Here is a 55,889-nt window from a genome sequence, read left to right as displayed (position 1 = left end):
CCGACGCACCGGACCGGCCGGCGGGCGGTGCGCGGCAGATACCATTGCCCGGTCCGTGGATGGCGCGGGCGCGAAAGCTAGGAGACCCCGCGTGAACGTCGAAGCGCTGCGCTTCCCCGGCCGGGAGTTCGACCCGTCGACCGGTGTCGCCCGCTTCCACTATGCGCTCGGTGACCTCGTGCTCACCGAGACCGTCGACTTCGGGCCGCCGTCGGTGCTCCACCCGGCCCTCGACCGGGTCCTGGACCTCCTCTACGTCGCGGCGTCCACGTCGTACTACAAGATCGCCGCGCCGCGGAAGGTCGAGCTCGGGTTCCCGGTCGCCGAGAAGGCGTGGGCGTGGGTGACGGCGCTGTTCCGCGAGGGCCTCGGCGAGTTCGCGTACCAGAACAAGCTCGACTACGTGCTGGACCTGGAGATCGTCCCCGGCCCGTGGGCCGAGCCGCCGGCGGAGACCCACGAGCCGTCCGGCCCGCCCCTGGCGGCGGTCGGCGGCGGCAAGGACTCGATCGTCACGATGGAGGCGCTGCAGCGGGCGGGGCTCGACCCGGTGCTGTTCGCGGTCAACCCCAACCCGATCATCCGCAGCGTCATGGCCGTGTCACCGCAGCCCGTCCGCACCGTCCGCCGCACCCTCGACCCGAGGATGCGGGAGCTGAACGCCGCCGGCGCGTACAACGGCCACATCCCGGTCACGGCCATCAACTCGCTGATCGCCGTCGCCGCCTCACTCATGCACGGGCTCGGCCCGGTCGTCATGTCCAACGAGTCCTCGGCCTCGGTGCCCAACCTCAGCTGGCTCGGCCGCGACATCAACCACCAGTGGTCCAAGGGCCTGCCGGCCGAGGCACACCTGCGCGACGCCCTGCTCGCGCACGCCGGCCTGCAGGAGGCGTACTTCTCGCTGCTGCGCGGGCTGTCGGAGCTGCACATCGCGGCGCTCTTCGCGAAGTTCACCGCCTACGACGCGGTCGTGACCAGCTGCAACGCGGCGTTCAAACAGCGCGACGCGACCGACCGGTGGTGCGGGCACTGCCCCAAGTGCCGGTTCGTCTTCCTCGCCATGGCCCCGTTCACCGGCCGCGAGCGCCTGCTCGGCATCTTCGGCACCGACATCTTCGCCGATCCGACGCAGCTGCCGGGGTACCGAGAGCTGATGGGCCTCACCGCGCACAAGCCGTTCGAGTGCGTGGGCGAGATCGAGGAGTCCCTCGTGGCGCTGCGCCTCCTCGCGGAGCAGGACGAGTGGAAGGACACCCTGATCGTGTCCGCGCTGACCACCGAGGTGCGGGCGGGAGCGGGGCTGCCGTCCGACGCCGAGGTCGAGGCCACGTTCCGCGGCGACGGACCCAACCTGGTCCCGCCGGTCTACCTCGCCGCCCTGGAGGGTCTCGGTGCAGCTCGCTGACCTGCGCGACCGGCGCGTCGCCGTCTGGGGCACCGGCCGCGAGGGCGTCGCCGCCGTCCGCGCCATCGCCGCCGCCGGCCCCGCGTCGCTGGTCGCCGTCGATGACCGGCAGAACTTCCTCACCAAGGACTGGTCGCCGGAGCTCGCCGCGCTCGCACCGCTGCACGCCGGGCCCTCCGGCTTCGACGCGCTGCGCGCCGCCGACGTCGTCGTCCGCTCGCCCGGCGTCGCGCAGACCCACCCGTGGATGGTCCAGCTGCGCGCCGCCGGCACCCGGGTCACCGGCGGCACCGCCCTGTGGATGGCCGCCCACCGCGACGTGACCATCGGCGTCACCGGCAGCAAGGGCAAGAGCACCACGAGCAGCCTCGTCAGCCATCTGCTGGCCGCCGCCGGCGCGCCCAACGAGCTCGGCGGCAACATCGGCATCCCGGTGCTGGACCTGCCGCCCGCGCCCGCCTATGTGCTGGAGCTCTCGGCGTACCAGTGCGCCGACCTCGACGACTCGCCCCGCGTCGCGGCCGTCACGTCGCTGTTCCCGGAGCACCTCGACTGGACCGGCGGCGAGGACGAGTACTACCGGGTCAAGCTCAACCTCGTCGCCAACGGCCCGTCCGCGGTCGTGGTGCACGCCGGCTCCGCGTCCGTCCTGTCGGAGCTGGCCCGCCGCTTCACGGACCTGCCGCTGCACGTCGTCGGCGGCCCCGACTCGTTCCACCTGGCCGGCGGCGGGTTCAGGCTCGGCGGCACCCCGCTCTTCCCCCGCACCGCCCTGCGCCTGCTCGGCTCCCACAACGAGGCCAACCTGTGCGTCGCCCTCGGCGTCCTGCAGGCCTACGGCGTCGACGTGGCCGCCACGGCGCCGCTGCTGGAGGCGGCCCTCGCCGGTTTCGCCGGCCTGCCGCACCGACTGGAGCGCATCGAGGACCCGTCGGGCCTCACGTTCGTCGACGACTCGCTGTCCACGATCCCGCAGGCCGCGATCCACGCGATCGAGGCCTTCCGCGACCGCCCGCTCACGGTCCTGCTGGGTGGCGAGGACCGCGGCGTGGACTACTCGCCGCTGCGCGAGCACTTCGCCGCGGCGACGACCCCGACCACGGTGATCGGCATGCCCGACAGCGGCGCCCGCCTCGTCGGGCTCCTCGCGGACCTGCCCCTCGTCACGACCCACGTCGCCGGCAGCCTCGAGGAGGCGGTCACCCTGTCCCGCAAGGTGACCCCGGCCGGCGGGGTCGTGCTGATGTCGCCGGCGGCCCCCAGCTACGGCCGCTTCGACAACTACGCCCACCGCTCCAAGGTCTTCCGCCAGGCGATCACCGACACCGCCCCGTAGCGCTCAGCGGAAGGCGGACATGACCTCGGCCGTCGGGGCCAGGCACTCGGGGTCGGGGAGGCGCACCATCGCCTCGCGGACACCCGCGTCCGCCAGCTGCCGGAAGCGGCCGACGTGGTCGGCGACGGTGCCGGCGTCGGCCTCCCGGGCGTAGGCCTCGCGTGACCTGCGGCCGCGGCGGCGCTCGACGAGGTCGGCGAGGTGGCGGTCGTCGGCGGCGACGAGCGCCGTGCCCAGGTGGGTGAGGCGGGTGTCCGGGTTGTACCCGTGCAGCACGGACGCCTTGCGGCGCACGGCGGCGAGGTCACCCATGACGTCAGCGGCGTCGGCGTAGGTGGCGGCGAGCCGCAGCGTGCGCCGTTCGCCGTTGCCGCCGACCGATGATCGGCAGCCGCTCCTGTACGGGCCGCGGGTAGCACAGCGCCTCCGGCACCGTCAGGCCCGCCCCTCGAACCTGGGGCTGCCCTTGCCCCACAGCAGCGGCAGCACCCGCAGCGCGTCATCGAGCAGCGACGACCGCCTCGGGCACCGTGCGCGCCGGCGTCTCCGATCTCGGTCGCTCCAGGTGTACGGCGTCGAACCCCTCCGACGCGAGCGAGTCCCTCGTCGAAGCCCAGGCGCGGAGCCGGTCGCTGCTGACGATCCGGTCGGCGGCGAAGCGCGCCTCGGCCCACGTCGACTTCCCGGCACCGCCCGGCCCGACGAGCACGACCACGCAGGGCTCGGGCAGCGTCAGCGTCACGGCAGCCGCTTCGTGCCGAGGTTACGGACCGAGACGCGCAGCGGGGTCTTGCTCGACACGTTGAGGAAGCAGTGGGCGGTGCGGTCGCCGAGGGCCCACTGGTTGGCGGTCAGGCCGGTCCAGAACGTGTAGATGTCGGCCCGCTGGAACAGCTGCGTCTGCGAGAGCCCGAGGAACTGGGCGATCTTCAGGTAGCAGGCGTCGCCGGCGAGCTCCTTGAGCTTCTGCTGCGACGGGTACCCGCCGGCGGGGGCCGTCCAGGCGCCGACGAACTCGGTGTCGTGCGGGGCGTCGCAGGCCACCGGCTTGACCGCGTCGACGGTGCCGTAGAAGCCCTTGGCGTCGAGGTTGCCGCCGGAGAGCTGGACGCAGGTGAGCGCGAGCGGGCCCGTGCCGCCGCTCAGGCCGCCCTTGACGCTGCCGGTCCGCTCCTGCGGCGCGAAGAGGTCGTCGGACGCCTCGGCGATCCCGCACAGGTACCGGCGGCCGCCCGCCTGCCACGTCGCCGCCGCCGGCATGCGGAAGACGGGGAACAGCCGCCCGGTGCGCCAGTCGCCGCCGAGGTAGGCGGTGGCGGCCTTGTCGCACTCGGCGTACGCGGCGCGGCTCGGGTCGCTGTCCCAGGCGGGCGGCGCGGGCGCGTCGGGGACGGTGCCGCCGCCGACGACCTCGACGGCGTGCGGCTCGGCGCAGTCGACGGCCCGCAGCGGCGACGCCGACGGCTCGAACGCGGCCACGGCCCCCTGCAGGCACGACCCCTGGGCGGGCGGGGCGTAGGAGGCGGCGGGCAGGGCTGGCCAGCCGTTGGTGAGGTCGCCGTCGGTGCCGGCGGGGGTGCCGCAGCCGGCGAGCGCGCCGGCCACGCACAGGATCGCGACCGTGACCCGCCGACCCCGCCGCACGGTCAGCCGCCGACGATCTCGGAGGTCTTGTCGCCGCCGGGCTCCTCCCGCAGGAAGTAGACGGCGCCGGCGGCGCCCGCGAGGCACAGCACCAGCAGCGTCGCGACGATGATGATCAGCGGGACGACCAGCTTGTCCCGCGGCGGCTGCGGCGGCGCCCCGAACGACTGGGGTGCCCCGTACGGTTGCTGAGCGCCGAACGGTTGCGGGGCCCCGGGCGGTTGCGCCCCGAACGACTGCGGCGGCCCGAACGACTGCGGCGCGCTCGACGGCGGCGGGGCGCCGAACGACTGCGGCGCGCTCGATGGCTGCGGCGCGCTCGATGGCGGCGGAGCGCCGAACGGCGGCGGCGTGCCCGGCGGCTGGGCGGCGCCGAATGGTTGGGGTGCCCCGGACGGTGGTGGCGTGGCTTGAGGCGACGCGGCACCGGGTGGTGTCCCGAACGGCTGCGGCGCACCGAATGGTTGCGGCGCCCCGAACAGCTGCGGTGCACCGAACGGCTGCGGCGCCCCGAACGCGTGGACCGCGGCCGGCAGCGGGGGCCCACCGGGCTGGGGCGCCCCGGACGACGGTTGCGCCGCGCCGGACGGGGGAGTCGGCTGGGCGTCGTGCGGTCCGGCCGGGCCGGGCGGCGACGGCTCCGGCTGGTGCGGCGGTTGCGGACCGGTCATGCCCGCGACCCTACCCGAACGTGAACGGCGCTACCGGTACCAGCTGCGCAATGCGGACAGCAGATCGCGGCCGCCCAGTGCCGGCGGTGGCGTCGGCAGCTGGCGCAGCAGCAGGTCCCGGCCCGTGACGGCGCCGGGCTCGGGCTCGGCGAGGGGCACCGGTGGATACCAGAAGCGCTCCGGCTCCACCTCCGGCTCGGCCATGTCGGCGAGGACCCTGGCCGCCCCCGTCAGCACCGGCTCCGCCGGCCCGGTGACCGTGGCCGCGACCGTGGCGGTGCCCGTGCGCAGGGCGCGCAGGTTGGCCAGCAGCGTCTCCCGGCCGCGGCCGCGCCACAGCAGGATCTGGAACGGGTCGGCGTCGAAGCGCTCCGCGAGGAGGTAGAACGCGGCCGCGAGGTGCTTGCACGGCACGGCGGCGTCGGGGCAGGAGCAGCGCATCGCCAGGTCGTACACGCGGCTGGGGAAGAGCGGCGCGTCGGCGTCGGCGAACACGTCCTCGACGTGCGGCGGCAGCTCGCCGGCGAGGAGCTTCGCGGCGCCGAGGGCCTCCGCGGCCAGGGCGGTCTCGACCCGCCCCCACACGTCGTCGCCGAAGACCTGCAGCGCGATGCTCACCTGGTACGGCGTGGGCCGCGACCCCTGCACGACCGCCGCGACCTCGCCGGGCTCGACGGTCAGCGACAGGACCTGCCCGGCGCGGGCGTAGTTGCGGCCACGGGTGAGGCGGGTGCCGAGCGCGAACGACTCGAGGACGGCGAGGAAGCGCTTGCTCCACCAGCTCTCGCCGATGTCGCCGCGCGTGCTGCGCGCCCGGATCCCGCCCTCGACCTTGACGGTCCGTGATCCCCAGTAGTCGGGCCGGTGGTCGGGTGCCGTCACGCCTGCAGCGCATCCAGTCCTGGTGCGACGACCCGCGGCGCGAACTCGACGACGTCATACGCGGCCACGCTCTTCTGCACGAACGGGTCCAGCGCCAGCCGCGCCTCCAGCTCCGGCCGGGGCAGCCCGGCGGCGAGGATGACGCCGCCGTCGCGCGGGACCCGAGGGCCGGAGGCGAGGAAGATGCCGTCGGCGTACTGCTCCCCGACCCATTCGAGGTGGGCCGGCATCAGCTCGTCGATCTGCTCGACGTCGACCAGGTAGCTCAGCGTGATCACGAACACCGGTGCAGTCTAGTGGCTACTCGACCACCGCTCCCGCCTCCAGGGCCAGCAGCGAGCGCAGCTCGGCGGTGGACAGCTCGGTCAGCCACTGCTCGCCGGTGCCGACGATCTTCGCGGCGAGGCCGCGCTTCTCGGTGATCATCGCGGCGATCTTCTCCTCGACGGTGCCGGCGGTGACGAACTTGCGGACCTGCACGGCGCGGCGCTGCCCGATGCGGAACGCGCGGTCGGTCGCCTGGTCCTCGACGGCGGGGTTCCACCAGCGGTCGACGTGCACGACGTGGTTGGCGGCGGTGAGGGTCAGGCCCGTCCCGCCGGCCTTCAGCGACAGCACGAAGACCGGCGGCGACGACGGCGTCGCGGCCTGGAAGCGGGCGACGAGCGCGTCCCGGGCCGGCTTGTCGAGGCCGCCGTGCAGGTACGCGACCTCGCGGCCGAGCCGGGCGGACAGGTGCGCCCGGAGCATGCCGCCGAACTCCGCGTACTGGGTGAAGACGAGGGCGCGCTCGCCGGCGGCGAGGACCTCGTCGAGGATCTCCTCCAGGCGCTGCAGCTTGCCGCTGCGCCCGGCGAGGCGGCTGCCGTCGCGCATCGCGTGCGCCGGGTGGTTGCAGATCTGCTTGAGGCGGGTCATGGTCGCCAGGACCAGGCCGCGCCGGGCGACGCCCTCGCTGCGCTCGATCTTGCCGAGCATCTCGTCGACGACGGCCTGGTAGAGCGACGCCTGCTCGCGGGTGAGGTTGCACAGCACCTCCATCTCCAGCTTCTCCGGCAGGTCGGAGATGATGCCGCGGTCGGTCTTGAGCCGGCGCAGCACGAAGGGCTGGGTGATGCGGCGAAGCCGGGCGGCGGCGTCGGCGTCCCCGCGGCGCTCGACGGGCTCGGCGAAGCGTTCGCGGAACTTCGTGGCGCTGCCGAGCAACCCCGGGTTGGCGAAGTCCATGATCGACCACAGGTCGGCGAGCCGGTTCTCCACCGGGGTGCCGGTGACCGCGATGCGGTGCCGCGCCGGCAGCCCGCGGACCGCGACGGCCTGCTTGGTGGCGGCGTTCTTCACCGCCTGCGCCTCGTCGAGCACGAGCCGGTGCCACGACAGCGACTTCAGCGCGGCCGCGTCGCGGGCGGCGATCGAGTAGGTGGTGATGACGAGGTCCGACGCGGCGACGGCGGCGCGGAAGTCGGCGCCGCGGGCGCGCTCGGCGCCGTGGTGGACGTGCACGCGCAGGGCCGGCGCGAACTTCGCCGCCTCCCGCTGCCAGTTGCCGACCAGCGACATCGGGCAGATCAGCAGCGTCGGGCCGGGCGCGTCGCCGGCGAGCAGGGCGAGGAGCTGGACGGTCTTGCCCAGGCCCATGTCGTCGGCGAGGATGCCGCCGAGCCCGGCCGATTCGAGGAAGCTGAGCCAGCTGAGGCCGCGCAGCTGGTACGGGCGGAGGCTGCCCTCGAATTGCGCGGGCGGCGTCGCGGCCGGGACCCGCAGCTCGGTGTCGCCGGACAGCAGGTCGCCGAGCCACCCGTCGGCGGTCACCTCGACGACCGGCAGGCCGCCGGGGCCCTCGGTGTCGCCGCCGGCGAGGTGCAGCAGGTCGGCGACGGTCATCTCGGCGTCTTCAGCCTGCCGCCGCATGATCTCGAGGCCGGCGGCGAGGCGGCGCTGGTCGAGCTCGACCCATTCGCCGCGCAGCCGCACGAGGGGCGCCTTCGAGTCGGCGAGCCGGCGCATCTCCTCGCCGGTGAGCGGGTCGCCGCCGATGGCGAGCTCCCACCGGTAGTCGACGACGGAGCCGAGCCCGACGGCGCTCTTCGTCGCGACGGTGCCGGGCTGGGTCGTGGACGGGCTGCTGGCGGTGAGCCGGGCGCCGAGCCTGGCCTGGGGCTTGCGCCACCAGCCGGGCAGCAGCACCCCGAACCCGGCGGCCGACAGCAGCGGCGCGTGCTCGCTGAGCAGCTGGTGCGCACCGGCGGTGTCGAGGGTGAGCGCGGCGGGCCGGGCCGAGCGCAGCGAGTCCTCCAGCGCCGGGTACAGGCGGCTGGCCCGGCCGAGCTCGGCGAGCAGCGTCTCCTGCGGGGCGGGGACCTGCCACTGGGACAGCTCGATCGGGCCGGGCGCCTGCCAGACGGTGGCGGCGTCGACGACGAGGCTGGGCTCGTCGGCGGCCTGCAGCGCGAACTCGAGGCGCCACTGCGGCTCCTCGTCGTCGTCCAGGTCGAGGCGGGCGTACTCGATGGTGCCGGGGTCGGGCGGTGCGGCGAGCCGGAAGCAGGCCCGGACCGCGCCGCCGACCGCGTCGGCCTGCCATGCCCGCAGGTCGGCGCCCAGGGCGTCGAGCTCGGCCGGGGACCCTTCGACGGCACGGTCCGTGCCGGTGAGCGCGGTGAGCCAGGCGCCGGCGACGCCGGTGAGCCGGTGGGTGGCGGGCGGGAGCACGGCGCGGGCGGCGGCGTCGACGAGCGTGTCGAGCACCTCGGTGAGCAGCGCCGCCCGGGAGGGCGCGCCGCCGAGCACGGCCTGCGGCAGCGACAGCGCCAGGGAGCGGGTGTATGCGGCGTCCCGGCCGGTCAGCACCGGGACCCACCGGGCCTCGGCGCCGGTCAGCCCTGGCAGCATGCGGCCGCGGCGGACCAGGGAGCCGGCGAAGGTGGCCACCGTGGCCAGGGCGCGGATGGTCTCGCCGAAGACGAAGTCGTCGTCGCCGTCGTCGCCGGTGATCGCCACGAGGCTGGAGCGCAGGAGGGCGTAGGCGTCGTCCGCGTCGTACTCGATCGTGTCGACGGTCCACTCGCCGAGCCGGAGCGGGCCGTCGGCGGGCGGGAGCCGCACCGACGCGGCGGGCGACGGCTCGGGCAGGTCGCCGCGGGTGGGGAGGGTGAGCGTGCGGGTCGCCTGGAGGCCGGTGTCCTCGTCGAGGCGCAGGCCGCGGACGGCGAACGGGTGCGCGGGGACCCTCGGCCGGCGCCCCCGCCGCGATGCGGGCGGCGTGTCGGTGTCCTCGGCCCAGAGGCAGAGGCGGCCGTCGAGCCAGGCTGCGTGCACGACGATCACCCTGCGATCACCTCAGGGAGCCTAGCCCAGCCCGGCCGACACGGACGGCTGAACCTCTGTTCAGTGATGGATGTCGTTGTTACCATCCGGTAACCCGAGTCATATTCACATTGGCTCGCGACCCCGGAAGGGATCCGCCATGTCCCTGCCCCTGCTGAAACGCGCCGCCGCGGCACTGCTCATCACGGCCGGCGTGCTCGTCGCAACCCCCGTGCAGGCTCCCGCCGCCGTCCTCGTCCCCACGGACTACTGCCTCGACGAGTGCGACGACATCGTCCCGCCCGGCCAGAACGGCAACGCCACCCTCGCCGACATCCTGGCGCACCAGGCGCTCGGCTACCGGCCACCGCACTCCGCCGACCAGCTCGGCAGGTACGCGGACCTGGTCTCCGCGTACACCGGCCTCACGGGTGAGCAGATCGACCGCTTCTACAACGGCGCCTCCTTCGGCGTCCCCGCCGGCCAGGCCGAGCGCACCTACAGCCCGCGCGCCGACGTCACGATCGTGCGGGACAAGAGCGCCGGCGTGCCGCACGTGACCGGCACGACCCGCGCCGGCACCATGTTCGGCGCCGGCTACGCGGGCGCGGAGGACCGGCTGTTCGTCATGGACCTGCTGCGGCGGGTCGGCCGCGGGCAGCTGACCCCGTTCGCGGGCGGCTCCCCGGGCAACCGCGAGCTGGAGCAGAGCATCTGGCGCAACGCCCCCTACACCGAGGCCGACCTGCAGGCCCAGGTCGAGCAGCTGCGGACCAAGGGCCCGCGCGGCGCGCAGCTCTACACCGACGTGCAGGACTACGTCGCCGGCGTCAACGCCTACATCGCCGCCTGCATGTCCGGCCGCAACTGCCCCGGCGAGTACGTGCTGACCGGGCACCTCGACGCGGTCACCAACGCCGGCGGGCCGGAGCAGTTCAAGATGACCGACCTGATCGCGATCGCCGGCGTCGTCGGCGGCCTCTTCGGCGGGGGTGGCGGCGGCGAGGTGGAGTCGGCCCTGGTACGGGTGACCGCCCGCGCCCGCTACGGGCCCGTCGAGGGCGACCGCCTCTGGGCGGCGTTCCGCGGGCAGAACGACCCCGAGGCGGTCCTCACCCTCCACAACGGACAGTCGTTCCCCTACGGCGCCGCCGACCCGGACGCGCCCGGCGTCGCGCTGCCGGACGCGGGCACCGTCACCGCGCAGCCGGTCGTCTTCGACCCCACCGGCTCCGGGACCGCGGCCGCCACCGGCTCGTTCTCGGCCCAGCACAAGGGCATGTCCAACGCTGTCGTCGTCGACGCCGCACACTCCGCGACCGGCCACCCGATCGCGGTGTTCGGCCCGCAGACCGGCTACTTCTCGCCGCAGCTGCTCATGCTGCAGGAGCTGCAGGGCCCCGGGATCAGCGCGCACGGCGTCGCGTTCGCCGGCCTCAACCTGTACGTGCTGCTCGGCCGCGGCCAGGACTACGCCTGGAGCGCCACCTCCGCCGAGCAGGACATCACCGACACCTACTCGGTGCCGCTGTGCAACACCGACGGCTCCGCGCCGACCGTCCAGTCCTCCAGCTACCTGTTCCACGGCACGTGCACGCCGATGGAGGCGCTGACCCGCACCAACGCGTGGACGCCGACGCTCGCCGACCCGACCCCGGCGGGCTCCTACCGGCTGACCACGTTCCGCACGAAGTACGGGCTCGTCGCCTGGCGCGGCAAGGCCGGCGGCGTGCCGGTCGCCTTCACCCGGCTGCGCTCCACCTACCGGCACGAGGCGGACTCCGCGATCGGGTTCCAGGCGTTCAACGATCCGGCCGCGATGGGCTCGCCGGCGGCGTTCATCGCCTCCGCCGCGGACGTCGGCTACGCGTTCAACTGGTTCTACGTGAACGCGACCGACACCGCGTACTTCAACTCCGGCGCCAACCCGGTCCGCAAGGCGGGCGCGAACCCGAACCTGCCGACCCGCGCCGAGGCCGCCTACGAGTGGCAGAACTGGAACCCCGACACCAACACCGCCGACTACGCGGCCGTCGCGCAGCACCCCCAGTCGGCGGGCCAGGACTACTTCGTGAGCTGGAACAACAAGCAGGCGGCCGGCTACAGCGCCGCGGACGGCAACTTCAGCTTCGGCGCCGTGCACCGCGCCGACCTGCTCGACCGCCGGGTCAAGGCCGCCCTCGCCGGCGGCGGCAAGGTCGACCGGGCGGCGGTGGTGCGCCTCGTCGAGGACGCCGCCGTCACCGACCTGCGGGCCGAGGCGCTGCTGCCGGAGCTGCTGCGCATCCTCGGCCCCGGCGCGCCGTCCTACGCCGCGCTGGCCGCGTGGCAAGCGGCCGGCGCGAAGCGGGTCGAGACGGCGCCGGGGTCCCACGTGTACCAGCACGCCGACGCCATCCGCCTCTTCGACGCCTGGTGGCCGAAGCTGATCGCCGGCGTCTTCAAGCCCGGCCTGGGCGACGACGTGTACACGGCCCTCACCGGCGCTCTGCAGATCGACGAGTCGCCGTCCGGCTTCACCGGCTCGACCGGTGCCACGTCGCTGAACCAGTCGCAGAGCCACAAGGGCTCCTCGTTCCAGAACGGCTGGTGGGGGTACCTCGACAAGGACCTCCGCACGGTCCTCGGCGACCCCGTCCGGGGTGGTCTCGGCCGCACCTACTGCGGCACGCCGGCCGCCTGCCGCGCCACGCTGTCCTCGACCCTCGCGGCCGCGGCGGCCGAGCCGGCCACCACCACCTACCCCGGCGACGCCTCCTGCGGCGCCGGCGACCAGTGGTGCGCCGACAGCATCGTCCAGTCCCCGCTCGGCGGCATCACCCACGACAAGATCTCCTGGCAGAACCGCCCCACCTACCAGCAGGTCGTGTCGTTCCCGGCGAAACGCGGCGACGACATCACCAACCTCGCCCTCGGCCGCAAGGCGACCGGCAACGGCACGTTCATCGGCTACAGCGCCGGCGCCGCCGTCGACGGCGACCCGACCACCCGCTGGGCGAGCTGGTGGAGCGACGACCAGTCCCTGACCGTCGACCTCGGCTCGGCCCGCACCCTGCGGCGGGTGATCCTGCGGTGGGAGGCCGCGTACGGCACCCGCTACCGCATCGAGGTGTCGGCCAACGGCACCGCGTGGACCACCGCGGCCACGATCGACGCGGGCAACGGCGGCACCGACAGCGTGACCTTCGCCCCGGTCAGCGCCCGTTACGTCCGCATGGCCGGCGTCGCCCGCGCCACCGGCTACGGCTACTCGCTGTGGGAGCTGGAGGCGTACTCGCGGTAGCACCGTCGGGCTCAGCGCACCGCGCGGTGCGCGGTGGCCTCCGGGCTCAGCGCATCGCGCGGTGGCGGCCGACCTCGTGCCGGTAGGGGCCGGCCGCCGCCCAGGTGATCTGCTCGCCCGCCCGGCTCAGCACGCAGGTCTCCACGACCAGTTCGACCAGCACGTTCTGCCCGAAGCCGGGCGGCGGCCCCGACAGGCCCCGCTCGGCGAGGAACGCCGCCGCGACGCTGCGCCGCAGCGCCTCCTCGCGCGGGAACCGGGCCCGCCCGGTCAGGTAGAACGCGTCCTCGGTGTCCCCGAGCGGAAACGTGTGCAGCGCGAACCGGTCGTCCCGGAGCAGGTCCTCCAGCTTCGGCGAGACCATGAGCAGCGCGTAGAGCCCGTCCTCGACCAGCAGCGGGCTGACCGGGTGCACCCGCGGCCCGCCGTCGACCCGCACCGTCCCGAGGTACGCCAGCCCGACCCCGCTGCGGTACAGCAGCGCCCGCCCTGCCGCGGCAAGGTCGGGCGCGGACCGCCGGAAGCGCCCCCACGACAGCATGGCAGCCAGATTGGCGCACCGCCGCCGCCAGGGTCAACTACCGAACGTGTCATTCGGGGTCGCACGATCAGCGCGGCGGGCTGTTGTCCGGCGCGGTTCAGCGCAGGAGGCGGCGGGCGGCCTGGGCGATCAGGGGGACGGCGCGGGCCTCCAGCTCGGCGCCGCCGTCGCGGACCAGGGTGGCGCCGAGCTCGGTGACGCGGCAGCGGGCGACCGCCTGGCGGAACGCGGCGACCGGGTAGCCGCCGCGGGGCTCGGCGAGCAGCCCGGTGGTGCGCTCCCGGGTCTCGGCGACGCCGTCGACCGGCTGCGTCCACTCGAACCTGCCGAGGACCCACAGCGTGCCGACCTCGATCTCGTCGATCTCGACGCGCTCGCCGCCGAAGCGGAGCTTCACGGCGCGGTGGCGCTGCTCGATCACCGGCAGCGCCGGCACACCCTTCGCGGTCAGGTCGCGGACGGCCTGCCCCGACATGACCCAGCGCTGCTCGTCGCCGAGGCGCTGCACGGGGGCGACGTCACGGTTCGAGGCGGTGGCCGCGTGGCGGCGGGCGGCGCACGGCTCGCACAGCGCGGCGTAGCCGTCGCCGGAGGCCGGGTTGCGTCCCTGGTGCGACATGCAGAACGCGTTGCCGCAGTCCCGGCACCTTCCGATCGCCAGCACGCCACAGTCGTCGATCCCGCACACGGCAGCCATCCGAGCGACGATACCCGCAGCCGTCGATGCGTGCCGCCGTCAGCCGTGAGGGGGCGGTCGCGTCCCACCCCGTCCCGGCGGCGCCGGCCGGGTTGCGGGGACCCCGCCCGGGCTCGGACGGGGTCCTTGTGGGTGCCGTCTCCGGGCCCGGATCAGACGGGCAGAAGGGAGCGGTCGGACTCGGTGAGCGCGAGGATGTCGCTGGTCAGCGGGGCGTACACGCGGCGCAGCAGGGCCGGGTCGCCGACGCTCGCGATGACGGCGAAGACCGCACGGGCCAGGGGCTCGGCGAGGGCCGGTGACACGGCCGCACGGGCGGCGACGTCGGCGAGGAAGTCCACGTGGACCTCCTGGTCGTACAGGTGCTGATAGGACCACAGGGGTTCCGCGAGCGTCGGTGGCAGCTCCGCCGCGAGGTGGTGCACCCAGCCGTCGGGCAGGCGCGTGGCGAGGGCGTGCAGCACACCCCGGACCGCGCGCCGGGTCTCCTCGGCGGTGGCAAGGCCGGTCTTCTCGCGGACCTCCGTGATGAACACGTCTTCATACATGCGAGGAACGCTCCCCAGCCCGCAGGTGAAGCACCATCACCAGCAGGGAGCGAACGGGCCTACCACGTCCGCTCATCCGCCGGAGGTGGGACGGGGTCACCCGGCGCGCGCCCAGCATGGCCGCGTACATCCCCTCACCGTTGGGAGACCTACTGATGGCATTCCTGGTGACCCGACCCGGCCGGGCGTTCCCGTTCCCGGCGGCGGCGATGCCGCGCATCGGTGGCGTGCCGGTCGACATCGAGGAGACCACCGACACCTACCGGGTCGACTTGGACCTGCCCGACGTCGACGCCGCCGACGTGCGGATCGACCTGCGGGACAACGAGATCCGGGTGGCCGGCAGCTACCGTGCCCGGACCCGCACCGGCACGATGCACCATCACGCGCGGCAGGAGGGCGAGTTCGAGTTCCTCGTCGCGCTGCCGGGCGACATCGACGGCGACCGGGTCGAGGCGAACCTCGACAGCGGCGTGCTCACGATCGTGGCGCCCAAGGCGCGCGGCGAGCAGCGCCGCCGCATCACCGTCCAGTCGTCGGCGGCCCGGCCCGGCCTGGAGCAGCGGGACACCGGCACCGGCCCGCAGGACACGGGTGCCGGGCAGCAGCAGGCGCGGGCCGGGCGGCCGCCGCAGACCGACCCCGCCGACACGCCCGCGGCGCAGGCGAAGCAGATGCGTGAGGGCCAGTCCCGTCCACGGCCGGCGAGCCAGCAGGCCGGCAGCACCGGCACCGGCAGCACGGGCCAGGTCGGTCGCAGCGGCATGACCTGAGCGGCCGGGTCCAGGCGCGCGACACGGCGATGCCGCCCCCTCGCGGGGCCGCTCGCCGGTCGACGCGGTCGGCGCACGAGTTGGGGGGACCGATGACGACGGTTGACACCCGCGACTACTACGCAGACCTCGGCGTGCCGAGGAACGCCCGCCGGGAGGAGGTCCGGCGCGCGTACCGGACCCTCGCCCGCCTGCACCACCCTGACGTGAGCCGCGAACCCGGCGCGGAGGAGCGCTTCAAGCGGATCGCCGAGGCGTACCGGGTGCTGTCCGACCCGCGCCGCCGCCGCGACTACGACGCGACCCAGGCGAGCGCCGACGACTGGCTCGGCAGCCTGTTCCAGCGGGGCGGTCCCGGCCCGGCGGCCGCCCCCGGACGCCAGGCCCCCGGGCCGCAGCGCCGCCAGCCCCCGTACAACCAGCCGGGCCCCCGGGACCAGGCGGCTCCCGGCGACCCCACCGGGCCCGCGGACCGGTCCGGCTCCCGGGACGGGAACGGCTCCCGGGACGGGAACGGCTCCCGGGACGGGAACGGTTCCCAGGCGCGGGCCGGCGCGGACAACCAGGCCGAGCTCGCCGTCTCCGTCGAGGACGCGTACCACGGCGGCCGGCGCACGATCACGCTGCCCGGACCGACGGGACGGCCCCGGCAGTACACAGTGGACATCCCGGCGGGCGTCGCCGACCGGCAGCGCGTCCGGCTCGCCGGTCAGGGCTGGCCGGGCACCGGCGGCGGGCCGGACGGGGACCTCTACCTCGTCGTCCGCCTGTCGCCGCATCCCCGGTACCGGGTCCGTGGCCGCGACATCCTGGTCGAGCTGCCGGTGACGCCGTGGGAGGCGGCGCTCGGCGCACCCGTGCGGGTGCAGACCCCGGCCGGTCCGGTGCGCCTGGACGTGCCGCCCGGCTCGTCGTCGGGCCGGCGGCTGCGCCTGCCCGAGCTCGGCCTGCCCAACCCGCGCGGCGCCGCCGGCGACCTGTACGCCAAGGTCCGCATCGTCGTCCCGCCGGACCTGTCCGAGCGCGAGCGGCGCCTGTACGCGGAGCTCGCCGCGGCGTCCACGACCGACCCCCGGAGCCCGGCATGACGTTTCCACTGGTGCGGGCGGCGCGGCTTCCCGACGAACTGACCCTGCCCGACTTCGCCGCGGCGGCCGGGCTGCACCCCGAGCTCGTGGCGCGGCTGGTCACGCTCGGGCTGGTGGAGGTCACCACGTTCCCGGACGGCGCACCCGGCTTCGCCGTCCGGGAGCTGGCCACCGTCGCCCGCATCCGCCGGCTGCACGACGACCTGACGCTCAACTACGCCGCCGTCGGCGTGGTGCTGGACCTGCTCGACCGGATCGACGAACTCGAAGACCGACTCGCAAGGAGGGCATGATGCTCAGAAGAGAAGCGTGGCTGCTCGGTGTGCGAGGCGTCCTCGCCGTCGTGTTCGGCATCGTCGCGATCATCTGGCCCGGGGTGACGGTGATCGCGCTCGCGGTGCTGTTCGGCATCTTCACGATCGCGACCGGCATCGAGCAGCTCGTCCACGCCATGCGCCCCTCCGCGGGCGCCACGAACCCGGTCACCGGCTTCGCCGACGGCAACGGGCCGCGGCTGGCGCGGGCGGTCGCCGGGCTGTTCGGGCTCGTCGTCGGGGTCCTCGCCATCGTGTGGCCGGGCATCACCGGGGTGGTGCTGGCCGTCATCGTCGGCGCCTGGGCGATCGTGACCGGCGTCGCCGACCTGTGGCTCGCCGCCCGCCAGCACGGCGGCTGGACCCTGGCGCTGGTGGGCGCGATCTCGGTGGTGGCCGGGCTGTTCGTGGTGGTGCGGCCCGAGGCGGGCGCGGTCGCGATCGCGTGGGCGATCGGGGTGTACGCGATCGCCAGCGGCGTGCTGCTCCTCATCGCCGCGTACCAGCTGACGCATCAGGGGCGGGGCCGGCTGTCGGCCGCCTGAAAAACCGCTCAGTCGCCGCGGGGATGCGAGACGTGGGCGTGGACGATGCGCCAGCCCTCCGGGAGGCGGACCCAGGTCTGGGACTGCCGTCCGGGTCGGTCGTCGGTGCCGGGGTAGTCGAACATCGTGGTGACGGTGGCCAGGTCGGTGCCGAACGTGGTGATCCTGGTGCCGAACAGCCGGCGGCCCGGCGGGAGCGGCCGCTGCGCGGACCGCCAGTCCCGCAGCTCGCGGGCGCCGGTCTGGTGGTCTGCGACGCCGAAGCGGACCACGGCCGGGGAGTCCCAGAACGCCTCGGCGAGGGCGGTGGCGTCGTTGGCGACGAGCGCCTTCTCGTACGCCACGAACGCCGCCTCCACCTCGGCGACGATGTCGTCCCTGTTGATCCGCACGGGTGTCCCTTCTGACGCGACTGGCTTGCACGGTGCTGGTCGCGCGGTGGTCCCCAGGGAGGACGGGGGACCACCGCGCAGTCGGGGAGGGCTACGCCGCCGGAGCGGCAGCGGGGGAAGAGACCGGTGGTGCGGCGGTGGAAGAGGCCGGTGGTGCGGCGGGGGCAGGAGCAGGTAGGGCTTCGCCGTGCAGACGGTCCAGCTCGAGCTCGTCGGCGTCCTTCGGCCGGGGTTCGGGGCGGCTCAGGGCGAACAGGCCGCACACCACCGCGATGAAGAGGTAGCCGAGCGCGACCTGACCGTTGGCGTTCCAGGCGACCTTCTCGCCGTGGATCAGGCCGACGAAGGCCAGCGCCGCGCCCGAGAGGGCGAAGACGCCCGCGTGGATGAAGCGTTTGTCGATGATGAACGCGACGATCGAGCCGAACACGAGGCCGGCGAGGATCGCGCCCTGGCCGAGGGTGAGCAGGCCGCTGTAGACGACGCCGTTGCCGGCGAGCGCGGCGTCGCCGACCTTGGCGGCGGTGGTGCCCGCGGCCGCCAGGGAGTTGTCGATCTGGCTGGTGGCCCACTGGGCGATGTTGGGGATCAGTGCCGCGATGACCGCCGCGGCGTGCGCCTTGGGGGAGAACTGGAAGGCCTGCGCGCCGATCAGCAGGCCGATGTAGAGCAGGATCGGCACGATCGCCGGCAGCGGGAAGATGGCGCCGAGGAAGCCGAACAGGCCCAGGAAGCACAGGATCGCGATGACGACGCCGGTCGCCATCGAGTAACCGCTGCCGCCGCCGGCCTTCTTCCAGCCGGGGTGCCCGACGTACACGGCCGGGGGGAACGGTGAGCCGAGCGCCGCGCCGACCAGCGCCCCGGCGCCGTCGGCGAGCAGGACGCTGCGCAGGTTGTAGTTGTCGCCGGCGGCCGCGGCGCTCTCCACGTTGGACATCCCCTCGGTGAAGTTGTAGACGCCGAGGGGGATCGCGGTCGCGAGCAGCGGCGCCACGTCGGACAGGCCGGAGGTGAGCAGGTCCAGGTGCAGGCCGGGCAGGGCGAAGCCGATGTCGTCGACGGCGGCGCTGACCGCGTTGCCGTCCATCGCGCCGCCGGCCCAGCCGATCGCGGTGCCCACGAGCAGCGCGGCGAGCCCGATCGGGAAGTTGCCCGGCAGCCTCGTGTCGGTGAGCAGGCCGATGAGCAGCAGCGCGAACACCGGCAGCGCCACCCACGCGAGGTCCCACATCCGGGCGGCGGGCAGCATCGAGATGAACGTGATGGAGATGCCGGCGAGGGTGCCCAGCAGCGCCGCCCGCGGCGCGTACCTGCGGATGTACGGCCCGACGAACGCGCCGATGATGACGATGACCCCGATGATGAAGGCCCAGGCCAGACCGGCCTTCCAGGCCAGCGTCGGGTTGTCGGTCTTCAGGTAGACCGGCAGCATGATGACGAAGATGACGATGAACATGTGCGGCACGCTCGGCCCGTAGGGCAGGGCGGTGACGTCGGTGCGGTTCTCCTTGCGGGCCAGGCGCCGCGCCAGGAACGTGTAGTAGACGTTGCCGGCGACGAGCGCGATGCCGAGCGCCGGCAGGATCGCGTGGAAGACGTCGCGCTCGCTGAGCTTCACCACGAACAGGCACAGTGACGTCAGGGTCAGCACGTTCACGAGCACGTTGACGCCGAAGCCGAAGAACGCGTTGGTGTCACCGCGGACCCACCACGGGACCTTGAGCGAAGCGGGAGTGGTCATGTCTCACGTCCTCTGCGGAGAGGGTTGCAGTGCGGCGATGAACGAGGATGAGGGCGCGACCCAGCCGAAGATGCCGCCCTGCGCGGCGATCATCCGCAGGCCCGCCTCCTGGAACTCCGGGAAGTAGGAGCCGACGCAGTCCGACAGCACGAGGCACTCGTAGCCGCGGTCGTTGGCCTCCCGGACGGTGGTGTGCACGCAGACCTCGGTGGTCACGCCGGTGACGACCAGGCTGCGGATCCCGCGCGCGACGAGGACGTCGCCGAGGGACGTGTTGTAGAAGGCGCCCTTGCCGGGCTTGTCGATGACCAGCTCGTCGCCGGCCGGGGCCAGCTCGTCGATGATGTCGTGGCCGTGCTCGCCGCGGATCAGGATGCGGCCCATCGGCCCGGGCGCGCCGATGCGCATGCTGGGCTCGCCCCGGTTGAGCTTCGCGGGCGGGCAGTCCGACAGGTCCGGCAGGTGCCCCTCGCGGGTGTGGATGACGGTGAGGCCCAGCGCCCGGCAGGCCGCGAGCAGCGCCGCCGTCGGCTCGATGACGCGGCGCAGCTGGGCGACGTCGTTGCCGAGGGTCTCGCCGAAGCCGCCGGGCTCCATGAAGTCGCGCTGCATGTCGATGACGAGGAGCGCGGTGCTCGCCGGGTCGAAGGTGAAGGGTCCGGGCAGCGCGTCGACCGTGGCCATTCAGACCACCGTGCCGGACACGGTCGCCGCGATGACGTCGGTGGAGGTGGCGACGCAGCCGAAGACGCCGCCCTGCATGGTGACCATGTGCAGCGCCGCGGCGTGGTTGGCCGGGTCGGTCGCGCCGGTGCAGTCCGACAGGATGAGGCACTCGTAGCCACGGTCGTTCGCCTCGCGCATCGTGGTGTGCACGCACACGTCGGTCGTGATGCCCGTGAGGATGAGGTGGGTGATGCCGTGCGTGCGCAGCACCAGGTCCAGGTTGGTGGCGTAGAACGCGCCCTTGCCGGGCTTGTCGACGACGACCTCGCCGGGCGCCGGCGCGACCTCCGGCACGATCTGCCAGCCCGGCTCTCCCTTGACGAGGATCCGCCCGCACGGGCCGGCGGCGCCGATCTCCGCGCCGATCCGCGCGGACCGCCAGCGCTTGTTGGGCGGCAGGTCCGACAGGTCCGGGTCGTGGCCCTCCCGGGTGTGCACGACCAGCATGCCGAGCCCGCGCACGTGGTCGAGCAGCTTCGCGGTCGCCGGCAGGCCCGCCCGGGTCAGGCCGATGTCGTAGCCCATGCTGTCGACGTAGCCGCCCGGTCCGCAGAAGTCCGTCTGCCAGTCGATGCACAGCAGCGCCGTGCGCTCGACCGGGACCGAGCCGTCGTACGGCCAGGCGTAGGGCCGGGCCTCGACGACCGGGCCGATGCTTGCAGTCATTGCCCCTCCAAGTGACGGTGTGCCCGACAGGCCCCCGCTGGCGGTGATGTCCCGCGCGGTGCCGGCCGCGGAGGCCTCGCACAGGAACCCGTGCGCCGCGGTCGGCTCCTCGGCGGTCCCGTCGAGTGCGGGCATGCTGTCGATTGTCGACAGTTCTGTTACGCCGAACCGCGGCCCGTGTAACGCGTCGATGTCCGGAGGCCGGTACCCGACAGTTGCTCGTATGTGATCGCCGTCACTGCGACCCTGCCGCGATGAGACGACTGTCCCGGCTCGGACTCGCGGTCATCCTCGGTGTCGGCTTCATCGTCGCCGCCGTGGGTCCCGCACACGCGGAACCACTGGTCGCCACCCTCACCATGAGCGGTGAGATGCACTACGAGGCGGCGCTCAACCAGGCCAACCGGCTCACCGTCAGCAACCCGTCGCCCGGTGTCGTCGCCTTCACCGACGTCTACCCGATCACGTTCAGCACGCCTGACGGCAGCACCTGCAGCTACCCGTACGCCACCCAGACCACCGTCCACTGTGTGCATGCGGCGACCTTCCTGGACATCAAGACCTCCGACCTCGACGACGTCATCGACAACCGCACCACGTCCAACGTGCACGCCTCCGGCGGCGACGGGAACGACGTCATCAAGATGGGCGGCCACGCCACGCCCGCCGCGGCCGGTGACGCGTCCGGCGGCCCGGGCGACGACGTCATCCACTCCGGCCCCGGCGACGACTGGATCAACGGTGGCACCGGCTCGGACACCGTCACGTTCCAGGGCCGGACCGCGAAGATCACCGCGACCCTGGTGAGCCCGGCGCACGGCGGCGACCCGCTGACCGGCGAGTCCGACGTGTACCAGGAGATCGAGAACCTCACCGGCGGCGGCGCCGCGGACACCCTCACGGGCGACGGCAACGCCAACGTCATCGACGGCGGCTGGTACACCACCCCGTGCCTGCCGTTCCCGAACGCGGGCCTGCTGGTGCCGGCCGCGGTCCAGGCGCCGCCGCCGTGCACCACCTACTCCGGCGACGACGTCATCAACGGCGGCGGCGGCCCGGACACCCTCCGCGGCCGGCAGGGCGCCGACACCATCAACGGCGGCACCGGCAACGACGTCCTGTACGGCGACGCCGGCTTCGACAGCCTCAACGGCGGCGCCGACTCCGACATCTGCTACCCGGGCGCCGACGGCGCCACCACCAGCAGCTGTTCCATCCTCGCCCCGCTGCCCTGACGGGTTCCCGGACGGCGCGCGGCGTGGCAGAATCCCGCCGACCCCTCGGCCCCCGGAGCCTGCCATGCCGCCCGTCCGCATCCCCGCCGGCGCGTTCGTGCCGCCGATCTGCCCGCGCCACGGGCGGCCCGCCACGAGCATGCGGCCGATGGTGTTCCTGTCGCCGCTGCCGCTGTGGGCGTGGCCCCTGGCGGTGCTCGCCGGCCGCCTGCTCTACCGGATCCTGCTCCGGCCGCTGCGCAAGGAGGCGCTCGCGCCGGCCTGGCCGTCGTGCCGCCGCTGCGGCCTGCGCCGCGCCGCCCGGATCGCCGCCGGCGCCGCCACGATCGTCGCCGGCCTCGTCGCCGCCCTGTACCTGAGCGAGCGGGTCCACGGCACGGCCGCGCTCGTCGCCATCGCCGGCACGGTGGCCTGCATGGGCGCCGGGCTCGTCGTCGTCGCCCGCAGCACCCGCGACGCCGTGGCCGGCGTCCGGGTCAGCCGCGACGGCCTGTGGCTGGAGCCGCGGCGCCCGCACCCCGCGTTCGTCGCGGCCCTCGCGGCGCAGCCGCTGCCGGAGTACCCGATGCCCGCGGGCTGGACCGTCCCCGCCACCGCCGCGCCGTCGGCGGCCTGGGCCACCGTCCAGCCCGCCACAGAGCCCGCCACAGAGCCCGTGCCCGCGCCGTCCGCCGCGCCGCCACCGGTGCCTTCGCACTCCGGCTGGACCTCGCCGAGCGCCTGACCCCCACCCGCGGCACACCGGGCGCCTCGGCGGGCGCAAGGGTCAGCATGGACGGCGGCTGGCTGCCCCCGCACCACGCCCACGAGGCGTTCGCCGCGACGCTGCCCACCCCGCCACCGGCGCCTTCCGGGCCGACCGCCTCGCGTCCGGCGTCGTCAGCCGATGTACGAGCGGGCGCCGTGCTCGTCCAGCGCCGCGAGCACGGCGGCCGTGTCGCGGGCCGACACGGCCTCGAACAGCCGCTCGTGGCGGTGGACGCCGTCGTGCGGGCGGGCGACCTCGGCCTCGCGGCGCAGGTTCAGCGCCATGTACAGCTGGATCTTCACCAGGATCGACTCGTAGACCTGGGTCAGCTGGCGGTTGCCGGCGAGGCCGACGACCGCGACGTGGAACTCCCGGTGGGCGGTCGCCACGTCGAACTGGTCGCCGCGGGCGTCGGCCTCCTGCAGCGCCTTCACCGCGGCGGCGACGCCGGACAGGTCCGCGTCGGGCGCGGTGGCGGAGACGGCGTGCCGCTCGAGGACGTCGCGGACCGCGTACAACTCCTGGATGTCGTCGGCGGAGAGCGTGGCGACCCGAACCCCGCGCCGCGGCACGTGCTCCACGAGGCCCTGCTGCGCGAGCAGGCGCAGCGCCTCCCGCAACGGGGCGCGGCTGATGCCGAACCTGCGGGTCAGCTGCTCCTCCACGAGCCGCTCGCCGGGGTCGGTGGCGCCGCTGAGGATCTCCCGGCGCAGCCGTGACATGGCGAGCTCGACCAGGCTCGCGCTGGCCAGCTCGTCAGACGCACCGGGTTTCACCTGCCCAGTGTCGCAGACCCCGGGAGGGACCCTCACACGCGCCGCTCGCGGGCGGCCGCTCGCGTGTGGATGTCCGCGGTGCTCGTGCGTGGCTACACGTGCTGGAGGCGGTGCAGCCTCGCGTACGTGCCGCCGGCCGCGACGAGCTCGTCGTGGGTGCCGAGCTCGGCGAGCCGGCCGCCGGACAGGACCGCGACCCGGTCGGCGTTGCGGACCGTGGCGAGCCGGTGCGCGACGACGAACGTCGTGCGCCCCCGCATGAGCCGGGTCAGCGCCTCCTGCACGAGCGCCTCGGACTCGCAACGTCACCATGCTCACAGGGTCATGTCCCTTCGGCCGGTGGCGGTAACCTGCTCCCATGACGCAGCCACCTTACGGGCAGCAGGACCCATATCAGCCCAACCCGTATGGCCAGCAGCCCCAGTACGGGCAGCAGCCCTCCGACCCGTACGCGCTGCCGGCCGGACAGCAGCCGATGTCGGGCCCGCCGTCCTCGTCGCCGCCCGGCTCCAGCCCGCCGTACTCGCCGACCTACCAGCTGCCGGTCTCCGGCGCCCCCACGTCCGGCGGCTACGACCCGTATGGTCAGCAGCAGGCGGCGTACGGTCAGCAGGCGGCCTACGGCCAGCCCGGCTACGGCGTCCCCGTCCCCGGCGCGGCCAACGCGGGCTACGACCCGGCGACCGGCCAGCCGTACTCCGACAAGTCGAAGCTCGCCGCCGGCCTGCTCCAGCTCCTGCCGGGCCTGTTCCTCATCCTCGGCGGCATCGGCCGGCTGTACGCGGGCAACACCGCCCTCGGCGTGACCCAGCTGGTGCTGAGCGTCGTCGTCGGCTGGACGTCGTTCTGGTGCGGCTTCCTCTTCTGGCTGCCGTTCCTGATCGTCTTCGGCCTGTGGGTCTGGTTCGTCGTCGACGGCATCATCCTGCTGACCGGCCGCCCGGTCGACGGCCAGGGCCGCCCCCTGCGCCCGAACTGACCGGCCCCGCTACGCGCCCCCGGGCGGGCGCCGCAGGGTGGTGACCGGCCCGAAGAAGCGGTGACCGAGCACGCAGTGCAGCCGGATGTGCTCGACCGGCCCGCCGGTGCTCCGCGCCGGCCCGTCGCCGCGCACGGTGGCCGGGAGCCCGCACTCGGGGCAGTCCACGAGATTCGTCGTCATACCGGCATCCACGCGGGGCCGAGCCACCAGGCTCGGCCCCGTCGCCTACCCGACGCCGGGCGGGTGCATGGTCCTGGGCTGACCGCGATGAACGGGCGCGGCGGCCGCGATCGCCGCCGTGCCGCGCTGCCCGGCCCGTCACGCGGGGTCGGGGTTGAGGCGGACGCCGCGGATGGAGGCGTCGAGGACCTGGGCGGTGTGGGCCGTGCGGATGGTGGCGCCGGTGGTGCGGAGCCCGGCGGTGATCTGCATGAGGCAGCCGGGGTTGGCGGTGACGAGCCAGTCGGCGCCGGTGAACAGGACGTTGCGGGCCTTCAGCGCGGCCAGGTCGGCGGCCGGGGCGGGGTTCAGGATGTTGTAGACGCCGGCGGAGCCGCAGCAGATCTCGGCGTCGGGGATCTCGCGCAGGTCGAGGCCCGGGATGCCGCGCAGGAGGGTCCGCGGCTGGGAGCGGACGCCCTGGGCGTGGGCGAGGTGGCAGGCGTCGTGGTAGGCGACGGTCAGCGGGAGCGGGTGGCGCGGGGCGGCCGGGCCGAGGTCGGCGAGCAGCTCGGAGAAGTCGGTGACGCGGGCGGCGAGCGCGGCCGCGCGGGGAGCGTACGCCGGGTCGTCGGCGAGCAGCTCGCCGAGGGACTTCAGCGACGAGCCGCAGCCGGCGGCGTTCACGACCAGCGCGTCGATGCCCGCCGAGGCGAACGTGTCCACGATGCCCCGGGCGAAGTCCGCGGCCTCGGCGTGGCGGCCGCTGTGGACGCTGAGGGCGCCGCAGCAGCCCTGCGACGGCGGGATGACCACGTCGCAGCCCTCGGCGGCCAGGACCCGGGCGGTCGCGGCGTTCACGGACGGGAAGAACTCGCGCTGCACGCAGCCGGTGAGCATCCCGACCACGGCGCGGCGCGGGCCCAGGGCCGGCACCAGCGCGGGCAGGGGCACGGATCGGCGGACCGGCGGGGCGAGCGCGGCCAGGGCCGCCAGCCGGCCCGGCAGCCGGGACAGCAGCGGGGAGCCGAGCCGCTGGTACAGCCCGAGCGGCCGCTTCACGAGCGCCAGCCGCCGCGGGTGGGGGAACAGGCCGAACACCAGGCCCCGCAGCGCCCGCTCCGGCAACGGCCGGGGATGCTCCCGCTCCACCGCGACGCGGGTCTGTTCGATCAGGGTGTCGTACCGGACGCCGGACGGGCACGCGGTCACGCACGCCATGCAGCCGAGGCACGCGTCGAAGTGGCCGGCGGCGGACGGGGTCAGCGGCTCGCCCTCGAGGCGCTGGCGCATCAGCTGGATGCGGCCGCGCGGGGAGTCCATCTCCTCGCCCCACAGCACGTACGTCGGGCACGTCGGCAGGCAGAAACCGCAGTGCACGCAGTCCGAGACGAGCCCGGGGTCGACGAAGGGGCCTTCGAGCACCATCAGATGCCCCCCACGAACCGGCCGGGAGCGAGGATGCAGAGCGGGTCGAACTGCTCCTTCACCCGGCGCATCAGGTCGAGGCCGTCGACGTGCCCCCACACGTCGACGCGGGACCGGACCGCCGGCGGGGAGGTGAGCACCACGCAGTGGCCGGCGCCGGCGCGGGTGGCGGCGCGCAGGTCGCTGACGACGCCGACGACGGAGCCCGGGTCGGTGTCGCCGGGCAGGCCCGCGTAGAGGACGCCGGTGCCGGCCGAGCCGCGCACGTGCAGCCTGACGTCGTGCAGCTGCGCGGTGACGCCGACGGCGGTCAGCAGGTACGGCACCCGCGACAGCGCCGACGTGAGCTTGATGCCGATGTCCCCCGGCCGCCACGGGTAGGTGCCCCAGCCGGGCGGCGGGGTCTCGGCCGTGCTGGCGCCGTCGCCGAGCAGCTTCTCCAGGTCGGCCGCGCGCTGGGCGACCCCCTCGGGCACGCCTTCCACGAGCGCCGTCACCGTCAGCGGGTCGGTGTCGACCTCCAGGGCGCTCGGCACGACCTGGGCGCCGAGGACCGCCGCCAGGACCCGCGCGGCGTCGTCCGGGCCGTCCACGCGGACCGACACGAACCGGCGGGCGGCGGGCAGCGGGTGCAGCCGGAAGGCGCACTCGGTGATGACGCCGAGGGTGCCGTACGACCCCGCGACCAGCTTGCCGAGGTCGTATCCGGCGACGTTCTTGACGACCTTGCCGCCGGCCTTCGCCACGACCCCGTCGGCGCGCACGACGGTGACGCCGATGAGCAGGTCCCGGACAGTGCCGTACAGCATGCGCCGCGGGCCGGACGCGTTGACCGCGACGGTGCCGCCGACGGTGGCGCCCGGCAGCGGCTCGTCCAGCGCGAGCTGCTGCCCGGCGGGGCGCAGCGCCTCCTGGACCTGCCGCAGCGGCGTGCCGGCGCGGACGACGGCGACGAGATCGCCGGCGGCGTGCTCGACGAGCCCGCACAGGTTGGACGTCTCCAGGATCAGGTCGAGCCGCTGCGGCGGCAGCGCCCAGTCCTGCCTGGTGCCGCCGCCGCGCACGACGAGCGCGAGGTCGTCGCCGGCGGCGCCGCGGACCACGTCGGCGACCTCGGCGGTCGACGCGGGCGAGGCGACGGCGGCGGCCGGCACGCCCGCGATCCGCGCCGCCGGGGCGGGTGAAGCTCCAGCGATCATGACCTAGAAGACCTCCGCGATGCCTGGCTGATGCTGCGGATGGGTGCCCTTGCGCCGCCCCGGCACCTCGCCGCACAGGCGGGGCGTCGGGAAGATCTTGCCCGGGTTCGACAGTCCGTGCGGGTCGAACGCGCACCGCACCAGCTGCATCGTGTCGAGGTCGTCGGCGCTGTACATGCTGGGCAGGTGCTTGGCCTTGTCGACGCCGACACCGTGCTCGCCGGTGATCGACCCGCCGTGCTCGACGCAGATGTCGAGGATGGCGCCCGACACCGCCTCGGCCCGCTCCGCCTGCCCGGGGACGGTCTCGTCGAAGAGGACGAGCGGGTGCAGGTTGCCGTCGCCGGCGTGGAAGACGTTGGCGACCCGGACGCCGTGGTCGCGGGCCAGCTCGCCGATGCGGGTCAGCACCTGCGGCAGCGCGGTGCGGGGGATGACGCCGTCCTGGACGATGTAGTCGGGGCTGATCCGGCCGACGGCGGCGAACGCCGACTTGCGCCCCTTCCAGAACAGGGCCCGCTCGGCGTCGTCTGCGGCGATGCGGATCTCGAACGCGCCGTGCTCCCGGCAGAACGCCTCGACCGCGGCGAACTGCGCGTCGACCTCGGCCCGCGGCCCGTCCAGCTCGACGATGAGCACCGCGCCGGCGCCGCCCGGGTAGCCGCAGTGCACGGCCGCCTCCGCGGCCTCGATCGCCAGGGCGTCCATCATCTCGATCGCCGCCGGCACGACCCCGGCCGCGATGATCGCCGACGTGGCGGCGCCGGCCTGGTCGGTGCCGGGGAAGGCGGCGAGAAGGGTCCGGACCGTCTCCGGGAGCCGGACGAGGCGCACGGTGACCTCGGTGGCGATGCCGAGGGTGCCTTCGGAGCCGACGAAGGCGCCGAGCAGGTCGTAGCCGGGCGCGTCGGGTGCCCGCCCGCCGAGCCGGACCAGGTCCCCGTCGGGGGTGACGATCTCGACGCCGGTGACGTGGTTGGTGGTGAAGCCGTACTTGAGGCAGTGCGCGCCGCCGGAGTTCTCCGCGACGTTGCCGCCGATCGAGCAGATCTGCTGGCTGGACGGGTCGGGCGCGTAGTAGTAGCCGTGCGGGGACGCGGCGCGGCTCACCTGCAGGTTGATCACGCCGGGCTCGACCACGGCCCGCTCGTCCTGCGGGGCGACCTCGCGGATCGCGCGCAGCTGCGAGGTGACGATGAGCGCACCGTCGGCGTGCGGCAGCGCCCCGCCGGACAGGCCGGTCCCGGAGCCGCGGGCGACGAACGGCACCCCGGCGTCCACGCACGCCCGGACCGTGTCCGCGCACTCCTGGGCCGTCCGCGGCAGCACGACGACCGCGGGCACCACCCGGTAGTGGGTCAGCCCGTCGCACTCATACGTGCGCAGCTGCTGGCGGTCGGTGAGCACCTGCTCCGGCAGCAGGAACCCCCGCAACCGCGCCGCGAGCGCATCGACGGTCACACCGCCACCTCCGCTCCGCTGCGGCGCCGGCGTGCCCCGAACCTGCGATGCTGGTTCGCAGCCACTCCGCTGCGCTCCGGACCGTTCACGGCATGCGTTCGTACGCCGGCAACGTCAGGAAGTCAACGAACTCGTCCGCCACAGCCACCTCCATGAACAACGCCCGCGCCTCGCCGAGGTCCCGGCCGAGTGCCGCCAGCTCCTCGTCGGCGATCCGCTCGACCAGCTTCCGCGTCACGGGCGCACCCGTATCGGCCAGCGTGACACCGTTGTGCAGCCACTGCCAGACCTGCGACCGGGAGATCTCCGCGGTCGCCGCGTCCTCCATCATGTTGTTGATCGCGACGGCGCCGCTGCCCCTGAGCCACGCGTCGAGGTACTGCACGCCGACGCTCACCGCGTTGCGCAGCCCCGCCTCGGTCTGCTGCCCGGGCGTGTCACCGACGGCGAGAAGGTCCTCCGCGGTCACGGTCACGTCCTCGCGGAGCCGGTCGAGCTGGTTGGGCCGGTCGCCGAGCACGCCGTCGAACACGGTCCGGCACGTCTCGACGAGGTCGGGGTGCGCGACCCAGGACCCGTCGAACCCGTCGCCGGCCTCGCGGGTCTTGTCGGCGGTAACTTTCTCGAACGCCACCTTGTTGATCTCGGGATCGCGCCGGCTCGGGATGAACGCCGCCATGCCGCCGATCGCGTGCGCGCCCCGCCGGTGGCACGTCCGCACCAGCAGCTCCGTGTAGGCCCGCATGAACGGCACCGTCATCGTCACCGTGTTGCGGTCCGGCAGCAGGAAGTCCCTGCCACGGGTCCCGCCGAGAAATCTGGACTTCTTGATGACGCTGAACATGAAGTCCCACCGGCCGGCGTTGAGGCCCGCCGAGTGCTCGCGCAGCTCGTACAGGATCTCGTCCATCTCGAACGCGGCCGGGAACGTCTCGATCAGCACGGTGGCCCGGATCGTGCCGGTGGGGCGGCCGAACCGCTCCTCCGCGAACGCGAACACCTCGTTCCACAACCTGGCCTCCAGATGGGACTCCATCTTCGGCAGGTAGAAGTACGGCCGGGTGACGAGGTGGTTGTGGAAGAAGTAGAGCCCGAAGTCGGTCAGCGACCCGGACGTCGGCGCGCCGTCGACCAGGATGTGCTTCTCCGGTAGGTGCCACCCGCGCGGGCGGACCACGACGGTGGGGCGCGGTCCGCCGGTGAGCTCGTAGTGTTTTTCGCCGGAGGTGTACGAGAGGGTGCCGGCATTCGCGTCGCGCAGGTTCAGCTGGCCGCCGATGACGTTGGCCCACAGCGGCGTGTTGGCGTCCTCGTGGTCGGCGAGCCACACCTTCGCGCCCGAGTTGAGCGCGTTGATGGTCATCTTCGCGTCCGTCGGCCCGGTGATCTCGACCCGCCGGTCGACCAGGCCCGGCGCCGGCTCGGCCACCTGCCAGTCGCCCTCCCGGATCTCGCGCGTCTCGGGCAGGAAGCCGAGCGTCCCGCCGGCGGCGAGCTCCGCCTCGCGCTCCTTGCGGGCCTGGAGCAGCTCCAGCCGCCGGGCGTCGAACGTCCTGTGCAGATCTGCCAGGAAACTCTGAGCTTCCTCGGTCAGGATCTCGGCGAATCGGTCGTCGAGCGGTCCGGTAATCTCGACGCCCTGAACAGTGCCCATGACATGACCCTATCGGCTGCGCTGCCACCCGGGGCGTGTCGCGGCGCGTGTGATATGGGAAGCTCTGGCGAACAAAACTCAGGTCCGCCGGATTATCGGGTCCGTCCAGCAGGGGAGTCTTCCAACTGTGAGCGATCGGGGCAGAAGCCGCCGCACTGCGAGGTCGACCAAGGCCACTCCGCCACAGGCGGCACCGGACACCGAGGTCGAGCCCACCGCGGACGCGGAAAGCGACACGACGAACACTGAGCCGACCGAGGCCGAGGGCGTGGCCGAGGAGACCGTGTCGTTGGGCAAGAAGGACGACCCGGACGCGGACGCCGAGGCGGCCGACGGCACCGGCGACGACACCGCCGACGACACCGCCGACGAGGACGGTGACCCGGCCGACGCCGCGGACGCCGCAGCCGGCGACCCGGACGCCGCCGCGGACGGCGACGACCCGGACGCGACCGCCGACGACGACGAGTCCGACAAATCGGATAAGTCGGACAAGTTGGCTAAGGCGAAGAACGCGAAGACCGTCGCGCCGGCGACGAAGGCGGAGAAGCGTGCCGCCGCGCGCATCGCCGCCGCGAAGGCCGCCCGCCGCCGTCGTGCCGGGCAGGCGATCGCCGGCACGATGATCGTCCTGCTGGTCGTCGGCGGCGCGTTCGCCGGCGTCTGGTACTTCGGCGACCGGGCCGAGAAGAACCGGATCAAGTGCAAGCCGGTCGGCGACCCCAACGCGTTCCCGCCGCTGCTCGGCGGCATGGACAAGGGCCTGGCGACCGAGCCGAAGATCGACGCCAGCACCGAAGAGATCACGTCCCTCAAGACCAAGGTCCTCATCAAGGGCGACTGCAAGGCGGTCAAGGCCGGCCAGACCGTCACGGTCAACTACGTCGGCGCGACCATGAAGGACGGCAAGGTCTTCGACGCGTCCTGGCCGCGGAAGAAGACGATCGAGATCCCGGTCGGGCAGAAGCAGCTCCGCAAGCAGCCGCAGGTCATCGAGGGCTGGGACGAGGGCCTCGTCGGCCTGAAGGTCGGCAGCCGCGTCCAGCTCGACATCCCCGGCAGCAAGGCCTACGGCGACGACGCCCCCGAGGGCTACCCCAAGGGCACGCTCCGCTTCATCGTCGACATCCTCGACGCGAAGGACGCGGACGACAGCGGCGGCCTGCCCGCCGGCTTCGGCGGCTGAGCACCGGCCCCGCACGACGCAAGCGAGGCCCCACCGGCAGCAGGCCGGTGGGGCCTCGCCGTGTATACGGTCGGAAGATGACAGCTGTCCTGCTCACCGGCGCCACCTCGGGCCTCGGGCGGTGGCTGGCGCCGCGGCTCGGCGCGGCCGGCCTGACCGTCCTGCTGCACGGCCGCGACCCGGACAAGGTCGCGCGCGGCGTGGCGGAGGTCCGCGCGGCCGGCGGCGCCGCCGAAGGGCTCGTCGCCGACCTCGCGAGCCTGGCCGAGGTGGACCGGCTCGCCGCGGCGGTCGCCGGCCGCGACGACCTGACGATCCTGGTCAACAACGCCGGTGTCGGGTTCGGCCCGCCCGGCGGCGCCCGCGAGGAGAGCGCGGACGGGCATGAGCTGCGCTGGGCCGTCAACTTCCTCGCCCCCGTCCGCCTCACCACCGCGCTGCTGCCCACGCTCGCCGCCAACGCGCCCGCCAAGGTCGTCAACGTCGGATCCATCGGCCAGGCGCCGATCGACTTCGACGACGTGGAGCTGCGCCGCTCGTACGACGGCATCACCGCCTACCGGAGGTCGAAGCTCGCCCTGGCGGCGTGGAGCCTGGACCTTGCCGGCGAACTGGAGGGACGCCCGGCCGGCGGCGAGGTGTCCGTCAACTGCCTGCACCCGGCGACGTTCATGGACACCCAGATGGTCCGCGATCACGGTGCCGCGCCCAGGTCGACGGTCCAGGAGGGCGGCGAGGCGACCCTGCGGCTGATCCTGCACGAGCGGGGCACCGGCGGGTTCTTCGACGGCGACCGGCCCGCCCGCGCGCACCCCGACGCCTACGACCCCGGGGTGCGCCGCCGGCTCAGGGCGATGTTTGGTTCCGCCGCCACCGGCAAAGCACAAACGCATGAGCAGAGCGACTGTCGGTGAGGCACTGATCGCCAGGCTGGCCGACTGGGGGGTCGACACGGTGTTCGGCCTGCCCGGCGACGGCGTCAACGGGATCATGGAGGGCCTGCGGCGCAACGCCGACCGGGTCAGGTTCGTGCTCGTGCACCACGAGGAGGCCGCCGCGTTCATGGCGGTCGCGCACGCCAAGGCCACCGGCCGGCTCGGCGTCTGCCTCGCCACCTCCGGGCCCGGCGGCATCCACCTCGCCAACGGCCTCTACGACGCGAAGCTCGACCACGCCCCCGTCCTGGCGATCACCGGGATGCAGGAGTCCAGCGTGATCGGCACCGCGTACCAGCAGGAGGTCCACCTCGACCGGCTCTTCGAGGACGTGGCGGAGTACAACGAGACGATCGGCAACCCGGCGCAGGTGCCGTCGCTGGTCGACATCGCCGTCCGCACCGCCCTCGCCCGGCGCGGCGTCGCGCACCTCACGGTCCCGAACGACGTGCAGGTCGCGACCGCCGGCGACAACCCGTTCGAGACCGTCGGGCCGACCCGCGCGCCGGCGACCGCGCCCGTGCTGGTCGCGCCGCCGGTGCGCCCCGCCGACGACGACCTCCAGGCCGCCGCGGACCTGCTCAACAACGCCTCGAAGCCGGCGATCCTGGCCGGTATCGGCGCCCGCGGCGCCGGACCCCTCGTCGAGCTGGTCGCCGACGTGCTCGGCGCGCCGATCGTGAAGTCGCTGCTGGGCAAGATGGTCGTGCCCGACGACTCGCCCTTCGCGCTCGGCGGGCTCGGCCTGCTCGGCACCGCTCCCAGCGAGGACCTGATGCAGGAATGCGACGCGCTGCTGATGGTGGGCACGAACTTCCCGTACACGAAGTTCCTCCCGGCGCCCGGCCAGGCGCACGTCGTGCAGATCGACGTCGAGCCCGCGCGGGTCGGCACCCGCATCCCCACCGACGTGCCGCTCGTCGGCGACGCCGCGGCCACCTGCGAGGCCCTGCTGCCCCGGCTGCGGCGGCGCACCGACAGGCGTTGGCTGCTGCGGTACCAGGAGAAGATGCGCGACTGGCGGGAGCGCATGGCCGCCACCGAGCGGGCGGACCGGGACCCCATCGCGCCGCAGTTCCTGGCCAGCACGCTCGACCGGGTCGCCGCGCCCGACGCGATCCTCGCCTGCGACTCCGGCACCGTCACCACGTGGGCGGCCCGGCACTGGCAGGCCACCGGCGGCCGCGAGTTCTACCTCTCCGGCACCCTCGCGTCGATGGCGCCGGGCCTGCCGTACGCGATCGCGTTGCAGCACGAGTACCCGAACCGGCAGGTCATCGCGTTCGTCGGCGACGGCGGCTTCGCGATGCTCATGGCCGAGTTCCACACCGCGGCCCGCTACAAGCTGCCGATCAAGGTCGTCATCAACGACAACAGTGCCCTCGGCATGATCGTCTGGGAGCAGATGGTCAACGGCTTCCCCGAGTTCGGCGTCCGGTACGGCGACGACCCGCAGGCCGACTACGTCGCCTGGGCGCGCGGCTGCGGCGCGTACGCGGCCCGCGTCACGGACCCGATCGCCCTGGAGAACGTCCTCGGCGAGGCGTTCGCCTTCGACGGGCCGGCGCTCGTCGACGTCGCGGTCGACGCCGACGAGCCCCCGATGCCGGCCAGCGTCACCTACCAGCAGGCGGCGAAGTTCGCGGAGGCGTTCGTCCGCGGCCAGCCGCGCAAGGCCGCGATCGCCACCACGCTGCTGAAGGACCGGATCACCCGCCTGTGATCCTCCGGCGGATCCGGTGCCTGCCGCGGACCCGCACCGACCTCGCCCACAGCCTGGTCCGGCCGACGGTCATCGTGATGCCGCCCGGGATGTCGAGGCCGCCGAGCCCGGATACACCGCCGACGAGCACCACGCCGCCGATCGCGACCAGACCGGTGCCGGTCAGCAGGTACACCATGGAATCCGGCTGCTCGGCGGCCTGCTGCCCGGTCATCTGCGCCGTGTGAACCATCGGCGGGTCAGGTCTTCGAGCCTGCGCGGCGCTCAACGAGCCCACCGCGATGGCGGCGCCGGCGACGCACACCCATGTCCGAGTTCTCATAATCGCGGACGCTAGGTCGCAAACGGGTGACTCGTCGCTCACACGCGTTCACCTGGGACAGGTGAAGGAACCTCTCACCCGTGGCATTGTGTGCTCGTGCTGATCTATAAGATCCTGCTGCCCGCCGAGTGGGCGGCGTTCGAGGCGAACGGCCGTTTCGACGGCTCGCCCCTGGACCTGCGCGACGGCTACATCCACTGCTCGTCCCGCGACCAGGTGGCCGGCACGGCCCAGCGCTACTTCGCCGACGTGCCCGACCTCGTCGTCGTCGCCATCGACGCGCAGACCATGGGCATGTGGCTGCGCTGGGAGACCTCCGCCAACGGCGGCCTGTTCCCGCACGTCTACGCCCCCCTTCCCCGCGCCGCCGTCGCCGCCGTCCACCGCATCGCCGGCGCCGCCTCCGTCGACGACGTCATCCCCGCCTGACCGCCGCCCGCCGCAAACCCGCGCAGCTCAGCCGTGCGACGTGGGGAGCGGCGGAAGCGCCCCGAACGTCTCGGCCGGCAGCCCTTCGGCCCCCCAGAAGATCCACCGCCACGCCCCAGCACTCGCGCCGACGAGATCCCCGGACACAGCGTCGAAGACCGCCGTCTGGCGGTCCGCGAACCCGTGGACGACGAAGCGATCGGCCTGACCGCTCGTCGCGTCCCAGATCCGGAGGGTGGCGTCGTCACCGCCGGTGGCGAGGTGGGTGCCGTCCGGAGACCACGCCACCGACCGAACCCAGTCGGTGTGCCCGACGAGCTGGAGCAGCTCGGCGCCGGTCACGGCGTCCCAGACCCGCACGCTGTCGTTGCCGCCGGTGGCGAGGCGGGTGCCGTCCGGGGACCATGCCACCGCGTTCACTGAGCCGGTGCGCCCGGTGGTGTTGAGGTACAGGGTGCCGGTCACGGCGTCCCAGACCCGCACGCCGCCGTCACCGCCGTCGGTGGCGAGGCGGGTGCCGTCCGGGGACCACGCCACCGCGTTCACTGAGCCGGTGTCCTCGGTGGTGTTGACGTACAGGGTGCCGGTCACGGCGTCCCAGACCCGCACGCCGCCGTCACCGCCGACGGTGGCGAGGCGGGTGCCGTCCGGGGACCACGCCACCGCGTACACAAATCCGGCGTTCTCGGTAAGGTGGAGGTGTTCTGCGCCTGTCGCCGCGTCATAGACCCGCACACCACCCGTGCTGCCGGTGGCGAGGCGGGTGCCGTCCGGGGACCACGCCACCGTGTACACGGAGTCGATGCTCTCGGCGAGGTGGAGATGTATGGTGCCGTCGGCCGTATCCCAGACCCGGACACCACCGCTGCCGGCGGTGGTCAGGCGGGTGCCGTCCGGGGACCACGCCACCGCGCTCACAAGACCGGGGTCTTCGGTGAGGTGGAGATGTTCGGCGGCTGTCACCGCGTCACGGATCTGCACACCGTCGTCGCTGCCGGTGGCGAGGCGGGTGCCGTCCGGAGACCACGCCACCGATCGGACCCAGTCGGTGTGCCCGGCGAGGTGAAGGTGTTCACCGCCAGTTACCGCGTCCCAGACCCACACGACCCCTTCGCTGGCGTTGGCGAGGCGGGTGCCGTCCGGGGACCACGCCACCGTGTTCGCTGAGCCGGTGTGCCCGGTGAAGTGGAGGAGTTCGCCAGTCGCCACGTCCCGGATCCACACACCGTCGTCGCTGCCGGTGGCGAGGCGGGTGCCGTCCGGGGACCACGCCACCGCGTACACGGAGTTGGTGTTCTCGGCAAGGTAGGGGTGCTCGGCGCCGGTCGCCGCGTCCCAGATCCGCACACCGCCGCCAGCAGTGGTCAGGAGGTTGCCGTCTGGAGACCACGCCACTGTGTGTGCGGAGTTGACGTCCCCACCGAGCTGGAGGTGTTCGGTGCCCGCCACCGCGTCATAGACCAGCACGCCGCCTTCGCTGGCGGTGGCCAGGCGGGTGCCGTCCGGAGACCAAGCGACCGCGTCCACTGGGCCAATGCTCCCGGTGATGTGGAGCTGTTCGGTGCCGGTGACCGCGTCCCAGACCCGTACGCCGTCGCCGCCGTCGGTGGCGAGGCGGGTGCCGTCCGGGGACCACGCCACCACGTACACAGCGGGGGCATTGCCGGCGACTCGGAGGTGTTCGGCGCCGGTGACCGCGTCCCAGACCCGCACATCGCCGTCAGCGGTGGCCAGGCGGGTGCCGTCCGGAGACCACGCCACCGCCTCCACGGAGCCGGTGTGCCCGGTGATGTGGAGTTGTTCGGCGCCGGTCTCGGCATCCCAGATCCGCACTCGATCGTCCCCGCCGGTGGCCAGGCGGGTGCCGTCCGGGGACCAGGCCACCGCGTTCGCCGAGCCGGTGTGCCCGCTCGCGACCCAGGGGGTGGTTCGAGCGTGTTCCTCGCCCGGCAGGGGAGCGATGAGCAGGCCTTCGGCCGGCTGGGGGGAAGGGGTGCACCACAGGAGTTGCGTGCGGTGGCGGATGGTTCGCGTGAAGTCGGCGTCGCCGATGTCGCAGTGGCGCAGGAGTGCGGAGGCGATCAGTGTGCCGTCGAGGCGGGCCTGGTGCAGGCGGGTGTCGTGCAGCTCGGCCGAGTCGAGGCGGGCGTCGGTGAGGTCCGCGCCGGTGAGGTCGGTGTGGTGGATGCGGGCGCGGCGGAGGTCGGCGCCGCGGAGGTCGGCGCCGGCCAGGCTCAGTGCGTGTCCGCTCATGTCGGGGTTGCCGATGGTCCACTCGGCGAGGTTCGCGCCGGGGAGTCGGACCCGCGTCAGGGGCTGGTGCGGGTGTCCGTGCTCGGCGGCGCGCAGCGCGTACGCGAAGGCGAGCTCCGACGCCCCCGGCGTGTAGTGGTCCCGGATCGCCGAGAGGCCGGTGAGGGCCGCCGCGCGGGCGGACGGGGCGGCGGCCGCCAGGCACTGGCCGAGGAAGTCGAGGGTTTCCGGGCCGGGCACCGGCATGACCACCGGGTCGGGGCCGGTGGCGGGGACCTCGCGCAGCGCCCGGAAGAGGTGGCGGGCGAGGAAGTACTCGAACAGCGAGCGGTGGCCGAAGGTGAACTCGTCGCCGTCGCGGCTGAGGAACGTGGCGGTGCGGAAGTCGGTCTTCCACAGGTCGGGGACGTTGTCGCGGTAGTGGCGGCGCAGGTCGGGGCGCTGGTCGAGGAGGTCGAGCAGCCAGTCGTCCACGTCGCCGGCGGTCCAGGAGTTGCGGCCCGAGCGCCAGATCTCCGCGGCGATCGCCTCCATGAGCAGGTGCTTGTGCTCGGGCAGCAGGGTGTGCTTGCCGCTGTCGCGGGCCAGCCACCGCTCGACCACCTCGCCGTAGAGGTCGACGGCGCGCACCGCCCGGCCCTGGAGCTTCGCGGTCTCGATGAACTCGACCTGGTCGGAGATGAGCTTCAGCGTCATCGGGCGGCGGGCCAGGTCGGTGAGGTCGTGGACGCTGCCGATGAGGGTCAGGAACGCCTCGACCTTGTCGGGCCCGGCGTCGAGGTTGCCCGCGAGGTAGTCGCGGATCTGCCGCTCGCCGAAGGGGAGCATCAGCAGCGCCAGGTAGTCCTTGCCCTGCGGGCCCTGCCGGTCGTCGCCGGTGAAGAAGTTGACCTCGTCGCGGATCGTGCGGAAGTACTGGGTCCGGCAGGTCACCAGCATGCGGGTGCTGGTCGTGCCCTCGACGGCGCGCCACAGCTGGCGGATGAAGAGCCGCTGGTCGTGCGGCTCGAGGTGCACCAGCGCCTCGTCGAGACCGTCGAAGATCACGACGGCGTCGCCCTGCGTGAGCCGGCGGCGCACGGTGTCGGCGGAGAGCCGCTCCCGGGGCACCGCCGCGGGGCGGCTGGCCTCCAGCATGCTGTCGAGGATCGTGTCGAGCGTGATCGCCCGGCTCAGGTCGCCGGCGCGGACGTCGCGGAGGTCGAACAGCAGTGGCAGCGGCGCCCCTTTCGAGCGCTGGTCGAGCAGCGCCCGCGCGAAGAGCTTCGCCGTCGTGGTCTTGCCCAGGCCGACGTCGCCCAGCAGCGCGCACAGCCGCGGGCCGTCCTGCGCCACGGCCCACTCCAGCAGCCGGTTGACGGCCGCCAGCGCCGGGCCCCGGTCCGGCGTCTCGAGGTGGGACTCCCGGAACGTGGTCTCGCTGACCTCGGCGTCCACCAGCACGGTGCTGTCGTTGCCGCCGCGGCGGTCCGTGAGCCGCTTGGTGTGCTCCGCAAGCTCGGCCGTGGCGTCGAGCGCCGGCGCCGGTTGCGCCCGGACCTCGGCGTGCAGCGCGTCGACGAGCGCGTCGACGTACTGCTTGCGCTGCTGCTCCCCGCGCAGCACGGCCCACGGCTGCTCGCGGCGGCGCACCCCGCGTCGCGGCAACGGCCCGAGCGTGGGCGTCGCGTCGGGCAGGGCGGTCAGCGCGAAGACGACCCGGCGGCCGGGCCGGTCCAGGACGCGGTGCCGCTCGGCCGCGTTCGCCTCGTCGGTCAGGTACGACGGGCTCAGCAGCACCACGCGGACGTCCGCCTGCGCGCAGAGCCGGTCGCGGCTGTCCTGCAGGTTCTCGCCGATGCCGATCGAGTCGGGGTCGGCGACCTCCCACTGCCGTTCGCCGTCGAGCTGGAGGTGCTGGCGGAGCAGCCCGACCAGCTGGCGGGTCGGCCGGGAGCCGGCGTCGGCGGCGGCGACGCTGACATACACCCTGGTGCGTCGCGAGTCGCCCAGCTCGGTGACCTCGGGTGCGATCGGGTGCGCGATGCCGGTGTCGTCGGCGGCCCTGCCCGTGAACGCGACGATGCCCGCGTCCGTCAGGTCACCGCCGGCGAACCAGCCGTGGCGGCGCTCCGGCGGGCTCTTGCGGGGCTCCAGCTCCAGCTGCAGGTCGACGCCGGCGGTCTCGGCCGCGCGGTTGACCCGTCCCCGGAAGTCCTGGAAGGCGTCCTGGCCCCGCGCCTGGTCGGCGGGGAACTCCGCCTCGTCCAGGGCGGAGCGCAGCAGGAACCGTCCGCCGGCGTCCAGGAGCCTCACGATCACGTTCAGCCGGGCCGCCTGCAGCTCGGTCACCGCACCGGCGGCGCGCAGCGCCTCCACGCGGGCGACGGCCTCCGCCGGAGGGAGCGGGGTCACAGCGTCACGAACCCGTTCAGGTCGAGGACCCGGGCGCGGATCGAGTCGGCCAGCCGGTTGGCGAAGATCGTCCGCTTGACGCCGGACAGCTCGGCATAGCTGCCCTGCTCCTGCCCGAAGATCAGCTGCTGCTCGATCCCGCCGAGGTCGCGGTGCGGGCCGAACGATGGCAGCGGGCCCAGCGCCACCGGCAGCGAGCCCTTGTCGGCGGTGGGCCCGGCGAACCGGGGGAGCTCGTGCTGACGGATGAACGGCCGGGTGAAGTAGGCGCTGGTCAGCAGCAGCAGCCCGAAGTCGGCCTCACCGAACCGGCCGACGATGGCCGGGCCGAACTCCTCGCCGCAGGTCAGGTGGCTGTCCTGCCACCACTGGACCTCCAGGTCCCGGAAGAGCCCGAGCGCCGGCAGCAGGTCACGCAGCAGCGCTTCTTTGAGTCGCTGGTCCCGATGGCACCAGCTCAAGACGATCCGCACCGACCGCATCAGGACCACCCCGGATAGCCCGGATCGACCCGGGATGGCGACGACGCTAACACAACGGAGCGTGACCGGTCGCTCGCTGCGGCGTCGGGTAGGCGACTGCCGGAGTCACCCGCGTACGGGTCGACGATGCGGCGGCAGCTAGGGTCTCGGCATGGACGAGGGGCGATCTCGGAGCCGGTGGGCGGGCGACGCGGTGGCGGTGGCCGGGTATCTTGCCGGTGCGATCGTGCTCTGCGCGCGGCTGCTCGCGCATCCCGGGCAGCGGCTGCCGTACACGCCGGGGGACCGGATCCTCGCCGAGTACTACCTGGCGTGGGCGGCGCGGTGCGTGCGGCACCTGGAGAACCCGTTCCTCCTCGACCGGCTGAACGCGCCGGTGGGCGTCAACGGCATGGCGAACACGACGATGCTCGGGCTGGGGCTGCCGCTGGCGCCGGTGACGATGCTGGTCGGGCCGGGGATCACGTTCGACCTGCTGGTGGTGCTGACGCTCGCCGCGACCGCGGCCGCCTGGTTCTGGCTGCTGTCCCGGCACGTCGTGGACAACAGGGTCGCCGCCTGGGTGGGCGGGCTCGTGGCCGCGTTCGCGCCGAGTGTCGCCAACCACGCCACGTTCCACCCGAACCTCACGGCGCAGTTCCTGGTGCCGGTCATCGTGTGGCGGGTCGTGAAGCTGCGCGACGCGCCGGTGCGGGGCGGGCTGATCCTGGCCGCGCTGGTGGTGTGGCAGGTCTTCATCAACGAGGAGACGCTGTTCATCACGGCGCTCGCCATCGGGGTGTTCGGGCTGCTGTGGCTGGTGCAGCGGCCCCGCGAGGTGCGGGCGCTGAGCGTCCTCGCCGGGCTCGGGGTCACGCTCCTCGCGACGGCGGTCGTGCTCGCGTTCCCGCTGTGGTGGCAGTTCTCGGGCACGGGCGCCTACCGCGGCGGCGAGAAGCAGATGACGGCGTTCCACACGGACCTGCTGGGGTTCACGTCGTTCTCGCGCAACTCGGTGGCCGTGCGGTTCAGCGAGTTCCAGCCGGAGCCCGGGTTCTCCGCCGAGCAGCACGGCTACTTCGGCTGGCCGCTCGTCATCGCGGTCGCCGCCGTCGTGGCGTGGCGGTGGCGGGAGCCGCTCGTGCGGTCGCTCGCCGGCACCGGCGTCCTGTTCGCGGTGCTGTCGCTGGGCAACGAGCTCACGCTGTACCAGCGCGAGATCGGCGTCCCCGGCCCCTATGCCCTGCTGCGGCACCTGCCGCTCTTCGACACCCTGCTCCCGACGCGGCTCGGCGAGGCGGCCACCTGGGCGGTCGCGCCGCTGGTGGCGATCGGCCTCGACCGGCTGCCCGCGCCGGCGGGAATGCGGCTGCTCAAGGCGGGTCTGGTCGCGGCGGTGCTGGTGCCGGCGGCGCCGGTGCCGATCAAGGTGTTCGACCGGCCGGCGGTCCCGGCGTTCATCGCGTCGGGGGAGTGGCGCTCCTTCGTCGGGCCGCAGGAGTCGGTACTGATCGTGCCGCTCGCCACGTTCGAGCACTGGACGGCGATGAGCTGGGCGACCGCGACCGGCACCGAGCTGCGGATGTCGCACGGCTACTTCCTCGGCCCGGCCGGCGGCGTGCAGGGCCGGCACGCGACCGTCGGCGCGCCGGCCCGGCCGACCGACCGGCTGATCAACGCCGCCACCGGCACCCACCAGGTCACCGCCGTCACCGACCTCGACCGGGAGCAGGCCAGGCTCGACCTCGCCTACTGGCGCACGTCGATCGTCCTGGCCCCCGACGGTCCCGCCGCGGCGGCGGAGCGCGGCACCCTCGACGCGCTGCTCGGGCCGGGGCGGCTGACCGGCGGGCTGTGGCTGTGGGACGTCAGGAACCCCTGACCCGGCAGCGTGCGCGGGAAGGGCCGGCCCAGCGGATGGCGTGCGTCATGGTGGTGTCCCCTCGAAAGTCGTCCGACTGAAGGGAATCCTCGCGCCCGCCGGGGCGGGACAGCAGTGCGCCGGCACCAGTGCCGGATGGATGCTGGCACCACATCACAGGGGGATGCTCGCCCGCACCGTCGTCCCCGCGCCGGCCGGGCTGTCGACGGTCAGGGTGCCGTCCAGCAGCGCGATCCGGTCCGCGAGCCCGCGCAGCCCCGAGCCGAGCCCGGCGTCGGCGCCGCCGATCCCGCCGTCGGTGACGGTCACGACCAGCTCCGCGCCGGACACGGCGACGTCGACGCGGGCGGTGCCGGTCCCCGCGTACCGGGCGACGTTCGTGACCGCCTCGCTCACCACGAAGTACGCGGTCGCCTCGACCGCCGGCGGGAACCGGCCGGCCGGCAGCTCGCCGAGGCGCAGCTCGACCGGGCTGCGCCGGGCCATGTCGGCGAGGGCGGCGCCCAGCCCGTACCGGGTGAGGCTCGCCGGATGGATGCCCCTGGCGAGGTCGCGCAGCTCGATCGCGGACTCCTCCAGGGCGGCGATGGCGTCGTCGAGGATCGCCGCGGCCCGCGCCGGCTGGTCGGGCAGGGCGGTGCGGGCCCTGGCGAGGGTCATGCCGAGGCCGACGAGGCGCTGCTGCGCGCCGTCGTGCAGGTCCCGCTCGAGGCGCTGCCGCTCGCCGACCGCCGCCTCGAGCACCCGGCGGCGGGACGCCCTGAGCTCCTCGGCCACCCTGTGCCTGTCGCTGAGGTCGCGGAGGTACCCGCTGAAGACGGCCGGACCGGCGACCGCGACCCGCGTGATGGTCAGCTCGACCGGGAACTCGGTGCCGTCGGCGCGCCGGCCGGTCGTCTCGACGCGCTGGTCGAGCAGGCGCGGCTCGCCCGAGGCGAGAAGCCGGCGCAGCCCCTGCCGGTGCGCCTCGCGCAGCGCGGGCGGCACGATCAGCTCGGCCAGCTCGCGCCCGACGGCCTCGTCGCGGCGGTAGCCGAAGGTCCGGCACGCGGCGGGGTTGAACTCGAGGACCACCCCGTCGGCGTCGGCGATGACGACGCAGTCCAGCGCGGAGTCGAGCACCGCGCGGAGACGGGCCTCGCTGCGGCGTACCGCGTCCGCCGCCCGCGCCCGGTGCAGCGCGTCACCGATGCGGCGGCCCAGGCTCTTCGCGGTCGACACCAGGTCCGGCGGCGGCTCGGCGAGCGTGCTGGTGAAGAACTCGACGATCCCCTCGACGCCTTCCGCGCTCCGCAACGGGAAGCAGAACGCGGCGGACAGGCCCGCCTCGCCGGCGGCGGCCGCCCGGGGGAACGCCGCCTGCCGCCCGAACTCGCGCACCCACGCCGGCTCGCCGCGCTGCCACACCGCGCCCGGGAGCCCTTCGCCGCGGGCGAGCACGAGGTCGCGGGTCGCGGTCTCGAACGCCGCGAACCGGTCCGACGTCGACCACGTCGCCACGCACCGCAGCCCGCCGGGGGTCACCTGCCACATCGCGCCCGCCGACCAGCCGAGGGCCCGGCCGATCGCGTCGAGGACGGGCCGCCCGGCCGGCTCCGGGGTGGCGAGGATGTCGGCGACGGCGTGCTCCAGGCGGAGCAGGAGGGCGAAGTCGACGCTCACGGGTCCTCCGGGGCAGGCGGTAGGTTACGGACCCATGAGTATCCGGGTCGTGGTGGCGGATGACAGTCTCCTGGTCAGGGAGGGCGTCAAGGCACTGCTCAGTGACCAGGCCGACCTGTCGGTGATCGGACTCGCCGCCGATCACGGGGAGCTTTTGTCCACTGTGGAGCGGTTGGCGCCCGATGTCGTGGTCACCGACATCTGCATGCCGCCGACCAACACCGACGAGGGCGTCCGGGCCGCGATCGCGCTGCGGGGCAGCCATCCGGCGATCGGCGTGGTGGTGCTCAGCCAGTACGACGACCCCGCGCACTCGACCGCGCTGCTGCAGGACGGGGTGGCCGGCCGGGCGTACCTGCTGAAGGAGCGCCTGGCGCAGCCCGGCCAGCTCGCCGACGCGGTCCGGGCGGTCGCCGGCGGCGGCTCCGTCATCGACCCGCGGATCGTGGAGACGATGCTCACCGCCCGCGCCCGCCCGGCCGGCAGCGCGCTGCGCCACCTGACCGCCCGGGAGCGGCAGGTGCTGGCGGAGATGGCCACCGGCGCCAACAACTCCACGATCGCGGAGCGCCTGTTCGTCACGGTCCGCGCCGTCGAGCGCCACATCAACTCGATCTTCGCCAAGCTCGGCCTCGTCGAGGAGGGCGAGACCCACCGCCGGGTCGGCGCCGTGCTGCTCTACCTGGCCGACCGCGACTGACGCGTGCCTTGTGGTGCGTGCACCACAGGCGTTCGTGGTGCGGCCGTCGTCGCCCGCCGGGTGGGGGGCGGGCAGGCTGGGCGGGTGGACGAGGACCTGAGCGAGCTCCTGCCGCGCGGGCTGCACCGCGTGGAGGACGCGGCCGGCGTGCACCTGACCGGCGTGCGGGACGGGTTCCGGGTCGACATCCGCCACACCGGCGGCGCCATGGTCACCCGGGTCGCGGCGGCCGTGCCGGAGCTGCAGGCCCTCGGCAACGCGGCCGGCACGCTCATCCCCGACGCGGGCGCGCCGCCGGCGGCCGTCGCCGCGCTGTGCCGGGCCGGGTCGTCATGGCGCGGCGTGCGCGTCAGCGGCGGCCCCGGCGGGCTCGTCGCGGTCCGAAGGTCCGGGCTGTCCGGGTACCCGCACGACCTGCGCCTGCTGGAGACCCTCGCCGCCGCGCTCGGCGGCACGCCGGCCTAGAGCCCGCCGTTCGGAGCGCCTGCTCAAAGGCGCTGTTCAGGGGCGCTGTTCAGGGGCGCTGTTCAGGGGCGCTGTTCAGGGGCGCTGTTCAGAGGCGCTGTTCCAGGACCTGGCCGGGCCAGTCGACGCCGGTGGCGAGGCGGACCGTGAAGGTCTCGGTCGGGGTGAAGCCCTGCCGGCGGTACCAGCCGACCAGCGCCTGGTCGTCACCCGCGTAGCAGTCGACCCGCAGCAGCCCGATCCCGCGCCGCACGGCGAGCACCCGGGCGTGGTCCAGCAGCGTCCCGCCCAGCCCGCGGCCCTGCCGCGCGCGGTCGGTGACGAGGAGGTTCACGTACAGCTCGGGCTCGTAGACGACCGGGATGTGCTCCGGCGCCTCGCCGACCACGATCGCGCCCACCGCGGTGCCGTCGATCTCGGCGACGTGCAGGTGCCCCTGCGGGACCCACCGCATCATGGCGGTCAGCCGGCGCGGGTTGGTCGAGTGCGGCTCGGTGCCCCACTGCCCGGTGCGGCCCAGCCCGACGAGCCAGCGGGTCGCGCCGTCCATCAGCCCCAGGACGGGCTTGACGTCGGCAAGGGTGCCCGGCCGGACGTACGCCTCCTCGTCCCGCAGCGAAAGCTCCAGCTCCACCTCGTCGCGCAGCGGGATGCCGAAGTCGCCGGCCTCGGCGATCTGCGGCTTGCGGCGGCGGGCGCGCTGCACGGCGCCGGGGTGCACGGCCCGGACCCGCAGTCCCCGCCGCTGGTAGAACCGCAGCGCGTCCAGGTTGTCGCTGGTGGTGATGAGCCACAGCCGGCTGCATCCGGCGTCGGCCGCGACCGCCCGCGCGGCGTCCAGCAACGCCGTCCCGATCCCGGCATGTGGACGGACGGCGTTGAGCGTGACGATTTCGAGGCCCGTCGCCGCGACCTCATAGGTGAGAAGGCCCACCCGTTCGCCCGTTGCGCTTTCGGCCACGAGCCCTGGCAGCCGGTCGGCGTCGCGACCGTTTTCTCCCGTGATGACGTGGACCGCACCGTATGCATTGGTGAGCAATTCTTGCAACCAGGACAGGTCGCCCTCGGCGACCGCTCGGACCAGCACCTGCGTACCCTATCCGGGAAATTGAATTTGGCGGATGCTGGCAAATTCGCGACACTCCGAGAAGTGTTCCGTTGGGCCATGATGACGGTGGGCATCACCGGGGAGGGGCGGACCTTGGACGGACTCACGCGGGCACGCACGCCCGGCTGGGTCGTCGGCGTCCTCGCCCTGGTCCTCGCGATGCTGTTCGGGGCCACCGTCGGCTCGCCGGCGTCCCACGCCGGGATCGTCCATCAGCTCCTCACGTCCAGCCCCGTCCCGTTCGCCGTCGGTCACCATCACCACGAGCCGTCGTCGGACCGCGATGACGACGACGAGCGGCAGCCCCTCATGCTGCACGCCGAAGGCGAGCAGGTGGACACCCCCGAGGTCGCGGCCCACCACGCCGCGCAGCTCACCACGGGTGTCATCGCGCAGCTCATGCCGGCCTCCGGTGTCGAGCCGTCCGCGGGCGCCCGCACGGGCCACGCGCCCGCCCGCGCCGCGCTGCAGGTCTGGCGCACGTAAGCCGAACTCCCACCCTCGTCGTTGTTGTCACCTCGACACGGTTGGAGTGATGTCATGTCCGCACCAGCGGACGCTATTCGCAAGCGTTCGGTCATCGTGACCGGCGCCTCGAGAGGGCTCGGCGCGGCCCTGTTCCACGCGCTGCAAGCCGACGGTGCCAGGGTCCTCGGCCTGGCCCGCACCTTCCCCTCGGAGCACCAGGTGCTCGCCGCTCGGCATCCGGCGTCGGTACGGCTGCGCGCCACCGACCTCGCCGAGGCCGTCAGCCTCCCGACGGAGGCGGAGCTGGCCGCGTTCGTCGGCGGGACCGCACCCGAGGACGAGGTCGTCCTGCTGCACAACGCCGCGACGGTCGAGCCCATCGGCCTGGTCGGCGAGCTGGCGCCCGAGGACGTGTTCGCCGCGGTCCAGGTCAACCTGGTCGCGCCGATCCTGCTCACGAACACCTTCCTGTCCACCTTCGCCCGCGACCCGGGTCCCCGCCTGCGGATCGTCTACGTCGCCTCCTCCGCGGCGCACCGCAGCTACCCGGGCTGGGCGACGTACTGCGCCACCAAGGCGGGCGCGGAGGCGTTCATGCGCTGCGTCAGCGAGGCGGCGAGCCGCTCCTGCACGGTGGAGATCGTCGACCCCGGGGCCATCGAGACGCAGATGCAGCGGACCCTCCGCGAGCGCGGCACGGGCCTGCCCGGCCACGCCCGCCTCGTCGAACGCCACCGGGTCGGCGACATCGCCGACCCGGCGACCGTCGCCAAGCAGCTCGTCGCCCGCCACTTCCCACCGTTGGTGGCGATGGCGGCGTCCTGACCGCAGGCCGTCGAGGGCCGGTCGGCGACGACCACCGACCGGCCCACCTCGAATCCCGTCGGGCGACCCGCCGGCGACGACCGCCGTGTGTGGCGGACCGGTCGCTTGGGTACCGTGTCGCCATGCCGGACAGCCCGCCTCCAGTGATCGTCGTGATGGGTGTCGCCGGGACCGGCAAGACCACCGTCGGGGCGCTGCTCGCCGGGAGGCTCGGCTGGCGGTATGCGGAGGCCGACGACTTCCACCCGCCGGCCAACGTCGCCAAGATGGCGGCGGGGCAGCCGCTCACCGACGAGGACCGCGCGCCGTGGCTCGCGGCGATCGGCCGCTGGATCGACGAGCACGCCGCCGCGGGCACCCCCGGGGTCGTGTCGTGCTCGGGACTGCGCCGGGCGTACCGCGACCAGCTGCGCGACGGCCGCCCGCAGGTGCGGCTGGTGTTCCTCGAAGGCTCCCGCGAGCTGATCACCCGCCGGCTCGCGGCCCGCCACGGTCACTTCATGCGCGTGGAGATGCTCGACAGCCAGTTCGCCGCCCTGGAGCCGCCGCAGCCCGGCGAGGACATCCTGGCGGTGTCGATCGACGCCACCCCCGAGCAGATCGTCGACGAGATCGTGCGGGGGACCCGCCCGCGGTGAGGCCGGCGCCCCGGTCCTGCGATCAGGGGGTGAGGACGCCGGCGGCCGTGGCCGCGGCGACCCAGGTGTCCCACTCGTCGGCCATCGCCTCGGCGAACTGCAGGTCGCTGCACGTCAGCAGGTCGAGCGCCTCGGTCGAGTACTTCGTGTCCACGTTGTCCAGCAGGCGCTTGGAGTCGTCGAGGTCGTCGAGGGTCTGGAAGTACTCGACGGGCTTGACGGCGAGCAGCTTCAGGAAGACCGGGTAGCGCGCCAGCTCGCACACCACCTTGGTCGTCGCGCGCCTGCTGTCCGGGCTGCCGTCGGCGACGACGATGCAGAAGATCGGCGCCGTCGTCCGCTCCGCCTCGGCGAGGACCACGGCGAGCGCGTCGGCGAGGTTGGTCGTGCCCATCCAGCCCTGGTTGATCTCGCGGTCGACGACGCCGCTGTAGTTGTCGACGGTCACGTCGACCGTCGGCAGGACCTTCGTGTCGAACGGGACGACCGGCACGGTGCCGTCGATGTCGATCTGCAGTGCGAAGCCGAGGGCCCGCTCGACCAGGGTCTGCACCGCACCGGACTTGTAGTCGGGGCGCATCGAGCCGGAGTGGTCGAGCACGAGCATCGCCTGGGCGCGGATGCCGCCGAGCCCGCGCCTGCTGAGCGCCAGGCCGGCCTTGTCGGCGCGTTTGGCGAGGTCGACGTGGCCCGACTCGCGCACCTTGGCGAGGTTGACCGCGGGCGCCCCCGACGGCTCCTTGACGAGCTGCACGGCCCGCGCCGCGGTCAGCTGCGTTCTCCCGGCCATGCCGCCACCCCCTGTACGTCAAGTAAAGGACAACGGTAACTCCTGCGCGTGTGTCGACATTCGTACACCCGGGCGAAGGACTGAATTGAATGTGGAACACCATTCACGGACACTCACAGGAGTGAATTCGTAAGGGCGGCTGAGCGCTTCTTATCCGACACCGGCCCGGTCGGCAAGTCCTGTTTCGCGCGGACGGCGCCATTGTTTGCTTCTCCTCGGCAACCGCCGACCGTCGCAGGAGGAGCACGTGAAACTCGCGTCATTACTCAGCCTGGTGCTGACCGCAGGGGCGGTGACCGTCCTCGCGACGGCAACCGCCGCGCAGGCCGCTCCGGGTGTCACCCCGCCCAGTGTCAGCCTGACGCTGGCACCCGGCCAGTCGGCCGACATCGCCAAGCACGTCGAGACCGCGCCGGTCCCGCCGAAGCCCGACATCGTCTTCCTGGCCGACACGACCGGCAGCATGACCGGGCCGATCGCCGACGTGCGCGCGAACGCCGCGTCGGTCATGGGGCAGATCGCGGCCGCGCAGCCGCAGGCCCGGTTCGGCGTCGCGGAGTACAAGGACTTCGAGGACTCCGCGCCGTTCACGGTCCGCCAGGACGTCACCGCCGACCAGGCGGCGGTGCAGGCAGGCATCGGCCAGTGGGTCGCCGGTGGCGGCGGCGACCTGCCCGAGGACGGCATCAACGCGCTGTTCCAGCTCGCGAACGGCGCCGTGCACTTCCGCGACGGCGGCACCCGCATCGTCGTGATGTTCGGCGACGCGCCGTCGCACGACCCGAGCCTCGGCCACAGCCTCGCCGACACCGTCGCCGCGCTCAACGCCGCCCAGATCCGGGTCGTCGCCGTCGACGTCGGCGCGATGAACACCGGCGGCCAGGCCGAGGCGATCACGTCCGGCACCGGCGGCGTGTACCTGCCGGACGTGCCCGCCGACCAGGTCAGCGCCGCCATCCTCGCCGGCGTCCGGGCGATCCAGGTCAAGGTCACCCCGGTGGTCTTCGACTGCGCCGCCGACCTGTCGGTGACGTTCGACCCGGCCGCGAAGACCGTCGACAGCGGGGCCACCGCCGACTTCACCGAGCACGTCACGGTCGCCGGAGGTGCCGCGCCCGGCACGTACACCTGCAAGGTCGACTTCCAGGTGGACGGGGTCAGCCAGGGCGCCGCCTTCGTCCAGACGCTGTCGGTCACCGTCCTGACCATGTCGATCAACGACGTCGTCGTCGACGAGAACGCGGGCACCGCGACCTTCACCGTCTCGCTCTCCGGCCCGCCGGCGTCCCCGGTCAGCGCGAGCTACGCGACGGCCGACGGCACCGCCACCGCCGGCGCCGACTACACCGCGGGCGGCGGCACGGTCACGTTCGCACCGGGGCAGACCAGCCGGCCGGTCACCGTGCCGATCGTCAACGACGCCGTCGACGAGCTCGACGAGACCTTCACCGTCAACCTGTCCGCGGCCACCGGCGCCACGATCGCCGACGGCACCGGCGTCGGCACCATCGTCGACGCCGACCGCAACGGCACCTTCTCCTGCACGGCGCAGGTCCTGCGGGTCGGCCCGCTGTCCTCGCCGGCGGCGAACCCGGCCGACGTGCCGTGCGCGGACGACAGCAAGGTCCTCGCCCAGCTCACCCTCGACTCCGGCCTGATCAAGGTGGAGACGAAGACCCTGGACGCGACCACGGCGCTCACCCCCGACAACCTCGACACCGCACCCGCGGCCGGCGACAACGGCACGGCCAAGGCCACCGTCGAGTCGGTGAGGATCACCATCGGCGGCCTCGCCCCGACGACGATCGAGCTCGGGCTCATCCAGGCCACCGCGAAGGCGACCTGCGCGTCCGGCCCGGGCGGCCTCGCGCCGGTCCTCAGCGGGTCGTCGAGCATCGCCTACCTGAAGATCAACGGCATCGCGGTCACGGTCGGCAGCGCACCGCTCACCGTGCCGCTGGTGGTCGGCTCGCTCAAGCTCAACGCGACCACGACCACCCCGACCAGCGTCACCCAGCAGGCCGTCGTCCTCGACACGCTGCTGACGGACGTGGTCATCAGCGAGGCGCGCGCCGACGTCCACGGCAGCGCCGCCCACCCGACCGGCAACCCCTGCCGCGTCTGACCGTCACCGCGGTGCGGCCCGCCCCTCCGTCCGGGGGCGGGCCGCTCTTGGCGGCGTCTGCGGCAGGTGTACGACCAGCGTCACGTCACACGGCGCCGCCTTCGGGAACATTCCCGGGGACGGCGTTGTTGACCATGACTTGTGACCGAGATTCCGCTTTCCGTCCTTGACGTCGCGCCCCGCGCCGCGAACGCGTCCGCCGGCGATGCCCTGCGCAACACGACGGAGCTGGCCAGACGCGTCGAGGCGCTCGGATACCGCAGGTTCTGGGTCGCGGAGCACCACAACATGCCCGCGATCGCGAGCTCCACGCCCGCGGTGCTGCTGGCGCACCTGGCCGCCGCGACGTCCACGATCCGCGTCGGATCCGGCGGCGTGATGCTGCCCAACCACGCGCCGCTCGTCGTCGCCGAGCAGTTCGGCACCCTCGAGGCGCTGCACCCGGGCCGCATCGACCTCGGCATCGGCCGGGCGCCCGGCACCGACCAGCACACGGCGCTCGCGCTGCGCCGCACCATGGAAGGGCTGTCCGCGGAGCACTTCCCGGAGGAGCTGCAGGACCTCATCGCCTACTTCACCGGCGCCGACGCCGGGCAGCGCATCCTCGCCTCACCCGGGCGCGGCGACAAGCCCGACGTGTGGCTGCTCGGCTCCAGCGGCTTCAGCGCCCAGCTCGCCGGCCTGCTCGGCCTGCCGTTCTCGTTCGCGCACCACTTCTCCAGCGCCAACACGCTGCCCGCGCTGAGGCTCTACCGCGACAGCTTCCGGCCGTCGCAGTGGCTCGACGCCCCCTACGCGATGGTCGCCGTCAGCGCCGTCTGCGCCCCGACCGACGAGGAGGCCGAGTTCCTCGCCGGGCCGAGCCAGCTGTCGTTCCTGCGGCTGCGCTCCGGCCGGCCCGAGGCGATGGCGACACCCGAGGAGGCGGCGGCCTACCCGTACAGCGACCGCGAACGCGAATTCGTGCTGGAGCGGCGTGAGGGTCAGGCCCTCGGCTCGCCGGACACCGTCCGCGCGCAGCTGACCGGGCTGCTGGACCGCACCCAGGCCGACGAGCTGATGCTGACCTGCATGGTGTACGACGTCGAGGCCCGCGCCCGCTCGTTCGCGCTGATCCGCGAGCACGTCGCGGCGCACCTGACCCGCTAATGGGTCCGGGCCGCCATGCGGCGGGTCAGTTCGGCGGCCCGTCGCAGCTGCACGGACCTCGCCGTGCGCACGACGTACCGGCGCAGCAACGACGGCGAGTCGACCGTGATCGTCTCCGTGACCTCGGTCCCGGCCCCGGACGGCGCCAGCGTGACCGCCGCCCGCAGCCGGACCCGGCCGGGCGAGACGACGTCGCTGACCACCGCCGGTGCCGCCGGGTCGAGGGTCATCGTCACGCGGATCCGGTTCGTCCAGAAGCGGAACCGTTCGAGGGCCACGTAGCCGACCTGGTCGCCGTCGGTGCGCACGTCGCGGACGGCCACGACGAGCGGCGACAGGCCCACGTAGGAGTGCGGGTCCGCCAGGTGCTCGAAGACGCGGGCGGGCGGGGCGGCCACGAGGAACGTGTGCGCGAAGGCATCGACGGACATGGGCTCAGACGGTAGCGTGGCCGATCTACCGTCGGTTGGCCTTTCCCGGCGGTTGGTCGGATGGCGGTCGCCCCGATCATCGGCGAGGATGGCGGACGATCTTGCGCGTCGTGCGCAGGCGGCCGGCTGACATCGGCGGCCCGTTCGGCGGTTCTCCGAGGCGAGGTGAGGCAACGTTGAATAAGACCTGGGTTCGGCTGCGACCGGTGGTCGAGAGCGATCTGGGGATGTTCCGCCGGTTCGTGACGGAGCCGGGGCTGGCGGGCCCGGCCTGGTCCGGCTACCGCGAGCCGACCGGGCCGGCCCGGCGCTTCGCCGAGGACGGCTTCCTCGGCGAGCACGACGGCCGGCTGATGGTCGAGGCCGACGAGACCGCCGCCGGCTACGTCAGCTGGGAGGCGACCGGCACCGGCTGGTCGCGGTACTGGAGCATCGGGATCATCCTGCTGCCGGAGTGGCGCGGCCGCGGCGTCGGCTGGCGCGCGCAGACGCTGCTGTGCGACTACCTCTTCGCCAACAGCGCGGCGCCGCGGATCGAGGCCCGCACGCAGCCGGAGAACATCCCGGAGCAGAAGGCGCTGGAGAAGGTCGGGTTCCTCAGCGAGGGCATCCTGCGCTCCGCGGAGTTCCGCGACGGCGCCTGGCGCGACGTCCTCGTCTACGGGAAGCTCCGTGGAGACCGATAAGCGTTCGCTGTTCGTGTACGAGGTGTACGTCGGCGAACGGCTGCGCCATCTGGTGTCACCGCTCGAGCCCGACGATGCCGCGGAGTACGGGCTGTCGCCGGAGGCGGTCGTCGGGCTCCTGGCCGTCGGCGTCGACGGTCCCGCCGCGATGCAGCCCGACCACTTCGAGGAGAACCCGACGTTCGTGCGCTTCCTGCACGAGATGATCGCCGACGACATCTTCGTGGTGCCCGGCATCCGCGAGCAGGCGTCGGCGGTCGGCGGGCACGGCTGGGTGGACCTGCTGGACGCCCGTACCCCCGAGCCCTCGGGCGACGTCCCCGCGTGCGACGTCATCGGCAGCGTGGAGGTGCGCGACGGCGCGCTGGTGCCGATGTCCTACCGGCCGAACGACCACCACCGGCTGCTCACCGAGCACGGCTTCTTCCAGTTGCCGGAGGAGCTGGAGATGTCGCTGCTGAAGCGCCTGCACGCTACTATGTGCTGATCGTCGTCAATTGGGCACGCAACGTGCTCTTCGCCGCGCTCGTCGTCCTCGCGCTCGCCTGTGAGGGTGGCGGGGGTCCTGCCGGCCCGGCCCCGTCGTCCGGCTCCATGGCCATGGCCGCCCTCGGTGACTCGCTCACCACCGCGTTCGCGTCGTGCCTCGCGCCCTCGCCGTGCCCGCGCAACTCGTGGTCGACCGGCGACGGCACCCGCGTCGACAGCCACTACCGGCGGCTGGCCAAGAACCACCCCGGCCTCCGCGGCACCAACGCCGCAGTCGGCAGCGCCCGCGCCGACGCCCTCGCCGGGCAGGCCCGCACCGCGGTCGGCGCGAAGGCCGACTACGTCACGGTCCTCATCGGCGCCAACGACGCCTGCCGCCCCGGCCTCGGCGACATGACACCCGTCGACACGTTCCGCAAGCAGGTCGACGACGCGCTCGCCGTGCTCAAGCAGGGCCTGCCGCAGGCGCGCGTCCTGGTCGTCAGCATCCCCGACATCAACCGGCTCTGGGAGATCGGGCACACCAGCCAGGTCGCGGTGAAGGCCTGGTCGTTCGGGATCTGCCAGGCGCTGCTCGCCGCGCCCACCTCCACCGCACCCGCGGACGTGGCGCGGCGCAAGGCGTTCGGGGCGCGGGTCGACGCGTACAACACCCAGCTCGCCGCTGCCTGCAAGGCCTACGGACCCCGCTGCCGGGACGACGGCGGGGCGGCGCACCGGGTCGCGTTCACCCTCGACATGGTGGTCGCGCAGGACTTCTTCCACCCCAACTCCGCGGGGCAGAACGCGCTGGCGAAGGCGACCTGGCTCGGCCCGCCGGACTGGTGAGGTCCGACCCCCTGTGCGTTCGTCGCGCGGACGCTACGCTCACTCAACGGCCCGCCGCGACGTTGCGGCGGCAGGTGGGAGGCGACGGTATGTCCGCGGACCCTACGGTGTGGCGGGTGAAAGGCATGCCGCTGGCCCACGCCACCGGGCACGGCCCGCTCGACGGCCTGCGGGTCGCGGTCAAGGACCTCTTCGAGGTCACCGGCTTCGCCGTCGGCGGCGGCAACCCCACCTGGCTCGCGTCCGCCCTGCCCGCCGCCGAGGACGCCCCCGCCGTCGCCCGGCTGCGCACCGCGGGCGCCACCATCCAGGGCATCGCGCACACCGACGAGCTCGCCTACTCCCTCTCGGGCACGAACGTCCACTATGGTGCCCCGCCCAACCCTTCGGCACCCGGCCTCGTCACGGGCGGCTCCTCCAGCGGCCCCGCGTCGGCGGTCGCGACGGGCCACGCCGACATCGGCCTCGGCACCGACACGGGCGGCTCCATCCGTGTCCCCGCGTCCTGCTGCGGCCTCTTCGGCCTGCGCCCCACCCACGGCGTCGTGCCCACCGGCGGGGTCCTGCCGCTCGCGCCGTCGTTCGACACCGTCGGCTGGATCACCGCCACCGCCTCCCACCTGGCCCTCGTCGGCTCCGTCCTGCTGCCGCCCGGGCCGTCGGCGCCGCCGTCGCGGCTGCTCGCCGTCGGCGAGGTCCCCGGCCTGACGGGGGACTCCCTCTTCGGCCTGCCGGTCTCGCCCGTCACACTGTCCACCTGGGACGATCCCGACCCGCTGCTGCTGGCCTTCCGCCGCGTGCAGGCCGCCGAGGCGTGGCGGGCGCACGGCGAGTGGATCACCGCGCATCCGCGGGCGCTCGCCGTCGACGTCGAGGACCGGTTCCGCTTCGGCGCGTCCGTCACCGCCGCCGAGGAGGCCGAGGCCCGGTCGTTCCTCGCCGGGCTGCGGGCCGAGCTGCTCGACCTGCTGGCCGACCGCGACGCCTGGCTCGTCCTGCCGGCCGGCGGCCCCGGCCACCCCCGCGACCTGAGCCCCTCCGCCCGCGACGCGTGGCGCCGCGACACGCTGCGGTGCGCGGTCCCCGCCAGCGCGTATGGCCTGCCCAGCGTCTCCGTGCCGACCTCCTCGACGCCGCCGGCCGGGGTCGCCGTCATCGCGCCGCCCGGGCACGACCTGGGCCTGCTCGCCCTGGCGGCACGCCCCCTGGTCTGAGCTCCGCGGGTGCGTCCCGTGCAACCTCGGCACCCCCTCCCGACGTCTGTGTCGTGACACCGGCGCCTTGCCGGGATTGATGAAGACCGATCTCACCGTCGGCTTCGTGGTTGCCGACAGGGGGCACGATGGCTGAGTCACCCCTCACCGCCCCCGGAGCCGCGATGACCGACGACCCGGCCGTCGAGACCGGCGCCCACAGTGGACATGCCACCACCGCCGGTCCTGCCCGCGGAGTGCTGCCTGCCGCACCGGCCTCGACGCTGCCGCTGTCGTCTCGTGCGGCCGCTGCCGTCCCGGGGCGGCGCCGGTGGCCGCTGCTCGGCGGCGCGGCCGCTGTGTCCCGCGTGGGCACCGCCTCTTGGCCGCGGCGGTGGCTGCTGCTCGGCGGCGGCGCGGGCGCTGTGTTCCGCGCTGGCACCGCTTCTTGGCCGCGGCGGTGGCTGCTGCTCGGCGGCGGCGCGGGCGCTGTGTTCCGCGCTGGCACCGCTTCTTGGCCGCGGCGGTGGCTGCTGCTCGG

At 73.8% G+C, this 55,889-nt stretch carries 54 protein-coding genes and 1 pseudogene; 27 read left to right on the top strand and 28 right to left on the bottom strand.

Annotated features, from left to right (window positions below; all coding sequences use genetic code 11):
- Positions 1–91 precede the first annotated feature (91 nt).
- Both AB0I21_RS42830 and murD read left to right on the top strand, forming a co-directional pair.
- Positions 92–1,408, top strand: coding sequence for a hypothetical protein (locus AB0I21_RS42830; protein WP_360569405.1), 1,317 nt, complete (start codon positions 92–94; stop codon positions 1,406–1,408).
- A complete protein-coding gene (gene murD, locus AB0I21_RS42825; protein WP_360569403.1) occupies positions 1,395–2,744 on the top strand; it encodes a UDP-N-acetylmuramoyl-L-alanine--D-glutamate ligase in 1,350 nt (449 codons plus the stop codon). The genes AB0I21_RS42830 and murD overlap by 14 nt, the downstream gene beginning before the upstream one ends.
- A 3-nt stretch (positions 2,745–2,747) precedes the next feature.
- Here the strand turns inward: murD and AB0I21_RS42820 are convergent, their stop codons facing one another.
- The 7 genes from AB0I21_RS42820 to AB0I21_RS42790 all read right to left on the bottom strand — a co-directional run bounded on the left by AB0I21_RS42820 (position 2,748) and on the right by AB0I21_RS42790 (position 9,268).
- Positions 2,748–3,056 carry a hypothetical protein gene (locus AB0I21_RS42820; RefSeq protein WP_360569401.1) on the bottom strand — a complete coding sequence of 103 codons (309 nt, stop codon included), beginning with the start codon at positions 3,054–3,056 and terminating at the stop codon, positions 2,748–2,750.
- Positions 3,057–3,243: 187 nt separating this feature from the next.
- On the bottom strand, positions 3,244–3,486 hold the full coding sequence (locus AB0I21_RS42815) for a hypothetical protein (RefSeq protein WP_360569399.1): 243 nt from the start codon (positions 3,484–3,486) through the stop codon (positions 3,244–3,246).
- Positions 3,483–4,388, bottom strand: a complete 906-nt coding sequence (locus AB0I21_RS42810; RefSeq protein WP_360569397.1) for a septum formation family protein — start codon at positions 4,386–4,388, stop codon at positions 3,483–3,485. The genes AB0I21_RS42815 and AB0I21_RS42810 overlap by 4 nt, the downstream gene beginning before the upstream one ends.
- Before the next feature lie 2 nt (positions 4,389–4,390).
- Complete coding sequence (locus AB0I21_RS42805; RefSeq protein ID WP_360569395.1) at positions 4,391–5,059, bottom strand: hypothetical protein; 669 nt, start codon at positions 5,057–5,059, stop codon at positions 4,391–4,393.
- Between the two features lie 30 nt (positions 5,060–5,089).
- Positions 5,090–5,941, bottom strand: a complete 852-nt coding sequence (locus AB0I21_RS42800; protein WP_360569393.1) for an SWIM zinc finger family protein — start codon at positions 5,939–5,941, stop codon at positions 5,090–5,092.
- Positions 5,938–6,225 carry a YciI family protein gene (locus tag AB0I21_RS42795; protein ID WP_360569392.1) on the bottom strand — a complete coding sequence of 96 codons (288 nt, stop codon included), beginning with the start codon at positions 6,223–6,225 and terminating at the stop codon, positions 5,938–5,940. Before AB0I21_RS42795 ends, AB0I21_RS42800 begins: the two co-directional genes overlap by 4 nt.
- 16 nt (positions 6,226–6,241) lie before the next feature.
- Positions 6,242–9,268: a DEAD/DEAH box helicase gene (locus AB0I21_RS42790; protein ID WP_360569391.1), complete on the bottom strand. Its 3,027-nt coding sequence runs from the start codon at positions 9,266–9,268 to the stop codon at positions 6,242–6,244.
- Between the two features lie 139 nt (positions 9,269–9,407).
- Here AB0I21_RS42790 and AB0I21_RS42785 point away from each other — a divergent pair, with 139 nt between their 5' ends.
- Positions 9,408–12,530 (top strand): penicillin acylase family protein, encoded by a 3,123-nt coding sequence (locus AB0I21_RS42785; RefSeq protein ID WP_360569390.1) that lies wholly within the window; start codon positions 9,408–9,410, stop codon positions 12,528–12,530.
- A gap of 46 nt (positions 12,531–12,576) precedes the next feature.
- On the opposite strand, the gene AB0I21_RS42780 is transcribed toward AB0I21_RS42785, so the two are convergent.
- The 3 genes from AB0I21_RS42780 to AB0I21_RS42770 form a co-directional block, all read right to left on the bottom strand.
- Complete coding sequence (locus tag AB0I21_RS42780; RefSeq protein ID WP_360569389.1) at positions 12,577–13,071, bottom strand: pyridoxamine 5'-phosphate oxidase; 495 nt, start codon at positions 13,069–13,071, stop codon at positions 12,577–12,579.
- Between the two features lie 97 nt (positions 13,072–13,168).
- Positions 13,169–13,768 (bottom strand): hypothetical protein, encoded by a 600-nt coding sequence (locus tag AB0I21_RS42775; RefSeq protein ID WP_360569388.1) that lies wholly within the window; start codon positions 13,766–13,768, stop codon positions 13,169–13,171.
- Positions 13,769–13,920: 152 nt separating this feature from the next.
- Positions 13,921–14,316: a DUF2267 domain-containing protein gene (locus AB0I21_RS42770; RefSeq protein WP_360569387.1), complete on the bottom strand. Its 396-nt coding sequence runs from the start codon at positions 14,314–14,316 to the stop codon at positions 13,921–13,923.
- 155 nt (positions 14,317–14,471) lie between these two features.
- Here AB0I21_RS42770 and AB0I21_RS42765 point away from each other — a divergent pair, with 155 nt between their 5' ends.
- From AB0I21_RS42765 to AB0I21_RS42750, 4 genes are all read left to right on the top strand, one after another.
- Entirely contained in the window at positions 14,472–15,089 is a 618-nt protein-coding gene (locus AB0I21_RS42765; RefSeq protein WP_360569386.1) for an Hsp20/alpha crystallin family protein, read from the top strand.
- A gap of 92 nt (positions 15,090–15,181) precedes the next feature.
- Positions 15,182–16,177, top strand: coding sequence for a DnaJ C-terminal domain-containing protein (locus AB0I21_RS42760; protein ID WP_360569385.1), 996 nt, complete (start codon positions 15,182–15,184; stop codon positions 16,175–16,177).
- The gene (locus AB0I21_RS42755) at positions 16,174–16,470 is read left to right on the top strand and encodes a chaperone modulator CbpM (RefSeq protein ID WP_344502758.1); all 297 of its coding nucleotides are present in this window, start codon (positions 16,174–16,176) and stop codon (positions 16,468–16,470) included. The genes AB0I21_RS42760 and AB0I21_RS42755 overlap by 4 nt, the downstream gene beginning before the upstream one ends.
- Positions 16,470–17,036 carry a DUF308 domain-containing protein gene (locus AB0I21_RS42750; RefSeq protein ID WP_360569384.1) on the top strand — a complete coding sequence of 189 codons (567 nt, stop codon included), beginning with the start codon at positions 16,470–16,472 and terminating at the stop codon, positions 17,034–17,036. The genes AB0I21_RS42755 and AB0I21_RS42750 overlap by 1 nt, the downstream gene beginning before the upstream one ends.
- An 8-nt stretch (positions 17,037–17,044) precedes the next feature.
- On the opposite strand, the gene hpxZ is transcribed toward AB0I21_RS42750, so the two are convergent.
- From hpxZ to AB0I21_RS42730, 4 genes are all read right to left on the bottom strand, one after another.
- Complete coding sequence (gene hpxZ, locus AB0I21_RS42745) at positions 17,045–17,428, bottom strand: oxalurate catabolism protein HpxZ (RefSeq protein WP_344502756.1); 384 nt, start codon at positions 17,426–17,428, stop codon at positions 17,045–17,047.
- 91 nt (positions 17,429–17,519) lie between these two features.
- On the bottom strand, positions 17,520–19,172 hold the full coding sequence (locus AB0I21_RS42740) for a regulator (RefSeq protein WP_360569383.1): 1,653 nt from the start codon (positions 19,170–19,172) through the stop codon (positions 17,520–17,522).
- A gap of 3 nt (positions 19,173–19,175) precedes the next feature.
- Positions 19,176–19,856, bottom strand: a complete 681-nt coding sequence (locus AB0I21_RS42735) for an isochorismatase family cysteine hydrolase (RefSeq protein ID WP_360569382.1) — start codon at positions 19,854–19,856, stop codon at positions 19,176–19,178.
- Positions 19,857–20,699, bottom strand: a complete 843-nt coding sequence (locus AB0I21_RS42730; RefSeq protein WP_360569381.1) for an isochorismatase family cysteine hydrolase — start codon at positions 20,697–20,699, stop codon at positions 19,857–19,859. It lies immediately after the preceding gene.
- Positions 20,700–20,818: 119 nt separating this feature from the next.
- On the opposite strand from AB0I21_RS42730, the gene AB0I21_RS42725 reads away from it, so the two are divergent.
- A complete protein-coding gene (locus AB0I21_RS42725; protein ID WP_360569380.1) occupies positions 20,819–21,799 on the top strand; it encodes a calcium-binding protein in 981 nt (326 codons plus the stop codon).
- A gap of 64 nt (positions 21,800–21,863) precedes the next feature.
- On the top strand, positions 21,864–22,523 hold the full coding sequence (locus AB0I21_RS42720) for a hypothetical protein (RefSeq protein WP_360569379.1): 660 nt from the start codon (positions 21,864–21,866) through the stop codon (positions 22,521–22,523).
- 155 nt (positions 22,524–22,678) lie between these two features.
- On the opposite strand, the gene AB0I21_RS42715 is transcribed toward AB0I21_RS42720, so the two are convergent.
- Together AB0I21_RS42715 and AB0I21_RS42710 are read right to left on the bottom strand one after the other, a co-directional pair.
- A complete protein-coding gene (locus AB0I21_RS42715) occupies positions 22,679–23,323 on the bottom strand; it encodes a GntR family transcriptional regulator (protein WP_360569378.1) in 645 nt (214 codons plus the stop codon).
- A 92-nt stretch (positions 23,324–23,415) separates the two neighbouring features.
- The gene (locus tag AB0I21_RS42710; protein ID WP_360569377.1) at positions 23,416–23,607 is read right to left on the bottom strand and encodes a hypothetical protein; all 192 of its coding nucleotides are present in this window, start codon (positions 23,605–23,607) and stop codon (positions 23,416–23,418) included.
- A gap of 74 nt (positions 23,608–23,681) precedes the next feature.
- On the opposite strand from AB0I21_RS42710, the gene AB0I21_RS42705 reads away from it, so the two are divergent.
- A complete protein-coding gene (locus AB0I21_RS42705) occupies positions 23,682–24,302 on the top strand; it encodes a hypothetical protein (RefSeq protein WP_360569376.1) in 621 nt (206 codons plus the stop codon).
- A 9-nt stretch (positions 24,303–24,311) separates the two neighbouring features.
- Here the strand turns inward: AB0I21_RS42705 and AB0I21_RS42700 are convergent, their stop codons facing one another.
- From AB0I21_RS42700 to aceB, 5 genes are all read right to left on the bottom strand, one after another.
- Entirely contained in the window at positions 24,312–24,485 is a 174-nt protein-coding gene (locus tag AB0I21_RS42700) for a hypothetical protein (RefSeq protein ID WP_344502747.1), read from the bottom strand.
- Positions 24,486–24,623: 138 nt separating this feature from the next.
- Complete coding sequence (locus AB0I21_RS42695) at positions 24,624–25,892, bottom strand: heterodisulfide reductase-related iron-sulfur binding cluster (protein ID WP_360569375.1); 1,269 nt, start codon at positions 25,890–25,892, stop codon at positions 24,624–24,626.
- A complete protein-coding gene (locus tag AB0I21_RS42690) occupies positions 25,892–27,091 on the bottom strand; it encodes an FAD-binding oxidoreductase (protein WP_360569374.1) in 1,200 nt (399 codons plus the stop codon). Before AB0I21_RS42690 ends, AB0I21_RS42695 begins: the two co-directional genes overlap by 1 nt.
- A 3-nt stretch (positions 27,092–27,094) precedes the next feature.
- The gene (locus tag AB0I21_RS42685; RefSeq protein WP_360569373.1) at positions 27,095–28,552 is read right to left on the bottom strand and encodes an FAD-linked oxidase C-terminal domain-containing protein; all 1,458 of its coding nucleotides are present in this window, start codon (positions 28,550–28,552) and stop codon (positions 27,095–27,097) included.
- A gap of 85 nt (positions 28,553–28,637) precedes the next feature.
- The gene (aceB, locus tag AB0I21_RS42680; protein ID WP_360569372.1) at positions 28,638–30,206 is read right to left on the bottom strand and encodes a malate synthase A; all 1,569 of its coding nucleotides are present in this window, start codon (positions 30,204–30,206) and stop codon (positions 28,638–28,640) included.
- Between the two features lie 268 nt (positions 30,207–30,474).
- On the opposite strand from aceB, the gene AB0I21_RS42675 reads away from it, so the two are divergent.
- The 3 genes from AB0I21_RS42675 (at position 30,475) to AB0I21_RS42665 (ending at position 34,050) form a co-directional block, all read left to right on the top strand.
- A complete protein-coding gene (locus AB0I21_RS42675; RefSeq protein WP_360569371.1) occupies positions 30,475–31,392 on the top strand; it encodes an FKBP-type peptidyl-prolyl cis-trans isomerase in 918 nt (305 codons plus the stop codon).
- A gap of 77 nt (positions 31,393–31,469) precedes the next feature.
- A complete protein-coding gene (locus AB0I21_RS42670) occupies positions 31,470–32,306 on the top strand; it encodes an SDR family NAD(P)-dependent oxidoreductase (protein WP_360569370.1) in 837 nt (278 codons plus the stop codon).
- Positions 32,284–34,050, top strand: a complete 1,767-nt coding sequence (locus AB0I21_RS42665; RefSeq protein ID WP_360569369.1) for a thiamine pyrophosphate-dependent enzyme — start codon at positions 32,284–32,286, stop codon at positions 34,048–34,050. Before AB0I21_RS42670 ends, AB0I21_RS42665 begins: the two co-directional genes overlap by 23 nt.
- Here AB0I21_RS42665 and AB0I21_RS42660 read toward each other — a convergent pair.
- Positions 34,037–34,372, bottom strand: coding sequence for a hypothetical protein (locus AB0I21_RS42660; RefSeq protein ID WP_360569368.1), 336 nt, complete (start codon positions 34,370–34,372; stop codon positions 34,037–34,039). The genes AB0I21_RS42665 and AB0I21_RS42660 overlap by 14 nt on opposite strands.
- Positions 34,373–34,468: 96 nt before the next feature.
- On the opposite strand from AB0I21_RS42660, the gene AB0I21_RS42655 reads away from it, so the two are divergent.
- Positions 34,469–34,801 carry a DUF952 domain-containing protein gene (locus AB0I21_RS42655; protein ID WP_344502737.1) on the top strand — a complete coding sequence of 111 codons (333 nt, stop codon included), beginning with the start codon at positions 34,469–34,471 and terminating at the stop codon, positions 34,799–34,801.
- A gap of 27 nt (positions 34,802–34,828) precedes the next feature.
- On the opposite strand, the gene AB0I21_RS42650 is transcribed toward AB0I21_RS42655, so the two are convergent.
- Complete coding sequence (locus AB0I21_RS42650) at positions 34,829–39,448, bottom strand: pentapeptide repeat-containing protein (protein WP_360569367.1); 4,620 nt, start codon at positions 39,446–39,448, stop codon at positions 34,829–34,831.
- The gene (locus AB0I21_RS42645) at positions 39,445–39,921 is read right to left on the bottom strand and encodes a hypothetical protein (RefSeq protein WP_354892966.1); all 477 of its coding nucleotides are present in this window, start codon (positions 39,919–39,921) and stop codon (positions 39,445–39,447) included. The genes AB0I21_RS42650 and AB0I21_RS42645 overlap by 4 nt, the downstream gene beginning before the upstream one ends.
- 160 nt (positions 39,922–40,081) lie before the next feature.
- Between AB0I21_RS42645 and AB0I21_RS42640 the strand changes: the two genes are divergently transcribed.
- Positions 40,082–41,791 carry a glycosyl transferase gene (locus AB0I21_RS42640; RefSeq protein WP_360569366.1) on the top strand — a complete coding sequence of 570 codons (1,710 nt, stop codon included), beginning with the start codon at positions 40,082–40,084 and terminating at the stop codon, positions 41,789–41,791.
- Between the two features lie 153 nt (positions 41,792–41,944).
- Here the strand turns inward: AB0I21_RS42640 and AB0I21_RS42635 are convergent, their stop codons facing one another.
- Complete coding sequence (locus tag AB0I21_RS42635; RefSeq protein ID WP_360569365.1) at positions 41,945–43,453, bottom strand: PAS domain S-box protein; 1,509 nt, start codon at positions 43,451–43,453, stop codon at positions 41,945–41,947.
- A 34-nt stretch (positions 43,454–43,487) separates the two neighbouring features.
- Between AB0I21_RS42635 and AB0I21_RS42630 the strand changes: the two genes are divergently transcribed.
- Together AB0I21_RS42630 and AB0I21_RS42625 are read left to right on the top strand one after the other, a co-directional pair.
- The gene (locus tag AB0I21_RS42630; protein ID WP_344502732.1) at positions 43,488–44,153 is read left to right on the top strand and encodes a response regulator transcription factor; all 666 of its coding nucleotides are present in this window, start codon (positions 43,488–43,490) and stop codon (positions 44,151–44,153) included.
- Between the two features lie 84 nt (positions 44,154–44,237).
- Positions 44,238–44,618 carry a hypothetical protein gene (locus AB0I21_RS42625; protein ID WP_360569364.1) on the top strand — a complete coding sequence of 127 codons (381 nt, stop codon included), beginning with the start codon at positions 44,238–44,240 and terminating at the stop codon, positions 44,616–44,618.
- Positions 44,619–44,706: 88 nt separating this feature from the next.
- On the opposite strand, the gene AB0I21_RS42620 is transcribed toward AB0I21_RS42625, so the two are convergent.
- On the bottom strand, positions 44,707–45,705 hold the full coding sequence (locus tag AB0I21_RS42620; RefSeq protein WP_360569363.1) for a GNAT family N-acetyltransferase: 999 nt from the start codon (positions 45,703–45,705) through the stop codon (positions 44,707–44,709).
- Between the two features lie 63 nt (positions 45,706–45,768).
- On the opposite strand from AB0I21_RS42620, the gene AB0I21_RS42615 reads away from it, so the two are divergent.
- From AB0I21_RS42615 to AB0I21_RS42605, 3 genes are all read left to right on the top strand, one after another.
- The gene (locus tag AB0I21_RS42615; RefSeq protein ID WP_360569362.1) at positions 45,769–46,212 is read left to right on the top strand and encodes a hypothetical protein; all 444 of its coding nucleotides are present in this window, start codon (positions 45,769–45,771) and stop codon (positions 46,210–46,212) included.
- Positions 46,213–46,266: 54 nt separating this feature from the next.
- Positions 46,267–47,019, top strand: a complete 753-nt coding sequence (locus AB0I21_RS42610; RefSeq protein ID WP_360569361.1) for an SDR family NAD(P)-dependent oxidoreductase — start codon at positions 46,267–46,269, stop codon at positions 47,017–47,019.
- A 122-nt stretch (positions 47,020–47,141) separates the two neighbouring features.
- Positions 47,142–47,657, top strand: coding sequence for a gluconokinase (locus AB0I21_RS42605; RefSeq protein ID WP_354892982.1), 516 nt, complete (start codon positions 47,142–47,144; stop codon positions 47,655–47,657).
- 22 nt (positions 47,658–47,679) lie between these two features.
- On the opposite strand, the gene AB0I21_RS42600 is transcribed toward AB0I21_RS42605, so the two are convergent.
- Positions 47,680–48,447, bottom strand: a complete 768-nt coding sequence (locus tag AB0I21_RS42600) for a VWA domain-containing protein (RefSeq protein ID WP_360569360.1) — start codon at positions 48,445–48,447, stop codon at positions 47,680–47,682.
- Between the two features lie 247 nt (positions 48,448–48,694).
- On the opposite strand from AB0I21_RS42600, the gene AB0I21_RS42595 reads away from it, so the two are divergent.
- A complete protein-coding gene (locus AB0I21_RS42595; protein WP_360569359.1) occupies positions 48,695–50,572 on the top strand; it encodes a Calx-beta domain-containing protein in 1,878 nt (625 codons plus the stop codon).
- A gap of 141 nt (positions 50,573–50,713) precedes the next feature.
- On the top strand, positions 50,714–51,721 hold the full coding sequence (locus AB0I21_RS42590; RefSeq protein ID WP_360569358.1) for an LLM class flavin-dependent oxidoreductase: 1,008 nt from the start codon (positions 50,714–50,716) through the stop codon (positions 51,719–51,721).
- On the opposite strand, the gene AB0I21_RS42585 is transcribed toward AB0I21_RS42590, so the two are convergent.
- Positions 51,718–52,152, bottom strand: a complete 435-nt coding sequence (locus tag AB0I21_RS42585) for an SRPBCC family protein (protein ID WP_360569357.1) — start codon at positions 52,150–52,152, stop codon at positions 51,718–51,720. The two genes, AB0I21_RS42590 and AB0I21_RS42585, sit on opposite strands and share 4 nt — an antisense overlap.
- Before the next feature lie 206 nt (positions 52,153–52,358).
- Between AB0I21_RS42585 and AB0I21_RS42580 the strand changes: the two genes are divergently transcribed.
- The 5 genes and pseudogenes from AB0I21_RS42580 to AB0I21_RS42560 all read left to right on the top strand — a co-directional run.
- The gene (locus AB0I21_RS42580) at positions 52,359–52,838 is read left to right on the top strand and encodes a GNAT family N-acetyltransferase (RefSeq protein ID WP_344502722.1); all 480 of its coding nucleotides are present in this window, start codon (positions 52,359–52,361) and stop codon (positions 52,836–52,838) included.
- Positions 52,825–53,325, top strand: coding sequence for a hypothetical protein (locus AB0I21_RS42575; RefSeq protein ID WP_360569356.1), 501 nt, complete (start codon positions 52,825–52,827; stop codon positions 53,323–53,325). The genes AB0I21_RS42580 and AB0I21_RS42575 overlap by 14 nt, the downstream gene beginning before the upstream one ends.
- Positions 53,319–54,155: a GDSL-type esterase/lipase family protein gene (locus AB0I21_RS42570; RefSeq protein WP_360569355.1), complete on the top strand. Its 837-nt coding sequence runs from the start codon at positions 53,319–53,321 to the stop codon at positions 54,153–54,155. The genes AB0I21_RS42575 and AB0I21_RS42570 overlap by 7 nt, the downstream gene beginning before the upstream one ends.
- 125 nt (positions 54,156–54,280) lie before the next feature.
- Positions 54,281–55,369 (top strand): amidase family protein, encoded by a 1,089-nt coding sequence (locus AB0I21_RS42565; protein ID WP_360569418.1) that lies wholly within the window; start codon positions 54,281–54,283, stop codon positions 55,367–55,369.
- 128 nt (positions 55,370–55,497) lie between these two features.
- Positions 55,498–55,889 (top strand): annotated as a pseudogene (locus tag AB0I21_RS42560) (hypothetical protein); the annotation flags it as partial.

The organism is Dactylosporangium sp. NPDC050588, from assembly GCF_040654975.1.
Lineage (GTDB): Bacteria > Actinomycetota > Actinomycetes > Mycobacteriales > Micromonosporaceae > Dactylosporangium > Dactylosporangium maewongense.
This window is presented reverse-complemented; position numbering and strand designations above follow the sequence as displayed.

What these genes read in the sequence shown, in the direction of transcription:
- AB0I21_RS42640 (WP_360569366.1), top strand. Translation starts at nt 40,082, where the DNA reads ATGGACGAGGGGCGATCTCGGAGCCGGTGGGCGGGCGACGCGGTGGCG.
- AB0I21_RS42770 (WP_360569387.1), bottom strand. Translation starts at nt 14,316, where the DNA reads ATGTATGAAGACGTGTTCATCACGGAGGTCCGCGAGAAGACCGGCCTT.
- AB0I21_RS42565 (WP_360569418.1), top strand. Translation starts at nt 54,281, where the DNA reads ATGCCGCTGGCCCACGCCACCGGGCACGGCCCGCTCGACGGCCTGCGG.
- AB0I21_RS42670 (WP_360569370.1), top strand. Translation starts at nt 31,470, where the DNA reads ATGACAGCTGTCCTGCTCACCGGCGCCACCTCGGGCCTCGGGCGGTGG.
- AB0I21_RS42725 (WP_360569380.1), top strand. Translation starts at nt 20,819, where the DNA reads ATGAGACGACTGTCCCGGCTCGGACTCGCGGTCATCCTCGGTGTCGGC.
- AB0I21_RS42700 (WP_344502747.1), bottom strand. Translation starts at nt 24,485, where the DNA reads ATGACGACGAATCTCGTGGACTGCCCCGAGTGCGGGCTCCCGGCCACC.
- AB0I21_RS42755 (WP_344502758.1), top strand. Translation starts at nt 16,174, where the DNA reads ATGACGTTTCCACTGGTGCGGGCGGCGCGGCTTCCCGACGAACTGACC.
- aceB (WP_360569372.1), bottom strand. Translation starts at nt 30,206, where the DNA reads ATGGGCACTGTTCAGGGCGTCGAGATTACCGGACCGCTCGACGACCGA.
- AB0I21_RS42585 (WP_360569357.1), bottom strand. Translation starts at nt 52,152, where the DNA reads ATGTCCGTCGATGCCTTCGCGCACACGTTCCTCGTGGCCGCCCCGCCC.
- AB0I21_RS42775 (WP_360569388.1), bottom strand. Translation starts at nt 13,768, where the DNA reads ATGGCTGCCGTGTGCGGGATCGACGACTGTGGCGTGCTGGCGATCGGA.
- AB0I21_RS42665 (WP_360569369.1), top strand. Translation starts at nt 32,284, where the DNA reads ATGAGCAGAGCGACTGTCGGTGAGGCACTGATCGCCAGGCTGGCCGAC.
- AB0I21_RS42820 (WP_360569401.1), bottom strand. Translation starts at nt 3,056, where the DNA reads ATGGGTGACCTCGCCGCCGTGCGCCGCAAGGCGTCCGTGCTGCACGGG.
- AB0I21_RS42605 (WP_354892982.1), top strand. Translation starts at nt 47,142, where the DNA reads ATGCCGGACAGCCCGCCTCCAGTGATCGTCGTGATGGGTGTCGCCGGG.
- AB0I21_RS42750 (WP_360569384.1), top strand. Translation starts at nt 16,470, where the DNA reads ATGCTCAGAAGAGAAGCGTGGCTGCTCGGTGTGCGAGGCGTCCTCGCC.
- AB0I21_RS42740 (WP_360569383.1), bottom strand. Translation starts at nt 19,172, where the DNA reads ATGACCACTCCCGCTTCGCTCAAGGTCCCGTGGTGGGTCCGCGGTGAC.
- AB0I21_RS42785 (WP_360569390.1), top strand. Translation starts at nt 9,408, where the DNA reads ATGTCCCTGCCCCTGCTGAAACGCGCCGCCGCGGCACTGCTCATCACG.
- AB0I21_RS42735 (WP_360569382.1), bottom strand. Translation starts at nt 19,856, where the DNA reads ATGGCCACGGTCGACGCGCTGCCCGGACCCTTCACCTTCGACCCGGCG.
- AB0I21_RS42600 (WP_360569360.1), bottom strand. Translation starts at nt 48,447, where the DNA reads ATGGCCGGGAGAACGCAGCTGACCGCGGCGCGGGCCGTGCAGCTCGTC.
- AB0I21_RS42690 (WP_360569374.1), bottom strand. Translation starts at nt 27,091, where the DNA reads ATGATCGCTGGAGCTTCACCCGCCCCGGCGGCGCGGATCGCGGGCGTG.
- AB0I21_RS42660 (WP_360569368.1), bottom strand. Translation starts at nt 34,372, where the DNA reads ATGAGAACTCGGACATGGGTGTGCGTCGCCGGCGCCGCCATCGCGGTG.
- AB0I21_RS42705 (WP_360569376.1), top strand. Translation starts at nt 23,682, where the DNA reads ATGACGCAGCCACCTTACGGGCAGCAGGACCCATATCAGCCCAACCCG.
- AB0I21_RS42805 (WP_360569395.1), bottom strand. Translation starts at nt 5,059, where the DNA reads ATGACCGGTCCGCAACCGCCGCACCAGCCGGAGCCGTCGCCGCCCGGC.
- AB0I21_RS42765 (WP_360569386.1), top strand. Translation starts at nt 14,472, where the DNA reads ATGGCATTCCTGGTGACCCGACCCGGCCGGGCGTTCCCGTTCCCGGCG.
- AB0I21_RS42695 (WP_360569375.1), bottom strand. Translation starts at nt 25,892, where the DNA reads ATGGTGCTCGAAGGCCCCTTCGTCGACCCCGGGCTCGTCTCGGACTGC.
- AB0I21_RS42720 (WP_360569379.1), top strand. Translation starts at nt 21,864, where the DNA reads ATGCCGCCCGTCCGCATCCCCGCCGGCGCGTTCGTGCCGCCGATCTGC.
- AB0I21_RS42610 (WP_360569361.1), top strand. Translation starts at nt 46,267, where the DNA reads ATGTCCGCACCAGCGGACGCTATTCGCAAGCGTTCGGTCATCGTGACC.
- AB0I21_RS42730 (WP_360569381.1), bottom strand. Translation starts at nt 20,699, where the DNA reads ATGCCCGCACTCGACGGGACCGCCGAGGAGCCGACCGCGGCGCACGGG.
- AB0I21_RS42760 (WP_360569385.1), top strand. Translation starts at nt 15,182, where the DNA reads ATGACGACGGTTGACACCCGCGACTACTACGCAGACCTCGGCGTGCCG.
- AB0I21_RS42630 (WP_344502732.1), top strand. Translation starts at nt 43,488, where the DNA reads ATGAGTATCCGGGTCGTGGTGGCGGATGACAGTCTCCTGGTCAGGGAG.
- AB0I21_RS42780 (WP_360569389.1), bottom strand. Translation starts at nt 13,071, where the DNA reads ATGCTGTCGTGGGGGCGCTTCCGGCGGTCCGCGCCCGACCTTGCCGCG.